Origin of the sequence: Williamwhitmania taraxaci (assembly GCF_900096565.1) — a bacterium.
GTDB lineage: Bacteria > Bacteroidota > Bacteroidia > Bacteroidales > Williamwhitmaniaceae > Williamwhitmania > Williamwhitmania taraxaci.
In genome coordinates, this window is the sequence record NZ_FMYP01000001.1 from 87757 (window position 1) to 145427 (window position 57671).

Below are 57671 nucleotides of genomic sequence, written 5' to 3' on the forward strand. Positions count from 1 at the left end.
ACCCGATCCATCGGAAGGAATTTCCTTAAGGTTGTATCGAGTAGGATCAGAGGCATTAACACCTGCGGATAAGTAGTTCGATTGCTGTTCGGATTTAAAGTTGTAAAGGTTTTGAATATCGAGGTAGCAGTTTAAACTCCATTTTTTAAAGAAGTAACTTTTATCAATTCGCACATCGAGCTGATGAAAGGCTTTATACCGCAGTGTATTAAACTTGCCATAGTTTAAGTAAGGGCGGTTTTGAGTGTCCCAAACATCAACAAGTGCCGATCGTTCCAAATCGTAAGGGGTGTAGGGTGCACCTCCAAGGTAGCGCCACCTCACGCCAACTTCCCATCCCTTCCGGAACTCACGAGTAGCGGTTAGGGTTATTAAGTTTCTATTGTCCCAAGCGGTTGGGTTGTATCCTCCGGTGCTCTCAAGGTTTTTATCGGTTTTGTGTACCTCGCTCCACACTAGCGTATAGGCGATGATTGCATTTATTCCCATAAGATTCTTGGTGCGGTAGAGAAGTTCCAATCCATAGGAACGCCCCTTGCCAATAGATCGAAGCGCTTCATCGCCGAAGGTTCCGAAATCGGCTCCCTTGCTCGATATGGCTACCGAATCGGAGAGTGAAAATGGATAGTTGGAGTAGGTTTTATAGAAGGCTTCTGCCGTAATCTTACTTGCATCATTTGGATTGTATTCCACTCCGGCTACTAGGTGGTTGGATGCAATGTATTTCAACCCGTTGGCTTTGTTTACCAGGGTTCCATTTTGATCGGCAAAGCCTAAGGATGTGTTCGATGGCTGCATGTAGTAGCGTCCGGTATTGAAGTTGAGCACCCAATTATCTGTTAGTGAATAAGAAGCCGAAAAACGAGGTGATATTTGGCGCAATAGGTTATTCATCTCGGTCGAATAGCTGTTGGCGTCGGACCTTAGTCCCAACGAGAGGGAAAGTTTATCGTCCCATACGCTCTTCGTTACCTGCCCAAATAGGCCCCATTTTAAGTAGGTCAATGTTCGGTTGTAGTCATCAACTCCTGATCCATTTCCCGATGCTATGAGGCGATAGGTTTGGTTCGAGTAGTCCACATACTCGCCCAGTGCACCTGCATTTATCTTTATGCCCGACAGGGTTTGCCTATCGTATTCGTATCGGAGTTTATTTTCCGCCTCAGTGGAGCTGTAATCTAGAATTTTATAGGAATTATTGTCGTTGTTATTGTATTTGTAGGCCGTATTGTTTAGGAAACTCCTACTCACCACCCATGTATCGGTTCCATTGGCGCGGTAGTGTTTATACACGACACCCACGGTATAGTTCCACTGCTCGTTTATAGGCAGCGTCTTTAGTAAAAATTGCTGATCTTCGGTTGGGTTCTTTATCCCTGTATTGAGTTTGAATTGATCTAGAGCACCTAACCCAAGAAAAACAATTTCGTTTTTTGAATCGATTCGGGTTTTTACCTTAAACTGTAAGTCGTTGTAGGTGGGGAGAAAGGGTAGTCCAATAATGTTGAACAGGAACTGTAAGTAGCTACGTCGCGCCGATACAATAAAGGTGGTTCGCTCTGAAATAGGGCCATCGAGGGTAATTCCCAGATCGGATGCACCCAATATACCCTTAACCTTTAATCGGTCGCGGTTGCCATCCACCAATCTAAAGTCGAGAATGGAGCTGAGTGCATTCCCCTTGTTGGCAGGGAAAGCCCCTGAGTAGAAGTTTACTTCACGCACAAAGTCAACATTGATGATTCCAACCGGACCACCCGATGATCCTTGGGTGGAGAAGTGGTTGATGGTGGGGATTTCCACGCCATCGAGGTAGAATCGGTTCTCGTTGGGTCCGCCACCGCGCACAATCACATCGTTGCGGAAAGATGCGGAGGATGATACTCCAGGAAACGACTGAATAACCTTCGATATATCGCGATTGGCTCCGGGTGCTTTTTCAATTTCGGAGATGCCTATCCTTTGTAATGAAACTGGACTTTCCTCACTTTTTCTGAATGCAGAACCTCTCACCGTCACCTCTTGAATAGCAATAGAGGTTTCTTCCATACCAATGTCGAGGTTAGTAGTTGCAGCATTGGTAACCCTCAACTCTGGCGAAACATAGGGTTTGAATCCTATCGACGAGGCCGATACCTCTGCAAAGCCGGGTTGCAGGCCAGTGAAGATAAATTCGCCTTCGAAATCGGAAACCGTACCAATATTTGTACCCCAAATAACTATATTAACAAATGGAATAGGTTCATTATTCTTGAGGTTGTATACTCGACCTTTTATAATTCCACTATTCTGACCTAAGGCTGTGATAGTGCTCAGTGCAACAAGTAATAGCAGTAATATCTTTCTCATCGAAATGGCTTTTGTTTTAATTTCTGTTTTTAAAATATTTGCAATTCATTAATAAGAAACTTGATGATTAATGCGCTGCACTTAATTCAAATGGAAAGTGACAATTTTCTGAAGTAATACTTCCAGCATTTTTTTACTGTCTAGATCAATAAACGCTTTTTAAAAACGTTTGTTCATTGTTTGTGAGTTTAATTGTAAACAGAGTATCGCGGTTTATCTTTATCAGTCAGGATCAGATGAAAAAGTAATTGTTTCTATACCATTGGAGTTTGAATTGTCACTTTTTCCCTATTTTTGAAAGAAAAAATGAGCATCGCAGAAGTTACTGGTTTTGTGGCCGCCACCCTCACTACCTTATCGTTTTATCCTCAGGCCTATAAGATTATTAAAACGCGGGATACCGAAAGCATATCGCTGGTAATGTATTCCATAATCAACGTGGGGCTTATTCTCTGGTTTGCCTATGGATTAATGGTAGGCGATAAACCGATAATTTTTGCCAATGCATTCACGCTGATTGCCTCGCTTACCATCCTTTTCTTGAAGATCAAGAAAAAAAAGTAAAGATAACTCTTTAACCCGAGATTGCTCGGAATAAACTGTTCTGTAAGAATTTGAGTTACTGATTAAGCATTATGTCGTGGCAAAACAAAGGTAAAGGTGCTTCCTTCTCCTAGTTTTGATTCCACTTTAATAGCACCACCCATTAGCTCTATTAGATTTTGGGTGATAGAGAGCCCCAGCCCTGTGCCACGGGTGACACGTTCGCCGGAGTCGAAATCATATGTCCGAAATCGCTCGAAGATTGTGATAAGCCTTTCCGGTGGAATTCCAACTCCGCTATCTTTGCAGAAGAAGGTAATTGAAGCATCCTCTGCTTTTACTGGATAAATCCCAAATTCAACAGATCCCTTCGCTGTAAATTTGCGAGCATTGCTAATCAGGTTGGTAAATATCTGTTTTAAACGAGCAGGATCAACCTGCATCGTCACCTTTGCAGAGCAATCCATGCGAAGCATAACATCCGAGAACTCTTCTCTTTTAAATATTTCCCGTTCAATGGCATGTATTTCCGTCAGTAGCTTGTTTATATCTGTTTCTTGGTAAATTATCTTCAGTTGGCCCGACTCAATCTTCGAAATGTCAATGATATCATTGATAAGGTTAAGAAGTGTGTTTCCCGAGTTACGAATGAAGTTTATGTATTTTTCTTTCTTCTGCTCCGATAATCCTTGCTTCTGGAGGAGCGAGGAAAAGCCAACAATGGCATTCATTGGTGTGCGGATTTCATGCGACATGTTGGCCAAGAATGCGGATTTCAACCGATCCGATTCTTCTGCCTTTTGTTTCGCGTACAGCAATTCTTGTTCATACTGCTTTTGCTTTGTGCTGTCATAAAGGGTAACCATTAGTTGATCGTCGAGTACCCGACTAGTTCTGAATGTAAAGAGCTTGGTTGTGCCATCTTTGCAAACCACAGGCACATCAACTACCGTTTTTCCATCGAGCGGATCGGTCTCAATAAATATTTTCCATTTTTTAAGTAGGTGGGTGCGTAATTCCGGGTCGGGATATGCCAATGAAAACCAATGGTTATTGGTTGGTATATCCTCAACTGTGTAGCCAACTTGATTTACCCACGCTTCGTTAACAAACTGAATGCCATCGTCGTTTTGAATAATAGTTGGGTTTGGGTAAAGTGAAACTAACCGTTTAAAGTTATCCTCCATTGCCCTGCGGCTGAGTTCGATCCCCCCAATATGTCTAGCTAGTAGATTAAAGTCATAGAAATCGAAATCCCATTTTTTGAGATTTACTTTTTCTTCTTTTTGGGAAATGGCTGTGACAAAATCTTGCAAAGATTCGGTATTCTTATTGATTTTCTTCTGAAGGAACTTCGCGAAGACTGATGTAAGAACAAAGCTTATTACTAAAAAGAACCCAAATGAGAATATGGAACTATAGAATGACTTGATCTGTTTCTCTTCTGATATAGCTGCAAGTTGTTCCAGTTCATCGAGATACAGACCTGCCCCTACGATCCATTTCCAATCCATTACCCCCATGATAAACGAAATTTTCTTCATTGGAATAGTATCTACCCCCGGCCGAGGTAGTTTCTTCCATGAATACTCCATAAACCCTCCATTTGAGGAACGAGCCAACTCCCTTTCCTTCTGAAGAACCTTTACTCCATTTGGATCGGTAATGTCAAACATGTTGGGTTTTCCAATTGCCAACTCGCCATTGATTATCAGGGGATCACCACTCCAAGTATTCACAAAGATATATCCCTCTTGGTTGGGTCCAAACCTGTATCGTGCCAACTCACGCAGGATTTCTGTTTTAGTTTCCTTTAGCTGGAGCGTCCAGTCTTGGGCTATGCCAAAGACTATTGGATGGGTTAATGATGGCTTGATTAGGTGAATAATTGTTTCAGTTGGGTTTTCGCTGGTATTTGATCTATGTATAAGCTTGCATTCTCCAGTTTTTTTTAGCAAATCGAGGACTTGGTTAGTGGTAATAAGCTCCCGATAGGGGTTTTTTAAGATACCATTCGAGAGTAGAGGGGAGAGTTTGTCGACTGCAATAGAAAAAACGTGAGTTAAACACCTGCCCTTGTTCGCTATGCATTGATGGTTCGGTTGCGTTAATTCTGAAATGCTTTGGGGTGAATCCAGCCGAGTGGTATAGCTAGGGTTTTTGGAGCCCTCGAGCACAAGCCGTTGGAGTTCAGTCTCAATTTCCTTGAAACTCCTAATCCGCTTAAATTCGATGAGGTTGATGGCTTTGGTTACCTCTTCTTGTATGGTGGCTTTTTGTTGTTTGAGGTAATCGGCTCTTACCTGGATTCCTTCCATGCGAAGTTTCCTATATTCTAATCCTAAATTCAGGAAGAATACAATGGAGAAGGAGATAACAGAAACCATTAGCACATAACGACGAATGGCTGATGCAATTGTTTTAATGGGCTTTTGCTGCATTATGTCGGGTTTATGGAAATGCGAGAGAATACAAAAATAGTTTTGTTTTTAATAAATCACCACTTTTGAAACAATAGTTGATAGAAGTTGTATTTCGGTGTTGTAATCGAGTAGCGTGACTACTAAAGGTTGTTGTTTTGGTGTTAAATGCAGAGTGGGTGCTTTTTGACTTAAAAAAAACGCTCTCCAAATTTGGAGAGCGTTTTTTTGTGGAGCTGCCGGGAGTCGAACCCGGGTCCAAACAAGGAAGCCAGCTGGTTTCTACATGCTTATCTCCTCTTGATTTTCGAAAATGGCGTGGTGAAGAGAGCCCGAGCCATTCCTTATCCTCTTAATCTCGCCGGGGGGTAGAGGCGTATTCCCAGCTATTCCTGAATTTTCGGTGCCTCATTTGTCAAGGGTTACAGGACGGAACCCTTGGCGAGACATCTCGTTCCCTACTACCTTGAGCAAGGAATGAAGCTAATCGCACTAAGTGTGATTAAGCAGCAAGAGCGTAATTGTTTTCGCCGTATGAAAGTGTGCGCATTGATATTTACGAGCAAAAAACGCAACGCTCGGCATGCTTCCAACCCGTTTCTGCTTGCTGTCAAAACCAAGTCAACCCCGTGTTGTAAGTTCTGCAAAGATACAACATCCAAACGATTATTGTTATCTCCATGCAAAATGATTTTTCGAGGTCTAGACCTTCTGAGCCTGAGCTACCCGCTGCAGGTCGGCCAGTGCAATGGCAGTAACTGCCTCTAGTATTACCGGCACGCGTAGTGCTATGCAGGCATCGTGGCGGCCTTCAATCGTTAAATCTTCAACTTTTCCGCTAATACTATTCAACGTTTGCTGACTTTTACCGATGCTGGAGGTTGGTTTTACGGCAACCCTAAACACCAAGTTGTTTCCGTTGGTAATACCTCCGTTAATACCTCCGGCATTGTTGGTGGCTGTCTTTCCTTCTGGGTTAATAATGGCATCGTTGTGTTCGCTTCCATTCATTTTTGCTGCGGCAAAACCACTTCCAAACTCAATACCCTTAATGGCAGGAATAGCAAATACCAGGTGGCTGATTATGGATTCCACGCTATCGAAAAATGGTTCGCCCCAGCCAACGGGAAGTTTGGAGGCGCTGCACTCTACAATACCACCAATGGAATCCTTGGTGGCAAGGGCTTTTTCAATGGCTTCGTCGATGTTGGTGCTACCTCCTGCTTGAGTCAAGTATGCATTTATCTCCACAGGGGCTATCATCTTTTTGGCTACTACGCCGGCAGCAACAAGGGCAAGGGTAAGTCTACCCGAGAAATGGCCGCCACCGCGGAAGTCCTGAAATCCGTGGTATTTTGCGTTCGACACAAAATCGGCATGGCCGGGGCGTGGCGATGCCTGAAGGTTGGCGTAATCGGCGGAGCGGGTATTGCTATTTCGAAAGAGAACGGTAATGGGGGCTCCAGTAGTATATCCGTTGAAAGTGCCGGAAATAATATCGGGTAAATCCTCCTCGTTGCGTGGAGTCGTTCCTTTGGCTCCGCTTTTACGTCGCGAAAGATCGGGTGTGAAATCTGGTTCCTGTAATGCAATGCCAGGAGGGCATCCATCGATGGTAATGCCAATCGATTTTCCGTGTGATTCTCCAAATATGCTGATGCGAAAAAGTCTTCCGAAATTATTCATATAGAGATTAATGGTTTAAAGTTAAAGGTTAAAAGATGACCATCCCTGATTAGTGTTGACCGATTTATACTAACAATTAACTTAACGTTGCTATCGGACAGGCAACAGCGAATAGAGCATCTTCCTACTTAATTTTTATTCTCAAATCTTCAAATTGGTAATTTACAAATTGTATTTAGGTCGTCGAAAAACGCTGGATATGATTTGGCAACGCATTCGGCCCCTTCGATGAAAACTGTGCCATTGGCTGTTAGTCCTGAAATAGCAGTTGCCATAGCAATGCGATGGTCGTTGTGCGAATCGATGGTTGCTGCGCTTATGGGGCCTCCGGTTACAAGCATGGTATCGCCATCTACTTCGATGTTAATTCCCATTTTCTTGTATTCCGCTTGTAGGGCTAAACTTCGGTTACTCTCCTTATGTTCCAGGCGGCCCACCCCTCTGATGGATGATACACCACCACATGCTGCAGCTAGGGTCACGAGCGGGGGAAACAGGTCAGGGCAATCGGTGGCGTCGAACGAGAAGGACGACAGCGGTGCATGGCAAACCTCAATTGCGTTACTCTTCTCATTTACAATGGCTCCTGCCTGCATGATTGCCTGCATGATTGCTTTGTCGGCTTGGCGGGACGAAGTGGTTATGTTTTCGACTCTGATTCTTCCTGCAATTGCACCGGCAACCAGCAGGAATGCTGCGCCACTCCAGTCGCCTTCCACGTTAAAGTTCGTCGGTTGATATTTCTGGTTGGCCTTAATGAAGAACTCTTCGTAATTGTAGTTGTCGGCGGAGACGCCAAAGGCTTTCATTACCTCAAGCGTAAGGTCTATGTATGGTTTGCTTTGAAGGTTCTTAACCTGAAGCGTTACATCTTCTTTTGCACGAGGGGCAGCCATCAAAAGCCCCGTTAATATTTGCGATCCTAACGAACCGTCGAGCGCTGCTTTGCCTCCGTGCAATGGTCCCTTTACCACGATGGGAATTAATCCATGTGTGGTTTTGCAATATGCGCCCAGCTGCTGTAGTGGCGATTCCATTGTAGCCATGGGGCGTATAGTGAGCGAACCTTCTCCCATTAGCGAAATTTCTTCCGAGAACGAAGCGGCAATGGGGGTGAACATTCGAATGCTTAACCCCGATTCGCCACAGTGCAGGTGGTTGTTTGTAATTCCACTAGTTCCTATTATTTCCAAACTATTGGGCAATACAGTAACTGTGGCACCCAGCGCTCGAGCAATCGATATTGCCGCTACGCAATCGTTGCTGTTGCCGGGATTGGTGATTATACTTTTGCCATGCGAAAGTAGCGCTGCGGCAATAGCGCGCTGAACCATACTCTTGGAGGCGGGTGCAGTTATGGTTCCCTTAATTGCCGAAGGCCTTACTTCTTTCTTCATCGAGTATATCTACTAATTCCATTTCGGTTTTGTCGTCTATAGGTATTACCAATTCGGATTTTTGAGAGGTAATAATGGATTTATTCTCCAACTCGACACAGTGCAGAAGGTCGGGATTGGCTGGTTTTGCGTTTAACAGCGCTTGTTCCATTGTTTCGATGTTCGGCCAATCTCCAAAAAAATGAAAGTAGGCCAGTTCGGCCTGTCTCAGAAGCCAGCGCTCCCCAGGAATTATCTTACATCCCTGCTCTGTGGCTTGGGCTGCAATTGACGATGTTCTATAGTTGGCATCGAGTACTGCAAGGTTGCTAGGAAGTGTTATTCCGAGCAGTGGGTTTGCATCGGGAAGAATGGTGGATACCAACACATCCGTAGTTTTCAGCAGCATTGCCAACTGCTCCATTGGCGCAAAATTACAGCCTAACTTCTTTGCCGCCTTTTCTGCTTTTAGAAGTGTTCGGTTTACTATGGTTACTGAAGCTCCCTCTTTTGCCAGTCCATAGGCCGCAGCCTTACCTGCTCCTCCGGCTCCAAGCACTATCGCAGATTTCCCTTTTATCTTAACGCCTGAGTCTTCAATGGCTTTTGTCACCCCATAGTAATCGGTATTATAGCCTATGGTTTTTCCGTCCTTAAAAACAATGGTGTTTATGCTCCCAATAGTCATCACTTCATTACTCACGCTGTTGAGACACATGAGTACAGCCTCCTTAAAGGGTGTGGTTATGTTGGCGCCAGCAATTCCAAAGTTGCGTATAGCATCAACTACTTCATGTCCCGATTCAACCCGAAACCGTGTGTAAAAGGCATCAATGTTGGATTTTGAAAATAGGGTGTTGAATATTTGTGGGCTCTTGCTGTGTAATACCGGTTTACCGAAAACGGCTAAAAGTTGCATTTTATTCTCCATGATTAATTAGTTGTATGGCTCGTTGCATTTCGGAGAAGGTAAATTGGCCGGGGGCAGTTTTTCCTGCTGTTCCAGCCGCAAAAGTGAAGGGGGCACCAAGAAAAGGTGCGGCAATGCGGGTAATGCTACCATGTGGCCCCATCCCAATTACGAGTATGTTTTTATATCGTTCATAGAGTGAGAGAAGACGTGCACAAGCGGCAGCCGAATCGGCAAGGCAAGCCAACTTCACAAGGTCGGCGCCCTCTTTTTGCATAACTTCCACAAGTGATAGAAGTTCATCGGTTGTGGGTGTTTTTTCGAAATTGTGGGTGCTAATAATAACTTTCTTTCCCAACTTCGATGCGAACATGATCATCTCTTTTTTCCAATCGGTAGGTGCTTCAAGTTCTATGTCGATCCATGTTGCTCCATGTTTCAAGGCTAGCTTAAGCTGTCGGGTTCTTTCTATTTCCGTAACGCGCCCTGGTCGGTAGGTTGCTATTAGGTTTGGGTGTGCTTCAAACACCTCCATAATTTCGTTGTCGGAAAGATTTAGAAGATCTAACCGAATTTCAGCCATTGAAACGTGGTTCAACTCTTCCAGTATTTGGCTTGCCGTTTGACCCGAGATGCTCACACAAATCATATCTCAAAAGATTAGTTATGTCTATTCGAGGATGGACCTCTTGAGTTCTTCTATCGAAATTGCTTCAACAGTAACATTTCCGATACCTTCCATGAGAACAAAATGCATTTTTGTGCCCTCTTTTTTCTTGTCGTGCAGCAAAGCCTCCATGGCTGCTTCACGCGAAACGTCCGATGAGGTAGGGAGACCGAGGAGGTGGAGCAGTGCAATTATTCTATCACGTTCTGTTGAGGAAAGCAATCCACGCTTCTCCGACAGCCACGCAGTGAATGCAATACCAATGCTAACCGCTTCGCCATGCGGTATGCCTGTGATTTTCTCAATGGCATGTCCCCACGTATGTCCCAGGTTCAACTTTCTACGTTCGCCTTTTTCTTTTTCGTCACGATTAACAATGCCTGCTTTTGTTTCAACTGAATGCTCAACGAGTAAGTCGATTACTTCTTTTTCAAGCGATAATGCTCGGCTATAATTTTGTTCTAGAAATTCAAACATTTTCCTATCCGAAATAAGCGTGTGCTTAACCACCTCGGCAAGGCCACAACGCAGTTCGGTAATAGGAAGCGTGACAAGCAGGGCTGTATCGCAGATTACAAACTCAGGTTGGTTGAATGTTCCAATTACATTTTTATAGTTGTCCAGATCGAGACCGTTTTTTCCTCCTATGCTGGCATCTACCTGAGATAAAAGCGTGGAAGAAACAAAGCCAAATCTTACACCACGCATGTAGGTGGAGGCGATAAAACCGGCCATATCGCACACCACTCCGCCACCAATTCCCACTATAAAGGAACTGCGATCGGCCCCATTATCCAGAAGCCACTGGTATATGGCCTCCGCGTTGGATAAATTTTTTTGGGCTTCTCCAGGTTTTAATACAAAAACGGGAAATTTAGGAAAGTGGCTCTGGTATAGTTGCTCAACATTGGAATCGGTTACAATAAATACGTTCTCAACTGGAGTGTAATTGAGAAGTTTTAATAGACTCTCCCCTATAAAAATAGATGAGTTTGACTTTTCTCCTTTTACCTCAATTGTTTTCATGGCAGTGCGCATTGGTATTCGAGTATAAAGTTAGGTCATAATTTAATACTTACGGTTGATTACTCCGAATAATATTTGATTGAAGCAACACCGACTCCTCGTGGATAGCATTAAAAAGACCTTCGGCAAAAGTGGGACGCAAGCCACGACTTTCGGCCTTAGTCTTAACATTCACTAAAACATCTTGCCAGCGTTTTGGTTGAATTACATTCAACTTCTCTTCCTCTTTGAGATGAGCAATTTTCTCTACCGTTCGCATTCTTCGGGCAACCATTCCCAATAGCTGTTCGTCGATTTCGTCAATCTCGGTACGTAGGTCGTTGAGATTATGGTTGTAAGGCTCATCGGAGTCTGTACCAACTAACGATTGAATCATCTCGGAAAAATTGGCTGGGGTTAGCTGCTGGCGGGCATCGCTCCATGCATTATCTGGGTTGATATGGGTCTCTACCATCAACCCATGCATGCGCAGGTCGTAAGCGCGCTGGGCAATCTCGGGCACCAACTCGCGCTTACCAGCAATATGGCTGGGATCACAAATTATGGGAAGATCCGGAAATTGACGCATCATGGACAGTGGGATGTGCCAGCAAGGTTGGTTTCGAAGGTCGGTTTTCTCCCAACTGAAAAAGCCACGATGAATGGCTCCTAACTTCCGAAGACCAACAGCATGTAGCCTTTCAATAGCCCCAATCCAAAGATCGAGGTCCGGGCTCAGCGGGTTTTTTACAAGAACTGGAATGTCGGCGCCTTGGAGTGCATCGGCAATCTCTTGAATGGCAAATGGATTGGAGGTAGTGCGGGCCCCAATCCATAATAAATCGACACCATACTTTATTGCCTCAAAAACATGTTTTGCTGAGCCAACCTCTGTGGCAACAGACATTCCGGTTTCCCGCTTCACTCGCTGTAGCCATTCAAGGCCAACGCTGCCTACGCCTTCAAATGTGTTTGGCTGGGTTCGCGGTTTCCAAATACCTGCACGAAATATCTGCACAACTCCTGTATTCTTGAGCTGATGAGCCGTTTGCATTACCTGTTCTTCTGTTTCAGCACTGCACGGTCCTGCTATAATTAGAGGTGTGCTGCAGTCTTTAATCCATTTTTCGGGAGGAATAATTCCTTGAAATTTCTTATTTTCCATCATTTTCTAATTTTTAATATTTCGTTGTTCAAATATTGATCGAACCTGGTTTGCCTTTAAAATTAGGCCACTAAGGGCGGGTTCGTCTTCAGATTCGATATAGTGAGCAATCTGGATTAGGCTGCTGTTGATCTGTTCAATCAATTCAAGAATATTCTCTTTGTTCTGGAAAAGGATTGGGACCCACATTGCCGCACTGCTGCCCGAGAGCCTAGTGGTAGAATCGAATCCGCTTCCGGCATGAATTACTTGCTCGCTATTTTGACTCAATGCGGCTGCCAGCCCGAAAGCTACTACCTGGGGCAGATGCGATACTTGCGCCATCAACTTATCATGTTCCACTGATGTAAGGTATTGCGGGATCAGGTTTAGAACATTAAAAAGTTGGAGCGCCGACTTTAATGCCAAATCACTTGAAAGATGCTGCTCACAAACGAAGATGGTTTTGCCGTAAAGTAGCTCCTTGGAAGCAGACTGCGAGCCACTCTTTTCCGCTCCGGCCATTGGATGTGCCGCCACATATTGCGTTCTTTTGGGATGGCTCGAAAGTGCTGTGCATAGATTTTGCTTTGTGGAGCAGAGATCCAATACGGTGGTTTTTTCTCCTGCCATTTCCAAAACGGAAGATATAATTGAGGATGCATTGTTGGTAGGCGTGGCGACAATAATCGTAGTGGCTAAGGCTACGGCCGTTTCAATATCCTCACATGTGTGGATAAATCCATGGTGAAAAGCCTGTTCTAAAGCAATCTTGGACGAATCAACGCCGATTATATTAAAGTGTCGATTTAGTCCATGGGCAAATGAGCAACCCATCAATCCGGTGCCTATAATGGCGATTGTCTCTTTTTTCATGGCTATCTGTGAATGTCAAATGTTTCAATCCGTTGCAGTGCAATTTGAAGGGTGGCTTTGTCGGCGCAGAGCGAAATGCGGATGTAGCGTTCTCCATTACTGCCAAAAACAGTCCCCGGGGTTATGAAAACCCTCGTTTGCTTCAACACCTCATCGCAGAACGACTCCACATCGTAAACCCAATTGGGAATTCTAGCCCAAAGGAATATTCCTCCTTGACACTTAGGCGATGGTGTGCAATTGAGGGCAAGGGCGATTTTTGTTGCAATCACGTTCCTGACAGCATACTCCTTGTTGAGTGATGTATACCATTCGCTGCCAACCGCTAGTGCTGCGGTGGCTGCTTGCTGTACCGCTAAGGGCATCCCTGAATCCATATTACTTTTGAACCGGAGAACGGCGTTAATAATATCGGACCGTCCAGCCAGTATTCCTACACGCCAACCTGCCATGTTGTGCGATTTGCTCAGGGAGTTGAGTTCAACTGCTACTTCTTTGGCCCCTTCCACTCCTAGAATGCTTAGGGGATTGTCGTTCATTATAAATGAGTAAGGATTGTCGTGACAGATTAAAATATGATGTTTTTTAGCAAATTGCACCAACTTTTCGAAAAGAGGCAAGTTTCCCTTTGCTCCGCTTGGCATGTGCGGGTAGTTGACCCACATAAGTTTTACCTTGCTTAGATCCATCAATTCAAGTTCATCAAAATCTGGCTCAAAGTCGTTGCTCTCTGTAAGGTTATAATCGACGGGAATACCACCGGCCAATTGGGTTGCAATACTATAAGTGGGATAGCCCGGATTTGGCACAAGTACCCTATCGCTGGGATTGAGTAAGGCCATGCTTAGATGCATAATTCCCTCTTTCGAACCAGACAGTGGTAGTATCTCATTGTCTGCATTTAGTTCCACACCTAAATGCAAATTGTACCAGTTGGAAAAAGCAATTCGCAGTGATTGAATCCCTCTGTATCCTTGGTAGCCATGGCTATTATTTTGGGCGTTAACTTCAGAAAGACGCATTTGCATTTGTGCAGGTGGGGGCATATCGGGGTTACCAATTCCAAGGTTTATCACCTCAATGCCTTGCCGCATAAGTTGCTCTATTTCTTGTAACTTGCGGGAGAAGTAGTATTCTTTAACCTCTCCTAAGCGCTGCGAAAGACTAATTTCCATTAGATTTTGTATTTATTATTGTTGTTTGTTGTTGATGTATCTCTTTCTGACTTTCTGTTTTTGAAGAAATTTCCGTCATTTGGCCAAAGCCATTGGATGGTAGTGCACCTTTAAAAGATTTCGAATACATTACTGTTTGGGTTTCATAATTGACGTTTATGTTGAAAAAAAAAAGAGGCCCCAGTGTGGAGCCTCTATATTCTATTGCATGCAATACAGTATCAGCCCCTCTGGTATCCCAAGAAGTAATAGTAATAGAAGAAAAACTGGCTGCCCGAAATCAATCCGGTTTGTGCTGTTTGCTGAAACTGTATTTGTGCTGTCATGGGTTTAAAATAAAAAAGCCCCGATCTCTCGGGGCTTGTGCTATTTGGTTTTAATAACTTCGTTGTTGTTATACTATACCACTGCCAAACCCCTCCTCTTGCTAAAGAAGTAGTAATAATAGTTGGCGTAAAATGAATTGTGGTTAAGCATTTTCTTTTCTCTTTTTATCAATGCAATGATAGGCATAATTTTAATACACAATACATACAGCATAAATAATTGTCCTCTGCAAGTATTTATGCGTTTTTTAGTCCGGCAATAGCCTCTTCCGGATTACTTGCTTTAAATACCGCATTGCCTGCCACTAAAGCATTAGCGCCTGCAGCATATAACCTTGCCGCGTTTGTGAGGTCAACGCCGCCATCTACCTGAATTATCAGATTTTGGTTCTTTTTTTCAGCCATTTCGCGAAGCCTAGAAATTTTAGAATAGCTGTTCTCTATGAATTTTTGACCTCCAAAGCCAGGGTTTACCGACATAATCAAAACCATATCGGCCTCGGCAACAATATCTTCTAAAAGAGATACCGCAGTATGCGGATTAAGTGAAATACCTGCCTTCATTCCGAGCAGCTTAATGCGCTGAAGGGTTCGGTGCAGGTGAGTGCATGCCTCAATATGAACGGTAAGAATATCGGCTCCGGCCTCCTTAAACCGTTCTAAATATCGGTCGGGATCCACAATCATAAGATGAACATCCAGCGGCTTTTGCGCCATTCTTTTTACCTGTTCAATAATTGGGAAGCCAAACGACATATTGGGCACAAACTGGCCATCCATAATATCGCAGTGAAACCAATCGGCGTTGCTGCGGTTAATCATTTCTATGTCTCGGTTTAGGTTTCCGAAATCGGCCGATAGGAGCGAAGGGGCAATTATCCTTTCCATTGTATTACTTTTTTGCAAAGCTAGCAGAAAAAGAGAAATCCCCCAAGTGGAGGATTTCTTATTCTTTATCCAAGGTATGTTTTCAATATTTTACTTCGGGTGACATGCTTAAGCCGCTTAATAGCTTTCTCCTTAATTTGGCGAACACGCTCGCGAGTGAGGTCCAATTCCAGTGCAATCTCTTCCAAGTTATGTGCAGGCGTTCCGCTTAAACCATAATAGAGTCGTAGTATTGTCGACTCTCTTTCGGTAAGAGTTGAAAGGGCGCGCTCAATTTCTTTGCGCAGGGAATCATTAAGTAGTCCTTTGTCCGGGCTAGGAGTATCGGTATTGAGTAACACGTCATACATGCTGCCCTCATCATCGTAGGTAATCGGAGCGTCCATTGAAATGTGCCTGGATGAACTTTTCATTGCCTCTTTCACATCTTCAGGAGCAATTTCGAGTACGTCGGCTAGCTCTTCAATGGTTGGTTCGCGCTCGTAAAGTTGCTCTAGTTCAGCAAAGGCCTTGTTGATTTTGTTTATGCTTCCAATCTTGTTCAGGGGAAGCCTGACAATTCTGGCTTGTTCGGCCAATGCCTGTAGGATCGATTGGCGTATCCACCATACGGCATAAGAGATGAATTTAAAACCACGAGTTTCGTCAAAACGTTGTGCTGCCTTTATAAGGCCTAGGTTTCCTTCGTTAATAAGGTCGGGCAAACTTAAACCTTGATTTTGGTACTGTTTGGAAACTGAAACTACAAAGCGGAGATTTGCCTTGATGAGTCGATTTAGCGCAATGGCATCACCTTGCTTTATGCGCCTTGCTAGGTTTACTTCCTCCTCAGTTGTGAGTAAATCAACCTTGCCTATCTCATGCAGGTATTTGTCCAGCGAGGGAGTTTCTCTGTTAGTAACTTGCTTAATAATTTTAAGCTGTCTCATGAAGTGCAGGTTCGGGGTTGGGTCAAAAATAGGTTTCTTGAAGCTTTGAAAGTAGTAAAAGATTATGAAAAACAAAGAATAGTTTATTTTTCGATGTTATTCAGCAATTATTTTTAAAAAAATGTGCACACATATGTATCAGCTGAAATAAAATGTGTAATATTGCGCGTTATTCAAGGTATTGTATTCATTTCTTTGAGGCAACCCCCTCACTTACAATCCCACATAAAGATTACTCCTTTTATTTTTCAATTGTTTACATCTCATTATTAGTATTTACCAATCTCCATCAAACTTATGTATGATATTCTGGAGCTGAATAAGAAGCTTCTTCCCGAATTGCGGGAAATTGCCAAGACATTGAATATTAAGAGAATAGAGTCCCTTAAAAAGCAAGAACTTATTTACCGTGTGTTAGACGCTCAAGCCGTTCTTGACGTAAATATAAAGGATACAAAAAAGAAGGAAGAACCCGTTCGTAGGTTCGAACCCAACAAAGAAATTCGAAAAGTAGTAGTTAAGAAGGAACTTACTCCTCGGAAAGAAGAGGAAAAAATAGTTCTTAAAACGGAGCCTACTCCAATAGTTGAAGCCCAAAAGGCAGAAGTTGAACCGGAGGCCGCACCCGTAGTTGAAAAGAAAGAAATTAGAAGGGTAGTTTTACCTGCCGATAGAGTTCCCAAGGAAAACCCCAGAAATCTTGATATTAACTCACGCGAGCGTAAACGTTTCAAACGCAAGGACGGTCCTGAAGCAAGGGTTTGGGGCGAAAACAGACCAAGGGTTGAGGATACTAGCGCGATCGATCTCAACGCTGATATTATAGAAGAATCTGAGGTTGTGGAATTGGACGAGGCTCCAGTAGCTCTACCAACCTCTGCAACCGATATTGAGCAGGAAAATCAAGTGCCCGCAGCACCGGCACAACGCAGCCTGCAAGAACCTAGAAATCTCCAACCAAACGTAGTAAGAAAGCAGATCCCAGAAAAGAAGTTCGAACGCTTCGATTTTGATGGAATAATCAATGCAACAGGCGTTTTGGAGATAATGCCCGATGGATACGGTTTTTTGCGTTCTTCCGATTACAACTACCTTAGCTCACCCGACGACGTTTATGTTTCTCAATCCCAGATCAAACTCTTTGGGCTAAAAACAGGTGATACCGTTACCGGTAGCATACGTCCTCCACGCGAAGGTGAAAAATATTTCCCTTTAATTAAGGTTATCGAAATTAACGGACGCGATCCGGAATATATCCGCGACAGGGTTCCTTTTGATTACCTAACGCCCTTATTTCCAAACGAGAAGTTTGATATTACCGGAAAGGGCAATAAAGATTTATCGGCACGTATCGTCGACCTATTTGCTCCAATTGGAAAAGGACAGCGCGGCTTGATCGTTGCACAGCCAAAGACCGGTAAAACGATGTTGCTGAAAGCTATTGCCAATGCAATTGCCGAAAACCATCCTGAGGTTTACATGATTGTGCTGCTCATAGACGAACGCCCCGAAGAAGTTACCGATATGGCCCGCAGCGTTAAGGCTGAGGTTATCGCCTCTACTTTCGATGAGCCTGCCGACCGTCATGTTCGTGTGGCCAATATTGTGCTTGAAAAGGCAAAACGTTTGGTTGAGTGTGGTCACGATGTGGTTATCCTACTCGATTCTATTACCCGTTTAGCTCGTGCCTATAATACGGTTCAGCCTGCATCGGGTAAGGTTCTTTCGGGAGGTGTTGATGCTAATGCACTACAGAAACCAAAGCGTTTCTTTGGTGCTGCGCGAAATATCGAGAATGGTGGTTCTCTTACCATTTTGGCTACTGCTCTTACCGAAACCGGATCGAAGATGGACGAGGTTATTTTCGAAGAATTCAAGGGCACAGGCAACATGGAACTTCAACTCGATCGTAAGCTCTCCAACAAGCGAGTTTACCCCGCGGTTGATATTACTGCATCTAGCACACGTCGCGATGACCTTCTCACCGATAAGGATGTGCTCCGTAGGATTTGGATACTCCGCAACTATCTTACCGATATGAACTCGGTTGAGGCCATGGAGTTCTTGCGCGACAGGTTGGTTAAAACCCAATCGAATGATGAGTTCCTTATCTCCATGAACAGTGATTAATCTCTATCTTTCTTAATAGAAAAAATTAATGCGGCTCTGTGCCGCATTAATTTTTAGTGTTAGTCTCTACTTATACCAAAGCGCAATCGATAGCAATGGGGGATACTGTTTTTCCTTTATTTGAAATGGGAATGAATAAGGTCTTGAATTGAAGAAGTTGCTCAAAAACATATGGTGAATTTTTCAATTTGTGCTAACTTTGAGTGTTTTTTTTGATGGCACGATTTCTACTTAATAAACAACTATATCACAATGGCAAAAAGCAAGAAGTTTATTACCTGCGACGGTAATTATGCTGCGGCCCACATCGCTTACATGTTTAGCGAAGTTGCGGCAATTTATCCGATCACCCCATCTTCAACTATGGCTGAACATGTTGACGAGTGGGCAGCTTTTGGTAGGAAAAATATCTTCGGACAACCGGTTAGAGTTATAGAAATGCAAAGTGAAGCAGGTGCCGCTGGGGCTCTTCACGGATCTCTTCAATCGGGAGCTCTTACCACCACCTTTACTGCTTCACAGGGACTTCTCCTGATGATTCCTAACATGTATAAGATCGCCGGCGAACTGCTTCCTGGTGTATTCCATGTTACTGCCCGTAGCCTTGCTGCTCAGGCACTCTCCATTTTTGGTGATCATAGCGACGTAATGTCCACCCGTCAAACTGGCTTTGCAATGCTCGCTACCAGCAGTGTTCAAGAGGTTATGGATTTGGCTGCAGTAGCTCACCTTGCTTCTATTAAGAGCCGTATTCCTTTTATGCACTTCTTCGATGGTTTTAGGACTTCACACGAAATCCAAAAGATCGAAGCTCTCGACATGGAAGAACTTGCAGGTCTACTCGATCAAAAGGCACTTCAGGCATTCCGCGACGGTGCGCTTAATCCAGAGCATCCCGTAACTCGTGGTACTGCTCAGAATCCTGATATCTACTTCCAGTCACGCGAGGCTGCTAACTCATTCTATGATGCAATCCCCGAATTGGTTGAGGATTACATGAAGCAGTTAAGCAAAATTACAGGTCGTGAGTACAACCTCTTCGATTACTATGGCGATCCAAATGCTGAGCACGTAGTTGTCGCTATGGGTTCTGTTTGTGACACCTTGAAGGAAGTTGTTGATTATCTAAATAAAAAGGGCCAGAAGGTTGGTGTTGTTAATGTTCACCTATACCGTCCATTCTCGGCTAAGCACTTCTTTAAAGCATTCCCTAAATCGGCTAAGGTTATCACGGTGCTTGATCGCACTAAGGAACCTGGTGCCAATGGCGATCCTCTATACCTTGACGTCCGTGATTTGTTCTACGGAAAAGATAAGGCTCCAGTAATTGTTGGTGGCCGCTACGGATTAAGCTCAAAGGATACCACCCCTGCTCAGATGGTTGCTGTTTTTGAAAACATGAAAATGGCTGAACCAAAGAATCAGTTTACCGTTGGTATCACAGACGATGTAACCTTTAGGTCAATCCCTGTTGGTGCTGAGATCAACCTTGGTTCAAAGGGAACTTTCCAAGCTAAGTTTTACGGATTGGGTTCCGATGGAACGGTTGGTGCTAACAAGAATTCCATTAAGATTATTGGTGACAACACCGACAAGTATGCACAAGCTTACTTTGCATACGACTCCAAAAAATCGGGTGGCATTACAGTGTCTCACCTTCGTTTTGGCGATGAGCCTATTCGTTCACCCTACTTGGTAAATACGCCTGACTTTGTCGCCTGCCACGTTCCTGCTTACCTTAATAAGTACAACATGCTTAAGGGTATTCGCAAGGGAGGTACTTTCCTTCTTAACAGCACTTGGAGTGTTGAGGAAACCAAAGCCAAACTACCCAATAGCGTTAAGAAACAACTTGCAGAGCAAGAGGTTAACTTCTATATCATCAATGCAACCGCCATTGCCGAAGAACTAGGACTTGGCACGCGCACCAACACCATTATGCAGAGTGCATTCTTTACGATTGCCGAAGTAATTCCTGCCGATGCAGCAATTAAGAGCATGAAGAAAGCTATTGACAAAGACTTTGGTCGTAAGGGCGAAGAAGTTGTTAAAATGAACTATGCTGCTGTCGATCGTGGTGCTGCTGTTACTAAGGTTGCAGTTCCTGCGGAATGGGCTAAACTCGGTGCTGATGTTCATACGGCTCGCTTAAATGCTCCTGCATTTATTAGCGAAATGGCCGATCCTATTAATAACCTTAAGGGCGATGATCTTCCTGTAAGCGCATTTACCGGACGTGAAGATGGTACATTCCCATCGGGAACAACGGCTTACGAAAAGCGCGGTATTGCCGTTACTGTTCCTGAGTGGATTGGCGAAAACTGTATTCAGTGTAACCAGTGCTCTTATGTATGCCCCCACGCTGTAATTCGTCCATTCGTTCTTACCGAGGATGAAGTGAAGAATGCACCTGCAGGGACTAAGGTGGTTAAGGGTAATGGAGGTATTAAGGATTATTCCTTTAGAATGCAAATTAGCCCATTGGATTGTACCGGTTGCGGCAACTGCGTTGATGTTTGTCCTGCACCAAAGAAGGCTCTGGAAATGAGACCGCTTGAAAGTCAGTTGGTAGAGGATGCCCGTTGGGATTACATGCACAGCAAGGTTGGCTACAAGGATACCATTCTGGATAAAAGCAAAAGCGTTAAGAATAGCCAATTTGCTCAACCTTTATTTGAGTTTTCAGGTGCTTGCGCAGGTTGTGGTGAAACACCATACATTAAGGCTATTACACAACTCTTTGGTGATCGAATGATGGTTGCCAATGCAACTGGATGCTCCTCTATTTACGGTGGTTCAGCGCCAGCTACTCCATATTGCGCGAACAAAGATGGTAAGGGTGTTGCTTGGGCAAACTCACTCTTTGAAGACAATGCTGAGTATGGTTTAGGAATGGTTACCGGTGTTGAAAACCAACGCACCCGTCTGGCCTCAATTATGACCGAGGCTATGAACGGTGGAATGAGCGCTGAAACAAAGGCCGCAATGCAAGAGTGGATCGCATCTAAGGCCAATGCAGAGAAATCAAAGATTGCTTCTGCTGCACTTATTGCGCTTCTCGAAAGAGAAAAGGATGCCGTTGCAAAGCAAATTCTTGACCTTAAGCAATACCTGATAAAGAAATCGCAATGGGTATTCGGTGGTGATGGTTGGGCATACGATATTGGATATGGTGGACTCGATCACGTGCTTGCATCAGGTGAGGATATCAACGTGCTCGTTATGGATACTGAAGTTTACTCTAATACCGGTGGTCAATCTTCCAAAGCAACTCCAGTAGGGGCAGTGGCTAAGTTTGCTGCATCCGGAAAGAGGGTTCGCAAGAAGGATCTTGGTATGATGGCCATGTCTTATGGTTATGTATATGTTGCTCAAGTGGCAATGGGTGCAAACCAAAATCAGTATTTCCAAGCAATCAAGGATGCTGAGGCATATCCTGGACCATCGCTCATTATTGCCTATGCTCCATGTATCAACCACGGTTTACGTGCTGGTATGGGTGCAACGCAACGTGAGGCTAAGAACGCTGTAGAATGTGGATACTGGCATCTATATCGCTTCAACCCTATGTTGGAAAACGAAGGAAAGAACCCATTCACCCTTGACAGCAAGGAGCCTGATTGGACCAAATTCCAAGCCTTCCTTCAAGGTGAAGTTCGCTATACCTCGCTCATGAAGTCATTCCCAGCCGAGGCTTCGGAACTCTTCAAAATAGCACAGGAAAACGCACTTTGGCGTTATAACGGATACAATCGTTTGGCAAAGCAAGATTTTACAAAGTAATCTTGTCATATTTTATTAAAATGCGGGGCTATACCCCGCATTTTTTGTTTTATTTGATTAATTTGGATCCAAAATATATCATCGTGAGGCTTAAATCGGTAGCCATACTTCTTAGTATCGTCATTTTTCCGCTCATCGGCGTCGGGCAATCGCCTCCCTACATTAACTATAAGGGTGGCGATCAAATACCATCTTCGGAAACTTACCATGTAATCCAAGATACCAAGGGCTACATTTGGGTTGCTACCGCTTGCGGAGTTAGCCGGTTCGATGGGTATGAGTTCACCACATTTACCTTAAAGGATGGCCTGCCTGATAATGTAATCCATGAAATATACGAGGATTATAAAGGACGGATTTGGTTTGTATCGTATTCGGGGCAACTCTCCTACTTTTTTGAAGGGAAGATATACCCGTATAAGTATAATTATTTGATGACGGGTATTTTTGCTGGGGGAAAAGGGGCGGTAAAATGCTCTTTTAGGGTATCGCACGAAGATCACATATTAATAAGTGTTAATAGAAAAGGAATATTTGAAATTTATCCAGACGGGAAACTCGTTAAGCATTATTCAGAGATAGGTGCTGGGCTTATTTTTAAATTTCAGAATGATAATACATTCCCCCTTCTCGCATGGGATATTTCTACTAAAGTTAATCCGACTACTACAATTTTAGCAGATTCGAGTATTACTCTTCCCATAAAAGATTTTGTCAAGATTAATCCCTCCCACTTATTTGCAACCGAAAAAAACGGATTATTCGTAATTTCTTTTGGCGAAACTTATGTAATATGCAAGGGAAAGGAAACGACTTCGTATACAACTACAAAACCAATAATTTGGATTAGCAAGGGAAGCGATGGGCTTATTTGGGTTTCGAGATATAATGAGGGGGTTCGCTGCTATAATGATGTTCACTTAGACAAAGGAGAACTTTATAAACTATTTGATGGGTTATCTATAACTTCTGTATGCAAGGATAAAGAAGGAGGTTATTGGTTCTCGACCTATACACATGGGCTGTTTTACGTCAGTAATTTAAATAGTAAAACATATTTTTGGCATTCTCTTCAATTCGATCATAAAAAGATAATGGCAATTGAGACCTTTCCAAAGGGTTTGTTTGTCGGATTCGACAATGGCGATATTTCTATAGTTAATTCCAATGATACAATAGAATCCCTCTCTCTTCCCCGTATCAAAAAGATGGATTTATATGTGAATTACATTCATTATAATCAGTACTCAAAGGATGTTCTATTGCTCTCCAATATTTTCGTCTACAATATTGGAAATGGGCAAATACAACAGTTTATTAATGAATTCACTAGAAAGGGATCAGATAAGGGTATTTCACCTAGATATGCTATTACTTATAACACCAAGACTTGGATTGGAACAAGACTTGGACTGCTCATATTTGACGGACAGAGAGTCATTTATGATTCATTTAAGGCTGGCGATTTTAAATCCACCGTGAACGCATTGGCGCTTGCCAAGAACGGCACTTTGTGGCTGGGATGTTCTGATGGCTTATGGAAATTTAAGAATGGCAAGTTTGAATGGATGGGAGAGGTTATGCCCTTTTTTCGAAACAGGATTAGCCGTGTAGCCATAAATCCAATAGATAGTTCTGTTTGGGTAGGAACAAGGGGAGGTGGAATTGGGGTATTTAATGGTTCCACACTCTCATTTATCAGCACCGACGATGGGCTCCCTTCAGATATTATCACCTCTATAGCCATGGGGGTCGACCGCGTTTGGGTGGGCTCAAGTTCGGGTGTGGCTCAGGTTTCCATAGTGCCCGATATTTCTGGAAAGTATATAGTATCCGGTTTCGATAAGTCCATAGGGATCGTTTCAAACGAGATTCTCGATCTTCTCCCCACGGATTCAACCCTCATTATTGGGACTCGCGACGGAGTGCTCTCTTACCGATTGGAGGATATCCGAAACCAAGTAAAACCGAAAGTGCTAATTACTAAACTATCCGTAAATGGTCGTGATACCTCAGTTTTAAATAACCTGAACTTAGACTATTTTCAGAATAATATCTCTATTTCGTTTGCTGGGTTCACCTATAAAACCTTACGAAATACGCTTTTTCGTTACCGATTGCACGAATCAGATTCGATTTACTCCTATACTCGAATCCCATCGGTTATTCTGCCTGCTCTTTCACCAGGGAAATACTCCTTTGAGGTATGGGCGCAAAATGCCTATGGTCAATGGAGTGTTAGTCCCGCCAAGTTTCATTTTTCTATACTCTCTCCATTTTGGAGAATGCCTTGGTTTGTTTTTCTGATTTCGGTTGCCGGATTTCTTGTGTTTTCCTTTGTCTTTGCTTTTCGGCTTCGGGTGATAAAGCAACATAATATTTTGTCGAGAAGGTTGGATGGATGGAAGCAGCAAGCCCTGCTTCAGCAGATGAATCCGCATTTTATTTTCAATACGCTGAATTCGATACAACTATTTATTCTTCAAAACGACACTCGTTCTAGTCAGCGCTACCTTACAAAATTCGCCAAACTCATGCGGCTCACGCTCGAGAATTCCCAATCCTTCAGCGTATCCTTTACAAACGAACTTGAGGCCTTGAGGCTATATCTCGATCTAGAGGCTCTTCGCGCCGATAAGCAGTTTGAATTTGAGATTGTGGTTGATGGGAGTCTACCACTGGAGGCAAATATCCCCAGTTTAATTGTTCAACCCTTTGTTGAAAATGCTATTTGGCACGGGGTAATGCCTAAGGGTAAGGGCGGTAGAATAATCGTTACCTTTAAGTTTAGAGAGAATAAGGTTCTCTGTACCATTGAGGATAATGGTATTGGCCGGGTGGCTGCATCAAAATATACTTCGGCCAAAGCGCACAAATCGCGGGGATCGGAAATCACTACGCAGCGGTTGCAGCTTCTCAAGTCGATGTATGGGCAGCAGCTCGGTATTGTTTACATCGACCTGAAGGATAGCTTGGATCAACCCGCTGGCACTCGGGTAGAATTAGTAATTCCAATTCTTCCTGCCAAAAACATCCTTGATTAAATTTGTTACCTTTGCCCCAACCAAAATGCTAAGGATGCTTAATGCCGTTATCGTTGACGATGAAGTTGCTGCCATAAAATCAATCGAACTTATTGCAACTAAATATTGCCCTGAGGTTCGTATTTTAGGCAATGCGCAATCGGCTGCTGACGGCGTTAGCCTTATCCTCCGAACTAATCCCGACTTAGTATTTCTCGATATCGAGATGCCGTTGGGGTCTGGTTTCGATTTGCTGGAGGCAATTCCCGATCGAACTTTTGAGGTGATATTTACTACTGCTTATAACCACTATGCCGTAAAGGCTTTTAAGTATAGTGCAGTGGATTATCTCCTGAAGCCAATCTCTATTGATGAGTTTATCGAAGGGGTTGATAAGGTATCGAAGATTAAAAGTAACACGATAGACACAAGAACCAAGTATTTATCGCTCTTTGAGAACCTAAACAGTATCTTGCCCAACAAATTGATCATAACCCATGCGACGGGTTTTCATCATGTCGATTTAGATAAGATTCTATATTTTGTAAAGGAGGAGAATACCACAATTGTGCATGAGTTGAATGGGGGAAATACAATATCCGTTAGACCTTTGAAAGAGTATGAAGATATTTTATTCGACCGCAACTTTTTCAAACTAACTCCAACAATCTTGATAAACTTAATACACGTTGCTCATGTAAATAAATCGACAAGGAGTGTAACCTTTACTGGGGGAACTTCAATACCGGTTACCTCAGAAAAACTTCAGCAGTTAGTTGCTTCTGTTGATCGATTGTGGAACGTAAAATAAGGATGGTTTGGCACGAATAATTGGCATCGATTACGGACGAAAAAGGGTAGGGGTAGCAGTTACCGATCCTTTGCAAATTGTAGCTCAGGGTTTAACAACCGTGCACGCTTCCGAAATTATTAATTTTCTGAAGGAGTATTTTGCAAAAGAGACTGTAGAACGGGTAGTCGTGGGTTACCCAAGGCAGATGAATAACAATCCAAGTGAGTCGGCTCGATTTGTGGAGGAATTTTTGAATAGAATGAAAAAAGTGTTTCCAACGATGCCAGTTTCGCTTGTAGATGAAAGGTTTACTTCAAAAATTGCAATGAAATCGATGATCGATGGAGGTGTAAAAAAGAAGGACCGGATGAACAAAGAAATGGTTGACATGGTTAGTGCTTCAATAATTTTGCAGAGTTATATGGAAAGTTTGAGTTCCGGAAAATATTTTTAAAACAATGATATTACCAGTTTATGTAGTTGGATCGCCTGTTCTAAGGAAGGTTGCAGAGGACATTGATGCTGCCTATCCTGAATTGCAGGGATTGATATCCAACATGTTCGATACAATGTCTTTTTCCGATGGAGTGGGGCTTGCTGCCCCCCAAATTGGCAAATCAATTCGCCTATTCGTTATTGATGCATCACCTATGGCCGAGGATTATCCCGATTTGGTGGGTTTTAAACGGGTGTTTATAAATGCCCATATTACAGAGCGATTTGGCGATCCTTGGTATTTTAATGAGGGCTGTTTGAGCATTCCGAACCTAAGGGAAAACGTTTTGCGGGAGGAATCTATCCGAATAGAATATGTCGATGAAAATTTTCAGCCACATGCGGAAGTCTTTAACGGAATAGCTGCACGGGTTATTCAGCACGAATACGATCATTTAGAAGGTGTTTTATTCATAGACAAGTTGGCTCAAATACGCAAGCGTATGGTTCAAGGTAAGGTTACTGCTATAACCAAAGGGCGGTTTAGTGCTTCCTATAAAACTAAGATTGGATAGTTGACTTGATCTTTTTTATTTTGTAAATTTGGGTGGAATTCTATTTCCACCTTTTTTTATGCTGCATCAACTCTTCGATAGGCTGAGGCAATTTCCTTGGCTTCGGTTCACGATACCACTTCTGTTGGGTATCGTGCTCGAAGGTATTGTTCCATCTCAACAGCATTATCTGCTGCCTGGTATTGCCCTGGTATTTCTATTTCTTGCTGCATTTCTGCATCCTTGGCAAGGGTATTCCAATAGATGGATTGTAGGGGTGGCCATCAACCTATTTCTGTGTGCCGGCGGCTACTGGCTTGCTGTGGAAGCGAGGGAAGAACCGCCTTACCCCGATAATTATTCCGGTTTTTTTATTTTGAAAATCCGGGAGATGCCGGAGGAAAAGGAACGCAGTTTTCGGCTGAAAGCCTACCTGGTGAGTGAACTTAGAAACGATTCACTTTACTTTGTTGGGCAAGAGATACTGCTATACATTAAAAAGGAAAGTCGAGCAGCAAACCTAAAGCCGGGCGATGAAATGTTGGCAAATGTGCGCTTGCAAAAGCCTGCTAATGCGCTAAATCCCGGAGATTTTGATTATCGCAACTACTTAGCGGTTCATGGAACTTACTATACTGCATTTCTAAACCTTTCCCAAGCGAAACTGTTGCCCAAGAGCGGTGAGTTTAGCCCAACTATCTTTTTAAGAAACCTGCGTGGACACCTTATCCAAAAACTTCCTGATTATGGGATTACGGGTAACAACTTGGCCATATTTTCGGCACTCACCCTTGGCTATACTGGGTATCTCGATACCGAAACGCGCAACGACTTTGTGGCATCTGGGGCTATGCATGTACTCTCTGTATCGGGATTGCATGTGGCAATTGTCTTTCTTTTATTTTCTTACATGCTTGGGTTTACAAGTCGAAGTATACGATATGTCAGGTCAAGGGCTATTATCGTAATAATATTACTTTGGATTTATGCTTGTTTAACCGGGTTACCTCCGAGTGTTCTTCGCTCAACCATAATGTTCTGCATTGTGATTGGTGCGAGGGTTTTTAAAAAACGCTCAAACATATACAACTCTGTGGCCATCTCGGCTTTTTTACTCATGTTATTTGATCCACTCGTAATTTACGACATTGGTTTTCAGCTATCCTACATGGCATTGCTCTCTATTGTTTATTTTCAGCCCATACTGTTGGGCCTGTTTCATTTTAAAATTCGGATAATTCAAAAGGCATGGGAGTTAACTGCTGTTTCCTTTGCTGCACAAATTGCTACTACACCCATCTCTATTGCCGTATTTGGACAATTCCCTATCTATTTTTGGGTATCAAATATCTTTGTGATATTCCTTTCAACTATTCTACTATATGTTGCTGCCCCCTTTGGATTGCTTGCATATTTTGTCCCTTTTGTCGGGAAGTTGGTTGGTCAAGGACTGTCTTATTTGCTCGACGGACTAAGGTACATCACCAATTTTGTGGAACAACTACCGGGATCGGTAGTTACGGGGTTGCATTTAAACGCAATCCAGGCTATGTTGCTCGTTTTTGCAGTTATAATGGTTGGATTTTATCGGGAATCACGACAAAAGTTGTGCATCGCCCTTGTTCTTGCTTCCATTGGAGTAGTTATTTTGATCGATTCAATGAGCATTATAAATCATAAGCAGCAGCAGGTGGTTGCTATTCTTTCCGTCCGCAATGGGAAAGCCATAGCCTTTATTCAGGGACAAACAGCTACGGTTTTGTGGAGTGGAAAAGTGATGGATAGTGTGTCTATTGGCAATGCGCTGCGTGCTCCAATGAAATACTATAGAATAAAAAAGATTAACCTTCTTCCGCTCGAAAATTTAAATGATACAATTGGGTTTCCATTGTCTGCTTCAAGTATTGCTGGCGAAAGTATTCTCATTATTTCGTATGGAGGGAAACTGGTTGCTATCCAGAAGAACAAGCCAAACTTTTACCTCAAAAAACTTCCTTTGAATGATCGGCTGGAGGTTGATGTCCTTTACTCCGATAATTATTACCTAGGTAAAATTGCCATGAATGTGATTCTTCCAAAGACGTTGGTTTTAGGTAAATTGCCATCACAACAATCGCTAGCCAATGCACCGCCAGCCGAGTTGTGGCCACTTCCGTCAAATGGTGCTTACTTGCTGTCCATCAAACATTAAAAAAAGCGGGAATTATATTTTAATATTGACTGGTTGTATTACATTTGACCCTCCATTATCTTTTCTATTTCTATGAGAATAATTGTTGCCGGTGCTGGCGAAGTAGGTGTGCATCTTGCAAAGATGTTAAGCAACGAATACCACGATATCGTCGTAATTGACTCGGAAGAGGAGTTGCTGCGATCATTGGACAGCGCCGCCGACGTTACAACTGTAAATGGATCGGCTACAAATATCAGTGCGTTGAATGAGGCGGGAATCAAAAAGGCGGACCTGTTCATTGCCGTTACCCATTTTGAGGAGACAAACATTATTGCTGCCATCTTAGGCAAGCGGTTAGGGGCCAAGAAGGTAATTGCTCGTATCGACAACTACGAGTATCTAGAACCCAACAACAAGGAGATTTTTCTTAACTTAGGTATCGATTATCTTTTTTATCCAGAAAAGATTGCCGCTCGGGAGATCATCGGGCTCCTTGGCCAAACTAGCTCTACCGAATATGTTGATTTTAGCAATGGAAAACTTTCGCTCATTGTTTTTAAACTTGAAGAGAACGCTCCGGTAATTGATAAAACCTTACTTCAGGCAACGCGCGAAAACGGGAAACTCGAATACCGTGCCGTAGCAATAAGTAGGGAAGGGGAGACCATTATTCCTCGGGGTAGCGATCAGTTTAAAGCCGGTGATATGGTTTATGTAATATCCAACCAAGCCGGTATTAAGGATATGCAAACCTATTCGGGTAAAACCAATATCGATGTTCATAACCTTATGATTTTGGGGGGAAGTCGGATAGGGAAGCGTGTTGCAATGGAGCTTGAGAAGGAGGCTAATGTGAAACTTATTGAGTTTGACAAGGAGAAAAGTATTCAACTTGCCCAGGTGCTCCAAAATACACTCGTTATCCATGGGGATGGACGAAATACCGATCTATTGTTAGAAGAGGGACTTCGCAATATGGATGCTTTTGTGGCGGTTACAGGAAATTCGGAGACCAATATTCTTTCGTGTATGCTTGCTAAGCGCATGGGGGTTAAGAAAACTATTGCCGAAATTGAAAACCTCGACTACATCAAACTTGCTGAGAGTGTTGGTGTCGATACCGTTATCAACAAGAAACTTATAACTGCTAGTCGAATCTTTAGATTTACTATGAGCACCGATGTTCAGGCAATTAAATGTCTTACTGGTTGCGAGGCAGAGGTGATCGAATTTATTGTGAAGCCAGGTTCTCCGATTACAAAGGGACCAATCAAGCACATTAACTTCCCCAAAGATGCGATTATTGGCGGTGTGGTTAGGGGTGATATGGCTCTTATTGCTAAGGGTGTAACCGAAATTAAAGCTTACGATAGGGTTGTCGTTTTTGCTCTGCCATCTGCTATCAATCGAATAGGGAAGTATTTCAACTAAGTAATACCTCGATTTAAGGGAGCGTGAATCTGTAAATTAGTATTCATTCTTCTTTTCAATTCCTTTACGTATCAGCCATCTGGCGTTTTCTTATTCTTCCAGATATCTGATAACGATTACTTACTGTCAGTTTTTCTGGATTATTACGTTCCATTGATCTCATCTTTAAATAGGTCTAAATAACAATTGTGCAAATATCTAGTATTCAGATAGACTTGCATTGCAAAAAGCGATAGATTTACATATCTATTTGATTTCCTTTGTTGAATCTTTGTGCAAACATAACTTATCTGACTATGAAAAAGCCCTCTTTAATTTATCTACTTCTTTTGCCTTTTGGCTTTTTTATGGCTGCTGGTTTTTTTATGGTTGGATGCAGGCACGATGCAGACCTTAGCGATTTACCTCCAGTTTGTTTCGATTCGGAGGTGCTGCCCATCTTCCAATCCTCTTGTGCCTACTCTGGTTGTCATAGCTCTTCTTCGGCAGCTTCAGGTGTAGTCTTGGATAGCTATGCCGAGATCATAAAGCACATTAGTAAAGGAAATTCAAGAAACTCCTCCGCTTACAAAGCCATACTTTCGAGTTGGGAACCGATGCCTCCCGATAGGCCATTGCCCAAGGAGTTACGCACAATAATTAGGGTTTGGATTGAGCAAGGAGCTATGGAAACTTTATGCGACACGGTGGGGCAGGGCAAACCTCCTGTATATTTAGCCTGTTTTAAGAGAGATGTGCTACCCGTTATGGTTTCGAGTTGCGCCATGAGTGGCTGCCACGATGCCTCCACCGCAGCCGAAGGGGTTCGCCTATACAGCTATCAAACTGTAATGCAATCGGGTGTTAGTGCTTTTCAGCCCAGCAATAGCAAATTGTATAGGGTAATATCTAAGGCTCCCGGCGATGGAGATATTATGCCTCCATTCCCAAATTCGAAGTTGCCTCAGGCGGTAATTGACAGCATCTCTCGGTGGATTCTGCTCGGTGCAAAGGATGAGAGCTGTGCTACTCCCTGTGATACACTGAGCACCATAAACTATACAACGCATTTGGTTCCCACTCTTCAATCCAGCTGTGTTGGTTGCCATTCCGGTGGAAGTCCTTCTGCTGGCATACTGTTGACTAACTACACGGAGGTTGTGGCCTCCGCAAATTCCGGTAAATTGATTCCTTCGGTAAATAGAACAGGTACATTTCCCATGCCTCCTTCCGTTTCCTTAACCAAATGTCAGATTCGACAGTTTGAAATATGGAACCTTAATGGGAAACCCCAAAACTAAATCATCATGAAGATAAATAGCCTACTTCTTGTTCTTATTTCTGTTGTCTTTTGCTCGTGCTACAATGATAACATGGAGGAACTTTATCCTGAACTATCCAGTGGTTGCGATACTACAAATGTGACTTATTCCCTTACGGTAGCTCCCATTCTCAACAACTATTGCTTAAATTGTCACAGCACCAGTGCGGCAAATGGTTCGGGTGGCGGAATTAAGTTGGGTAGCTTTACCGATGTAGTTACTTATGAAGCCAACGGGAAACTTCTGGGTTCCATCAAGCATTTGGGCGGTTACTCTCCAATGCCTAAGGGCGGTGGGACACTTTCCGATTGTAAAATTCGACAACTCGATAAATGGATCGAAAAGGGTGCCAAAAATGATTAGCCTCATTATGAGTGGCGTCAATTATTGCAAGGTTTTTTGCTAATAGAACTTTAAATTGTCCAAGATGATACGCACTATACTACTTGCTCTTTTTTCCTTCATTGTGCTGCCAACTATGGCACAGGATTTAGAGGATTTGCTCGATAAGGAGGTAGGGCCACAAACCGATTATACCTCAGCCACCTTTAAAACTACTCGAGTTGTCAACTTCCATTCCGTAGAGCAAATGAAAGCTGGCCAGCTGGATTTTCGTATTAACCACCGCTTTGGAAAGGTGAATTCAGGATCCTATGAGTTTTGGGGCTTGGATCAAAGTACCATTAAGTTATCCCTCGAAATGGGTGTTACCGATTGGCTTATGCTTGGGATGGGTCGAAGTTCTTACCAGAAAACCTACGATGGGTTTTACAAGGTTCGGCTGTTCCGTCAGAGTTCAGGTGCTCGAAATTTCCCTGTATCCATCAACTATTTCTCGAGCATTCACTATAATTCGCTTAAGTGGGATAACCCAAACCAAACGAATTACCTCTCTTCTCGGTTTGCCTACACCCACGAGTTGATGATTGCTCGGAAGATGAATGAGCGAATTAGCCTCCAATTGGCCCCGATGGTGATGCATCGAAACTTGGTACCCACTGCGGTTGAACCCAACAACCTTTGGGCAACATCAATTGGCGGTAGAGTGAAGTTGACAAACCGCTTCGCCTTGAATGTGGAGTATTGTTACGTTTTGCGACCTTTAACACAGCGCACGGATATTACCTACACTAATCCGCTTTCTTTTGGAGTGGATATAGAAACCGGAGGTCACGTGTTCCAACTCTTTGTCTCTAATTCCATTGGTAATTCCGAAAATCATTTAATTGGTGAAACTACGGGAAAATGGAGCAAGGGAGATATTCACTTTGGATTTAACATTTCTAGGGTATTCTCTGTTTATCGTAATAAATAAAACTTAGCGCTATGAAGTACTTCATTGTTTCCCTGCTAATGCTAACCAGCTTTTCTGTGGTTGGACAGAGTAAGTATATTACGAAGAATGGCTATATCGATTTCTTCTCGAAATCGTCTATGGAGGATATTTCTGCTAAAAACGAGCAGGTAAGTAGTATTTTAGATACCGAAAACGGAAAGGTTGTTATCGCAGTACTCATGAAGTCCTTCCGATTTGAGAAGGCTCTAATGGAGGAGCATTTCAATGAAAACTATGTAGAAAGCGGCAAATTTCCTAAAGCATCGTTCTCTGGTAGCATTGTTGATTACCATGCAGATGCTTTTAAGGAGGGGGTGGCCACCAAGGTTAAGATATCTGGTGATCTAACTATTCATGGTGTTACAAAACCAATCCTTGCTGAGGCAACGATAATTAAGACCAAAGAGGGAATTAATGCCGAATCTCAGTTTGTTGTTAAACTGAAAGATTTTGACATTGTTATTCCGGCCCTTGTTAAGGATAAGATTAGTGAAGAGGTTAAGATTTCGGTTAAGTTTAACTATTTACCCTTAAAGAAATAGTCATGCGAAATAGGTGGAAGATAATACTCAGCCTGGTTCTGGTTACAGCCGTTACGGTTTCTTTATACTCCTACTATCTTTATAATAAGCCGCATGATGATATGGCTCAACAAGCTGCGGAATTCAACCTTACGGCACAGACGCTTATCGATGCTTTTGCTACCGACGAAGTAGGATCAACCGCTAAGTTTAGTAATAAGATAGTTGAGGTCACCGGTGTGGTTGCTGCCAAATCGCAGGGTTCCGGTGGTAGCGTTTTAATATCCTTAGGGGATGTAATGAGTGGCGTTAGCTGTGCAGTGGATAGTGCCGATGTTGCTCCGTATAAGGAAATTCTTGATAAAATGGCAGAGGGTGATTCTGTGACTTTCCGTGGACGTTGCGATGGAATGCTTACAGACGTGCAACTATCGCGATGTGTGCCTATTAGTAAATAAGTTCGCCTAATCCCTGTCGGATTATTTCGATCTCATCGCCACTGCAGTCTACAATGGTGGATGGTTCGTTTCCTCCATACCCGCCATCAATTACGCAATCGACCACTGACGTAAATCTTTCGTGAATGAGTTCTGGATCGGTTGTATACTCTAATACTTCGTCCAAATCTTTGATCGAAGTATTCACTAATGGAAATCCAAGTGCTCTAGTTATTTCTACTGGGATATCGTTGTTGGGTATTCTCAGTCCAATGGTTTTTCGTTTACCCGAGTAGCTATCGGGTACCTTGCCCGATGCCGGAAGAATAAAGGTGAACGGACCTGGCAGGTTTTTCTTTAGTAGCTTAAATGTCGCATTATTCACACGGGCATAATCGGCGAGGTTGCTTAGGTCAGGACAAATTATGGAGAACCTTACATCCTTGATCTTACTGCCTTTGATTCGTAGAATTCGATCGAGCGCTTTTTTACTACGTATGCTGCACCCTAAGCCATATACCGAGTCGGTGGGGTAGATAATCACACCATCGTTTTGCAGTATTTTTACCACAGCAGCAATTTCCCTCTCGTTGGGGTTTTCGGGGTATATCTTTATCAGCATAGGATGTAAATAAACAAGAGGCAGAGCCATGGCTCTGCCTCTTGTATTGGTATTATCCGTTTACCTTGTTGTAATCTTCGAGGAATGTCTTGAGCCCGCTATCGGTAAGCGGGTGCTTCAACAGGCCGAGAATAGCGCTTAGTGGGCAAGTAGCCACGTCGGCACCGGCTTTAAGGCACTGAATGATGTGCATGGTGTGGCGAACCGAGGCTGCCAGAACTTGTGTGTCGTAACCGTAGAAGCTGTAAACTTCCACTATCTCCTTGATGAGGGCAACGCCGTCGGTGGAAATATCGTCGAGACGGCCAATAAATGGGGACACAAATGTAGCACCGGCCTTAGCAGCAAGTAATGCTTGTCCTAAAGAGAATACCAGTGTGCAGTTGGTGCGAATACCGTTATCGGTAAAATATTTTAGAGCCTTGATACCATCTTTGGTGCAGGGAACCTTAACCACAATCTGAGGATGAAGAGCGGCAAGTTCCTTACCTTCTCTAATCATTCCTGCGAAATCGGTCGCAATTACTTCGGCGCTGATATCGCCACCGGGAACTATGTTGCAAATATCAACGTAGTGTTGCTTAATATTTGCTTCACCTTTAATTCCTTCTTTAGCCATCAACGATGGGTTGGTGGTTACACCATCCAAAACGCCTAGATCCTGTGCTTCCCTAATTTGGTCGAGGTTTGCTGTGTCAATAAAAAACTTCATAACGGTTATGAATTAATGTCTAAAACTAAACCGCAAATTTAGTATAAAAGATGGAACGATGCCTCAAATAGTTGAGCCATGATATAAATTCCGATGTATTTCTGAAAAAAAAAGGTTGAAACTCGGGCTATCGAACTGTGCCTATTGACATTAAGGCTGTATGGGGTGGGGTATTCGAAGGTGGGAGAAGTACAAAAAAAGTGGGTAAGCTACTTATATCGCATCGCTACAACTACTTACCCTTGCTACCTTCCGGTCCTGGGGGAGTTCAGCAGGAGCTGATCGTATAAGACTTACCCGGGCACAAAAGTAACAACAATTAAAGTTTTTCCAAATTTTTCGTGGGAATTTCTAAATAGTTATCTTTGTTATGGACATTTAATAATTTTAGCAATGGAAAATACAGAAACAAAAGGTAGCATCCTTCAGCCAGCAATGACTTACGGTCTGATTCTTAGCCTAGGAATCATCCTCTTTAGTGTTGTTACCTACGCAATGAATAACTTCAACCCGAGTATTCCTGTTCAAGCATTACAGTGGGCTATAATGATTGGTTTGGTTTATTTTGGACAGTATAAATATAGGAATGATAGCAAGGGTGGTTTTTTAACCTATGGACAATCGCTCGGCTTTGGAACGCTAATTGGTTTTTTTGCCTCAATCGTTTATTCGTTGTTCTTCATCGTTATGGTGAAAGTTGTAGACACGGAATATATCCAAAAAATGCTACAGGCAATGGAGCAAGCAATGTATGAGAAGGATTTGCCCGAAGACCAAATCAAGATGATGATGGATATGTATTCTCAAAAGATGACCATCGGTATGTTAATTGTTGGTTCAATTTTTAGTCTAACCTTTATCACTTTTGTTCTCTCCCTAATCACCTCCATTTTTGTAAAGAAGAGTGAGACCCCTTTTGGGAAAGACGAATTTAACGGTTAGTTATAACCAATGGATATATCAATTGTAATACCCCTTTTAAACGAGGAAGAGTCGCTGCCTGAACTACACGCCTGGATTCAGCGTGTAATGCACGCCAATAGCTACAGTTACGAGGTAATCTTCATCGACGATGGTAGTAAGGATCGCTCGTGGAAGGTTATTGAGCAGCTATCCACTACCGACTCCAATGTTCGAGGAATAAAATTCCGGAGAAACTATGGAAAGAGCCCCGCTCTTTTTGTAGGGTTCGAAGCTGCATCAGGCGATGTGGTTATAACCATGGATGCCGATCTGCAGGATAGCCCGGACGAAATTCCTGAATTGTTCCGCATGGTTAAGGACGAGGGATACGATCTTGTTTCGGGATGGAAGAAGAAGCGCTACGATCCGATCCTTTCAAAAAATTTACCGAGCAAACTTTTCAACGCAACGGCGCGCAAGGTATCTAAGATAAAACTTCACGACTTTAATTGCGGCCTTAAGGCTTACCGAAATGAGGTCGTTAAATCGATAGAGGTGTATGGCGAAATGCATCGCTATATTCCCATTATTGCAAAACAGGCAGGTTACACCAAAATCGGAGAAAAGCCTGTTCAGCATCAGGAGCGTAAGTATGGTACCACGAAGTTTGGCATGGAACGGTTTGTTAATGGCTTCCTCGACCTACTCACCATCACCTTTATGAGTAAATTTGGGAAGCGGCCAATGCACCTTTTTGGGACCTTGGGTAGCCTCATGTTTCTGTTTGGGGGCGGCATTACCATTTGGCTCATCATTGAGAAGTTTGTTGCAATTGCACAGCACCTAAAAGTTCGTGAGGTGTCTGCGCAACCACTCTTCTACATTGCGTTAGTGATGACCATTGTTGGTGTTCAGCTCTTCTTGGCAGGTTTCTTGGGCGAACTTATTTCGCGCAGTAGCACTGAACGGAACAACTACCTTATCGATAAGAAAATATAGCAGTAGCTCCATTATTTATAAGGAAACCCCGCCAATTCAGCGGGGTTTCCTTTTACCGAGTAGCGATTATTCTACTCGTTAACTTTTCGAAACTCTTTACCAGATTCGCCCAAGAGAACCGGGCCTTTTCAATTTCTGCCATCGACGACATGGTCTCAAATCTATTGTTTGTATAGAAGTCGTTTATGGCGTCGGCAATTTCGCTAGGATTTGGTTCCACCACATAGCCTACTTTTCCATGAGGAATTATTTCGCCCAAGCCCCCCACGTTGGTTACTAACATTGGTTTGTTAAAATAGTATCCTACCTGTGTTACACCACTTTGTGTGGCACTCTTGTAGGGTTGTACAATCAAATCGGCCGCACCAAAGTAAATGGGAATTTCCGAGTCGGGGATAAATTCGGTTCGTAGAACTATACGGTTCTCCAATCCAGCTTCCTTTATCAGGGCGTAGTAGTACTCCGACTCACAGTAAAATTCGCCGGCTACTATTAGTTTTACGGATGGATCTTTCAATGCGGGTAAAGCCATCGCTTTAAGGAGAAGGTCGAGCCCTTTGTAATCTCTTATGAAACCAAAAAAGAGCATATACTTCGAGTTCGCGTCTAGCTTCAATTTTCTGATGGCCTCCTCGCGGGGTACAATGGCACCGTAATTGTCGAAAAGGGGGTGGGGGCAAAACTCCACGGGTTTTTCCTTGTCGAAGCTATTAAGATCTGCTTCAACGGCACGCGACATCACCACGAATCCATCTACACTTCCAACGAAGTATTTGGCAAGCATCGTATCTCCAAGTCGCTTTTCGTGCGGGATAATATTATCTATAAGGGCTAGAATCTTGGTTTTCTTATTGCTTCGAGCAATTCGAGAGATGGTTCCCATGGAAGGAGCCATAAATGGGAGCCAAAACCGGAGAATGATCAAATCGGGTTGTTCGCGCTTTAGTCTCAACCCCAGTTTAATCCAACTGAAGGGGTTAATAGAGCTAAAGGTCCTGTAAATATCGATGTTTAGCGGCGCTGGTCGGTCCGAGAATTGCGACTTTCCAGGAAAAAGCAGTTCGGGGTATTGTGTTGTAAAGGTATGCATTACCACATCGTAACCTTGCAGCTGAAATTCAGTGGCTAAGCGTTCGTTATAGTTTGCAAGACCACCTCGAAAAGGGTGTGCAGGTCCAATTATTACCAACTTTTGGTTCATCGCTTATGTTATGAAATGCTATTTAGTTTTATGCTGAAGCTGTAGTCGTTCAAAAACAATTTTGTCGATTGGAAAAGTAAACACGTCTGCCGAGAGATCTTTAATATTCACCCACCTAAATGATTGCTTGCCATCGGTTCCCAACTCAAAATCGAATGGAACTGTTGACGCAGTAAACTCTTTTTCGTTCTTCAAATTTGCGGTGTAATATATGCTCAGCAACTGCGCATTGTCGAAGAATTGTGCTTGTTGAAAGAAGTCTGTCGTATAAAAATGCTCAACGTTTACGATTTCCATCCCCATCTCTTCCATAATCTCTCTTCGAAGGCATTCTATTGGTCCTTCACCAAACTCTAAACCACCTCCTGGAAACTTTGTCATTGGCATTCCGAGTTGATACTCATCAGTAATAAGCACCTCTTCGGCAGAGTTGAACATTACCCCATAAACTCTAACCACCATGCGAGAGATTTTCATTTTACAGGTATTCTTGCTGTTTTGGTATGTAAATATTCTGTAATTGCCTCCTCTTGAAGTGGCGAAAACCAAGGCATATCGTATTTTGAGAACCAAGTCAACTGGCGCTTGGCGTATCGGCGCGAATTGCGCTTTATAAGTTCGACGGCCTCATCCTGTGTTATTTTTCCATCGAAATGGTCGAAAAGTTCTTTATAGCCTACGGTGTTCAGTGCGTTGTTATGGCGCTGAGGGTATAGCGCCTTAGCCTCTTCGATTAATCCCTCATTTACCATCAGGTCTACACGCTGGTTGATGCGGCTGTATAGGATTTCTCTTTCCATCGTTAAGCCAACCAAAACGCTTTCGAATGATCGTTCGTTGCTAAAGTTATTCCGTAACTTGCTGTACGGTATTCCTGCCGTGATGCATACCTCAAGTGCTCGTAGGATTCGCTTGGGGTTTTTGAGGTCAACCTGGCCGTAGAAATCAGGATCAAGTTCCTTAAGCAGCGCCGAAAGGCTTTCAATTCCTTCAGCCTGAAGTTTATCCATTAGGCTTTGGCGTACTTCTTCGCTGGGAACGGGAATGTTATCGATACCTTTTAAAACGGCATCAATGTAAAGCCCAGCACCACCAACCATAAGCACTATGGGGTGAACTTCGAAAAGTTCGTTCAGCAGATTTACTACCTCGAGTTCGAACATTCCGGCGGTGAATCTTTCGTGGATAGACTTGTTTTGAACGAAATAGTGTTGCACGCTAAGAAGTTGCTCCTCTGATGGAACCGCTGTACCAATTCGCATTTCTCGGTATACTTGGCGCGAATCAGCTGAAATGATGGGGCATCCTAACTTTTGGGCGAGCGCAATGCTGAGGTCGGTTTTTCCAACCGCCGTAGGCCCAACTAGAATAATGAGAATCCCCTTTTTTTGCACTGCTATGCTATCTTTTCTTATTCTACTACAGTATCATCTTCGTAGCTGTTGATGCCCTCAAAATCGGACATTGCATCGCCAAAGATATTCGAACTGCTTCCGCCATCAACCTTGATTTGAACGGGTGGTTCCCCTTTCTCTAAAATGCAAGCAGGGAAATTTTTGGTTTCTGTTTCCTTGAATTTGCCTACGAGTTCGATAAATAGTGCCCGGTCGTTGAACATGTCGAACAGGTAAAGGATGCGCTGCTTTGGATCGGTTACAAATTCATCAATGGTGGCAACGTCCATAGGGGCGAGGGAAAGGTTATCTTCGTCCAGATCGAAAAGAGTAAGCTCTTTTACCATAATCCAACTTTGGTCGGTAATTTGAAAGCTGGCAATCTGGGCATTATCGTATTCAAGGTTTTTTTGAATTGCGAGATGGAAATCATAAAAGGTTTGAACCCCTTTAATTTCGAACTCTCTAACAAAACCCTCGACTTCGTTTGAGATGATCCGGAAACGGTATACCATTTTGTTATGTGTTATATGGTTTCTAAAAATTTCATAGTGTCGACACCGTCGGCAAAATCCCATAATTCGGGTTGCTGCGTCTGTCCAAAATTCACCCTTATAGGAACTTGCTCTATGTTACTTACTACGCATTGCAGCTGCTCAATGTTAAGGTTTAAAAACTGAATTATTTGTTCCAGTTCTTCATACTCTTCATAAAATAGCGTTGCAATGGGCGAGACAAAGGATGTGTCGCGCCTAAATAACATAAAACCGGTATCTAAGTGTGGCGCCAAGTCAATAAGCCAGAGTGCCCTATTGTAGCTGTAGTTGTTGGCATATTTACTGTGGTTTATAATGCCATTCCACGGCTCAATTGCCTCGAAAAGAGTTGCTAAATTATACCCTTTTGGCACAAATATCTTAGCTACATTGCGGCAGCCCAATCCAAAGTATTGGTAAATATCGTTGCCCAAAAGCGCAAGTTCTTCTTTCGATTCGTTGCCATTTAGAAGTGCTACCCCATTCCTGTTTTTTCGAATGATATGCGGATATTTGGCAAAATAATACTCAAAGTAGCGGGAAGAGTTATTACTGCCAGTGGCGATGATCGCATCGAATTGGGTGAGCCGGTCTTCGGCTATGGTAACCATTCCTTTTAGGCTGGGCTCCAGCTGTTCAAGGATATTTATAATCAAGGAGGTTAGGTCGGCATCTCGGCCCGAGAGTTTAATGAGCGCTCGATGACCACTAAATAGGCAACATAGGATATCGTGAAGACCAACAAAGGGAATGTTGCCTGCCGAAATTATTCCAATTGTCTTTGTATTATGGTCGCCTTGGTTTTTATGGTATCGAGAGGTAAATTCCTCAATCTTTTCGGGCGTAAGTGCAACTCCCCAAGCACTGTAACATTTCAGAACATTTCCCCTTGTAAACCAAGGGTTTTTGAAAAAGCTATCTTCAGCGGCTTGAACCAATAGCTGTGCATTTTCCGAAATTGAATCGGAAGGAGAGGCAGCTTGGCTAAATGCAAGGCCTAAGTTAACAATGGCTTGGGAAATTTTGTTTTTCATTTTATACTACAAGCCGCAAATTTAGTAATTTTTATATCCCTTTGTTACCCGTTGTGGATGCTTTCACCATAATGTTACGAAGATGAAGTTTTTTTGGATGAGTGATTCATTTTTTGAATTACCTCCACTGCTGTATCTCGGGGAAACGTATGACTAATTCATTCATTATGGGCGTTTTTTATTTTTGATTTAACTTTGTAGTTAGAGAAAATTACATTTAAAACAGCAGTAATGGTTAAGCTTATATTAGGCTTGGTAGTCTATAGATTTTTGAAGGTGTGTAGTATTTGATTTGTTTGTTGTATTTTCGTAAAAAAGTGAAGACATGAAGATAGGTGCCCTACTGAAAGAGAATTTCAGAATTTCCATACAATCCATTAGGACGAATTTACTGCGAACAAGCCTGACAACGCTAATCATTGCCTTTGGTATTATGTCGTTGGTAGGTATTTTAACAGCCATTGAATCTATCAAGAACTCAATAACCAGTGAGTTTAGCAGTATGGGGGCAAATACCTTTTCCATCCAAAATAGGGATAATTTGTCGGAGGGAGGACGCCGAGGGCGAGCAAAGAATTTCACCAATATTACCTACCGGAGTGCGCAAGATTTTAAGGAACGGTATACATTTCCTTCCACGGTATCAATTTCGGTATATGCTTCTGGGGCTTCTACCATTAAGTGTGGTTCGAAAAAAACTAACCCCAACATAAGCGTGATGGGGGTCGATGAGAATTATCTCATCTCGTATGCAAAGGAGTTGGATCTTGGTCGGAATTTTACCGAACAGGAGGCGGAAGGCGGGCGGTATTTGGCTATTATAGGCAAGGAGGTCGCCAATAAATTATTCGAAAATCATGAGGATCCAATTGGGAAATCTATTGTAGTTGGTTCGGGACGTTACAAGGTAGCTGGGGTTCTTAAAAGTAAGGGAACCGGATTTGGTGGCGGCGATGATCGAACAGTTTACCTTACAGTAAATAATGTTCGAAGCAACTTTAGTGCCCCTTGGCAAAGTTTTACCATTAACGTTAAACCTAGTTCAATTACAGTACTCGATGTGGCTTCCTCCGAAGCCGAAGGCGTTTTTCGCCAAGTGCGCGGGCTATCGGCTGCTGATAAGACTGATTTTACAATAGAAAAGAGCGATAGCCTAGCAAACATGCTTATTGAGAATATATCCTTTGTGACTATTGCGGCCATTCTTATTGGTATTATTACCCTGCTCGGTGCTGCCATTGGATTGATGAATATCATGTTGGTTTCGGTCTCGGAGCGTACTCGCGAAATTGGCGTTCGTAAAGCCATTGGTGCTCGATCGAAAACTATAAAGCAACAATTCTTATTTGAAACAATCTTTATTGGGCAAATGGGAGGTGTGCTTGGAATTATTCTTGGGGTAATTGTCGGCAATGTTATGTCATTAATAACCGATAGCCCATTTGTTATTCCTTGGGCCTGGATGATGGTTGGCGTTATTGTTTGCTTTGGTGTGGGTATTATTTCTGGTTATTTTCCAGCTGTTAAGGCTTCGCGGCTCGATCCAATTGAGGCTTTACGTTACGAATAATTCGCCGATATGGACTATCACTTCGGTGCCAATAGTTGCTATCATTTAAAGTATTTGGCTAGGTTAGTCTGGACTGCAAAACAATATCCTATAAATCAGGTCGCACCTTACTACTAGGAATTATAGTAATCATAAGAACCTTGTTCATTCATTTATGGTCCTTCAATAGTTAAGAAAAGATTAAATACAAAAGAGGCTGTCTGTAAAGGGACAGCCTCTTTTGTTTTATCTTAGTCTATGGTTCGATTCATTGAATTATCAACTTTACGGTATGCCTTGTTCCTTCTATTACCAGGTGGGCAAGGTATATTCCAGGGTTGAGCATTGAAACATCGACTCTTTCCCCATTGGCTATATTCCTCTTAATTACCTGCATCCCGGAAATATTGGTAATGGTTATGTTACCGGTTGATTCATTTTTCCACTCAACCGTAATTTCAGTAGTTGCCGGAATAGGGTAGATATTAATGCTTGAAATCTCATTTTTATCAATACCATTCCGAATGATGATTGCGGTTAACGTGATGTCTTGGTCAATAATTTCGAAGCTACCTTGGTAGGCGTTAAATCCATCAATCGAAACCGTGTAGTTGTAGTTTCCAGTATATAAGGTTGCAACTATTTTTCCTTCGGCATCAGTGCTGTAGTTTGTTGTATTGATGGTTACTGTTGCGTTGGTAACTGCTCTACTGCCAGATTCCTTCACCAAGATGGTTATATTGTGCTGTAACGGGGATAAATAGATAATAATGGGTGATGCGGAAGAGAGTAGTATATCTTCATCAGGTTTTGCTATGTATCCGGCTGCACTTGCCGATACGGAATAGGTTCCTGTCGCGCTTATTAAATGTGCAAATCCATCTGTTGCACTTACAAAAACCGATGGTCCTACGCTAACTATTCCTCCCTTAATCGGTTGACCATTTAATTCGTTCTCTATCTTAATCTTAATATGGTGAAGAGGTGTCAGTTCGGTAATTAATACATTACCTATCCCCGTGGTTGCAATAGTGCCTTGTTTATTAATAAATCCAGAGGATGTAATGCTCCAATCAGCGGAAGTTGCAGCTCCTAGATAGGCAATTGCTACTCCTAAGCTATTTGTTTTGAAAACGGTTCCATTTACAATTACGCTGGCCGGATAAATAGGTGAGTTTGTCTCACTATTCTTAACTGTAATGGATAATGTTCGTTTTAATTCCATTACAAAAGATTGGCTTGTAACCGGTCCACTTACTACAACTACATCTGTAGCAGTTGAATAACCTTCCTTTTCTAGCTTAAATTCAAATGTGCCATAAGGTAGGGAAAGCACTGTAACTCCCAATGAATTTGTGTGGTACATTAGTTTGCCCACAGTAAGAGTAGCGTCAGCAATTGGGTTCACTCCATCAGTAATTGTAAGCGATACTGCTGAAATACTGCCGGGTAACAAACATCCTATATCAGCTTTCCAACCTGCTGTTGCAACATATTCATCTGCAAATAGCTGAAATGTTAGCGCTCCCGATGCGTTGCTTGCAACTAAGTTTTGTAGCTTAGTTGGAACCGTTTGGCTATTAAATGCACCAATTAATGTTGAGTGAGTGTTTGCACCATCCCAAACGTAGAGCGAATCGTATCCCAATTCTAATATAAGTTGAGTAAAGTTGGCAGTAACCATAGCGCCTGGTTTTGCAGGAAAAATGGTATATGTTTCTCTTGTATTGCTTGTATAGTCGTTGGCGGGACCTCCGCTGTCGAAGAATTTACCATTACAGGTTATACTTGAGCCTTCTTTCATCAATAGGCTATCTGGCAATGCTGAGGTAGTAAATGAATTTACAGGGCAACCACCGCTCTCGCCTGCCTGGTTTTTTGATGATACTGTCCAGTAGAATGTTGTGTTGGGCTGCAAAGGAACACCTAATGTTGTTTTATCTGTTTTTGCAAATAGAGGTGGTGTTGCTTCGATTCCATAGAATACAGTGTATTCGTCGGCATTCTTTCCTATCCACGAAAGTTCTGGAATACGTTGGTTTTCAGCACCATTTACAGGTGAAACCACCGTTGGGCATGCGGGTGCTGATGCGGGTGTAATACATAGAATATCTGCATCCCAGCCTTTTCCTGAAGACGAATATCCACTAGTAAATTTCAGGGTTAGGTATGAACTACTTGAAACTACTTCAAATGCGCTTTTACTGCCCGTGTAATTACCAACAATAGGAGATTTTTCGTTTGGCCCATCGTATATAATTAGGTTGTCGTTGGAGTCCGTCTCAAAGATGTTGAACTTTATTTTCACCCTCAGTGATGAGTCTGCTGCTGAAAGCTTTAGGGTGTAATCTTCGCCACTCTTGTAGTTGTCGTTAGGGCCACCAGTATCGAATAGCTTTTTGCTACACGCTACCACGGTTCCGTTTTGCATTAAAATGTAGTTTGATGCGCCTAGTGAAAATGCTGACGAATCTACTGTTTGAATGCCGTTTGAACAAGCCGCTGAGGCCTTTATATATAACTTTTGACCATTAACGGCTGTTACTGGGGACGAATATTGAACTGCTATTATTTTGGACTCGCCCGGATTTATTGTCTCTAGATTTATTGTTGTTGCCAGTATCTCAAGCAAGCTTGTGTTGGTTGAACCTAGCGTTAATGCTGGTGTTAATGCCGATGCGTGACCTTGGTTGCTTATGGTCACGTTTAAGGTTCCAATCTCTCCTGGTTCAATATTTCCGTTGTTGTTTCCGAACTCATCATCAACAGCTATGTCGGTAATCTTAATTACAGGTTTTTTAACAATCATAGTGTATGTTACCGTGTTGCTATAGCTATCAGCACCCGCAGTACCTGTAATTATCGCGGTGAATTTAATCGTGCTCAAATCTGGTAACTCGTTATTTACACGTATCTTAAATCCACTATTTATGGCAATAGGGTCAGCGCCAATGGCCGTAATAGTTTCAGTTGAATCAATAAGTGTAATTCGGCTGTCGTTTGTTCTAAGCTTAACGCCAACATTTGTTACCTGCATTGGGTTTGTCGATAAGTTCTTGAGCACCATGTTTAGGCTTTCTTCCGCTTTGGTTAGAAGAGCGCCAACTGGCGATAATGAAGATACAATTAAGAAGGGTTTGTCCGCAACAATTACAGGAATAGTGTCTACATATGTTTTTAGATTGAACCCTGTAATCGTTAGTATCGCAGGATTCTGTGGTGATATAGAAGAAAATCCTAGCGAAGCAACACCGTTATTGACTTTGCTCGAAGCCAGAATGATTCCATCTTGCCACAGTGTGGCTATTGCACCATTTGCTGAGCAGCTAACATCAAAGGTGCTTTGAACTACAACTACTACACCTTCATGCGATATGGCTGGTGCCGAAGGGCGTTTTGTTCTTACCATTAGGCTTGGGTCGCCAAATGTTGTCCAAAATTGTGTCATTTCGTATCCCACGGAGCCGTAGCTATCGTTCATTCCCATACATGCGTTGGCAACAATTCCTCCAAATGTTCTTCGTATGTTGTTTTGGTTGCTTTCAATAAGTATGTCTATCATATTGTCTTGCCCAGCCATTGGAGGGTTCCAATCTTGGTTGATGGTTGATGCCACAATATTTACTGTTCCAGTAGGCCCAGCTGCATTTGATGCTCTAGTGAATGCTTCTGCAAAGCATGTTTTACCAACAAAATTTCCATTTACGCATGCAACATCAAAAATAAATGGCCATTTATTATTGTTTGACAATGCGCTAGCTTCCGTATTACCAAAATTCGTAGTAACCCAATAGGTGTCGGCACCATGTCCTACATAGTTAATCAATCCAACGCCATTGTTTATTTGCTGTGTAACTGTTGTGCTCGAAGCACCTGGGTCATATACTTGTGAAACAGCCGTGTAGCCGTATGTAATCAGCTTGGCACGGATATTCTCCATGTGAACCTTGTCTGATTCTCCCTTGTCACCTATACTGCCACCTCCTTCAGCAGAGGCAATCCCCATTGCATTTTCAATCCAAGTGGCGCTTTCGTCAAGATTTTTCTCATAAGCAATAGTTCTGTTCACCATTGTTGTTACATGGGCAACCGTTTCGGCCGAAAATCGACCTACCATTACTTCAGGGTAAGAATCGTCACCTTCAAGAAATCCATAGTAAGTGTCGGAATCCCCATTTCCAGACGAAGTAGTTTGAGGTATTGATTTTGCAGGAATTTGTGCTGCATCGCCTACAAGCAATAGAAATGTTAATCCGTTTGTATGATAGTAGTTCGAAACGTAGGTCTTAAGTGCATCGGCTGATGTTGCTACTTGGCTGTAGTCCACCATCACCGTTTTTATGCCGCGTTGATTCTTCCAGTCCACAAAGGGTTGCATGGCGTTCATAAATGCTGGATGGCATACGATTAACATCGTTCCCTCATCCACCAGAGGAGTGTAGCGAAGGGCTTGAGTGCTATAGTTTATAAATTGCGATTTATATACTTCACTAAACCCCTCATCACGAGTTGGCGATTTGGCTTGGGATTTTGTAACACCTGATTTAGTGTAGGTCACCTCAACGGTGATGGACGTGTATATTCGAAGCGTTTTTTTAATAGGGTTATATTGAAGCGGGAATAGGTTAACGGAAACACCTTCGTACTGGCGTAGGATATAGGGTTTTCCTAATTCAGTAATCACCTTGGGATAAAACTCGTCCTTCTGGTAGGTTGGTCCATAAGTAAATGGAACTGTTGCTGGATCAATATCTCTGCTTATATTTCCTTTTGATGGCGCAATACTAATGTTTTCGATATCCCGAAAATTCGAGGACACAACTCTTACACTGGCTGTGCAGCCGTTTGGAATTATTACCGAACGCGTTATTTTTGGTAATATTGGCGTACCTTTTTCCAGCGTATTTACCGCACCATCAATAAAGAAAATGGATGCTTCGCCTCGAGGTGTGGTTACCATTACCTGATTCGAATTAGGAACATCAATGGTAATAATGGTGCTCGTTTCAGAACTCTTTTGCAACGACACTTTTGTGCGAGTAGGTTGAGCGCTTGTAGAAAGGAACACCGCGATACCTACTGTGGCGATGGCAATGGTTCTTATCAAGGTTGTTGGGTTTGCGTTCATAACTCTCTGTTTTTGCTTGCGATTTTATGGCTTGCAATATCATAAAAAAATAAAACTCTTTACTCTCTGTATAGAAAAACTTTGCGGTTGCTTCTTTCTATTATTGGCTACAACTTGCATCGAATTAGTTTTTCTAACAACAGAAGTAGTGCATATGTTCTTTTTAGCTTGGCTTATTCGTTGCTCATTTTTACGTAGGTTGGCATTAAGAGTTCGAAACTGCTGGAGATAAACAAGAAAAGGGAGCTTTTTACGGCTCCCTTTTGAACATTAAAAAACTCCCGATTTCGGGAGTCTTTTATGATACTATCTGAATAGTTTTACTGCCAAGTCAACAACGCGGCAGGAGTAACCCCACTCGTTATCGTACCAAGACAATACCTTAACCATTTTTCCATTCACCATGGTGCTTAGTGCATCAAAGATGGAACTATGTGTATTGTGAATAATGTCAACAGAAACAATTGGATCTTCGGTATATTCCAAGATACCCTTCATTGGACCATCAGCCGCTTTTTTCATTGCTGCGTTAACTTCCTCAATAGTAACTTCTCTCTTGAGGTTTACCACGAAGTCAACAAGCGAGCCAGTTGGGGTGGGAACGCGAACAGCTAAACCATCGAGCTTACCCTTAAGTGCAGGAATAACCTTTCCTACAGCCTTAGCAGCACCAGTGGTAGTGGGGATTTGCGAAACTGCTGCGCTACGAGCTCTCCTAAGGTCGCTATGAGGAGCGTCAAGAACCATTTGGTCGTTGGTATAGGAGTGAACGGTAGTCATGAAGCCATTTTCGATTCCGAAAGCATCGTTAAGTACCTTTGCGATAGGAGCAAGGCAGTTGGTGGTGCAAGAGGCATTCGAAACACAGGTGTCGCTATCCTTCAAGTCGGCATCATTTACGCCAAGAACAATCATATTATCGATGGCATCCTTCGAAGGAACGGTAAGAATTACCTTCTTTGCTCCATTGAGGATGTGATCGCCGTATCCACCTTTTGGGCTTTCGCGTTGGGTGAAAATACCGGTTGATTCAATAACAACATCTGGAGTAACAGCCCAAGGAATGTTTCTAGGGCTTCTTTCGGCATAAACAGGAACTTTTTTGCCGTTTACGATAATACCTTCTTTGTCGAAGGTTACTACGCCATCGAATCTGCCTTGGGTAGAGTCGTATTTAAGGAGGTGAGCTAATGTTTTGGTGTCGGTAAGGTCATTGATACCTACAACTTCGATTTCTGGATTTTCAATGGCTATCTTGTATACGTTACGACCGATTCGGCCGAATCCGTTGATTGCCAGCTTAATTTTTGCCATGTTGATAGTATATTAATTGTGAAACATTCAGAGATTATCTGCTTTTCCCTTTCAATTTACAAAGATACAATAAACCATGAATAGTTGCCAAACAATGGCTATGGTAAATGTCTGTAAATTACGCAATCGTTACCACACTAGTGGTGCCGCTATCTCGACATACTTATTCCACTGCATCTTTTCGTTGTTGCCGTCTTATTGCCTGCAACCTTGGATCGATCACGCGCCCAAAACGATAGCTTATAAATACCGATATAAAGAACTGGTTATTTTCGGTAAGCGCCATTATTGGGATTTTTTTATAAAAACCCTCAATCAACATCCCTCCTTCTATGACGTGGAGAATTTCTTCTTGATGGCTATATTCAAAACTGAGCGCTGCTTTTATATATGCACCAGGAACGGGCTCCACTTCGTTAATCCCCTTAAAGAATGAGGAACGCTGATAGATATCGAAAGCGCTGTGGATATTCTCGGTGAATTTCTGGGTGTGAGTTTCGTACTCGTTTGGGATAGCTGTGGTGGTTAATACCTCATAGTAGCAAGGCTTTAGAATGCCTAATGAGAAACCGGTGCTACCTATTACTCGAATGGCTATGCTACCTACGTCGGCTTTCGAAAACAGCTCTCGCTGAAGTCCGGCACCTAACCGAAGGGTATAGAAGTTATTCTGTTTTCCGAAAACAAAGCTTCGGTTGCTGGGGTAGGCGGGGTTGTTGATTCTCTCTTCTTTGGGATGCTTTACCCACGAGAAATCGGCTTCAAAAATCCGCTTGTTTAAGTAGTTTTGCCGTTTTGCAAACCGGTATCCAAAACCGAAACCGTTGGAATTTAGCATGATTCCGCCAGTCATCTCGTTCCGGTAGAATATTTTGGAACTGGAAGTGTCTACTTGACCCTGCGCATAAGTTTGGCCTACTTCTACTGTAACCGAAGCAAGGAGAACAAAGAGGATTCTAATAGCTATTCTTTTCAAGCAATGAAAGTTTTATTGCTCTGTAAAGGTATTAGAATTTGACCTTAACGGATGCTTTTGGATTGGAAAAAACTTTTGATGCCTATTCGAAAAAAAAGGAAGGCTAGACCTTCCTTATGAGTTTACAGTTCGTTCTGCTTTTACTTTAGCGTAAGCAGGACAGGGTTTCGATGATTTACAACTGCTTAATGAACCTATAAATGCAACCAAGGCAAGAAGGATTAAGGTCTTTTTCATTTCTGTAATATTAGGTTACTGTTTGCTAAAGTAAATAATTTATTTCGTATTACACAGAATTATTATGCGGGTTTCTGCGTATTAGTGAGATTTGTCTGCTTAGCATATACAGGACAAGGTATATTGTTACTGCAGGAGGTCAGAAGGATTTCAATGAATAGGATTGAAATGAAAATGCATATCTGGAATGTTCGCTTCATAATCAGTTGATATTAAAAGATTTAAACTGAATTTGTCTTTAATGCAATAGCGTTGTGATCCTATTTCAATACTTACACTTACGTTGACTGATATCTCTTTCGAGATGGTTCTTTAAAAAAAACGGGATTGTTTTCGCTGTAAAAATACCACATTTCTTTTAGTTGTTTATATCCCAACAGAAGATTTAATCTCTCGTTTTGTGCTTTTCATCAATGATATCACACGCTTTCAATTTAATATGTAAAACCCTATTCGTTAAGTAGTTGATATAATTTCACGAATGATGAAAATGTTTGGCTTGAAAAAAAGGCCCTGCGTTTGCAGGGCCTTTTTAAATCATTTTGGTCGAATATTACTTCTTCACCATGCGAAGGGTAGTAGTAGTGCCATCTTCGAACTTAACATTTACGAGGTAAATGCCTGAACGTAGATCAGAGGTTGGAACCGAGATTTCAGACTCGCTGTAAGCTCTTTCCATAACCTTTTGGCCAAGCATATTCGAAACGGTTACGTTGCGAACCACCTTACCAGCATTGATGGTGAAATCGTTGCTGAATGGATTAGGGAATGCTCTGGTAGCAATAACTTCGTTATTAGCGATACCAGTAACAAGGACTACATCGGCAGCGCTTCGTGGGTATAATTCGAAAATATTACTTGAATTATACCAAGCCATAACACCTGTGATGTCGTATTTGCTGCTAATTGCTAACTCTAATGTGGCGAAGAGAGATTTGTGAATAGTTAAATCACCAGATCCGTCGTTAACCACAAATACACCAGCTGACCCACTAGCACAATTTGCATTTTTAACCTTTACAAGAACGCTTTCATAGGCTTCGCCGCTCGCTGCTGCTGTGGTGATTTCTGCTGCAGCAGGAAGTGGGTTATTAGAGTTGTCTATTGTCACAACTGAAGTGGCCTCGAATTCTGTTAATTTGTTATATTCTACAAGTTTACCGGTTACAGTTACCTTGTCGCCTAATGCAACAGCTGGAGTCATTACATAAACTAAAACACCATTCCATTCACCAGCACCATCCTGAATGTAGAATGAAGATTGTGCTCCTGAAGTTGTATTTAACTTAATTGCTGTTACAATACCTGAAGTAGTAACGGTTTGGTCTTTATACTGAGAATCGCCCGAAGCATTCACTGTGTATTGAATGTCGTGGATTGTTAGCATGCCGGCTCCAGTGGTAAATGAACGTTTAATTGGGGTGGACATTAGTATGGTTCCTGCGTTGTCTTCGGTTACAAAATACACATCGTAGGTAGTGCTAGCCTCCAAACCGGTAATGGTTGAATTGAAATCGGTAGCCGCAGTTGTAATATCCATCATTGTTCCTGTTGCTTTGATATCAGCGCTAACAGGGGCAGCAACTCCAGAGGCTAGCTTGAGGAAGTAAACCTTTGCTGCGCTCTTTAAATTTACCACAACATCGAATTGGTTCTTACCAATGTTTGTTGATTTTGGATAGGTGGCGGTGAATTCAGGGGCAGTGAAGGTAACGGTAACTATCCAAGGCATAATAGTAATGCCATCTTCCGCAGTAACAGTGTAAGTAACTGGGGAGGTGAAGTTTTGAACACCTGTAGGACTTGCACTTGCACCTAACGAAAGGGTGATGATTGGTTCAATAGCGGTAATAGCGGTACCATAAGGTAGCACTACGCTTACTGTATGGGCTGTAGCATCAATGGTTCCAGCAATACCGGCAAGATTAAACAAGGTAATGTTTGTTGCAGTGCTTAATGTGGCTGCCGTAGTAAAAGTGATGCTCTGAGAAGTAGTGTCATTTCCTGCAGCATCCTGCACAGGGGCAACGGCCAAGTAGTAAAGCTGTCCTGGTGTAAGGCTTGCGCTAGGGGTGATGGTAATAACCTTGCTGGCAGCGCCAATAGTAGCGGTGAAAGGAACAGCAGTTCCTGCTGCACTGGTTTCAGTAAAAGTAATAAGCGAGGTTAGATCAGCATCAGTTACAAGGGAACCATCAGATGTGTTATGAATAGCCTCATCAAAGGTGATGGTAGGTACTATAGCGCTAGAAACTCCGGTTGCGGCAGCAGTAGGATTAAAGGTAGCTACTGGGGCAGTTGCATCAACTCCCACTGGGGTAACATCTGCAAAGGTTGTTCCAACGCGAATCTCATCAATCTCTGCTTTTGGAGTAGTACTCGAATTTCTTAACATAATTGATGTAAAAGCAGTAAATGATGCCGTTCCAGAATTATTGAAAACAGAACCTGCAGGTTCTGAACCGCCCAAAGTAGTTGGGTTAACCCATAAGGTTGCAGTTGTAGGGGTTGTGCTTCTATCGAATTTAACTACAACAAGATAGGACGTTCCGTAAGTTAAATCTGTCGCATAATCAGTATAGGTAGTAGTACCTGTCGATATGTTTTGTATGCAAAATCTGAAATTCGCGCCAGTATTTGTTGATCTAATACCAAGGCGACCGCCTAAAGATGTCACAGAAGTACCAGACGTAGCACCAAAGGCCATAAAGTAGTCACCCGTAGTATTAATTTGTGAATTATCAACTATATTAACTATCGCTGAGAAATACATTGCATTTGCAGATGACGTAGTAAAGCCTGCATTAATATCTCTTGAAGTTGCATTTGCATTGCTAAATAAAAGAACCTTATTTCCAACAGAAGCGGCTAATCCACTATAGGATAAACTGCCATCTTGAATGTCGACTGTGGTTGTTTGTCCGGCTGTTACGCTATGGGTAGTCCATCCATTGGAAGTAGTTCCTGCGGCACCATTACCTCCAACGTAAGCAGGGGTGGCGTAGTTAAAGGTTTCTGTGAAAATTGCTTGCCCCATACCACTAATCACCGTAGTGACTAGCATAAGTGAGGTGAGTGTGGTTGTGAGTAAAGTTTTTAGCTTCATAATTTAAGGTTGTTAGGTGAATATAAGTTGTTTGGTGTTCATTTTTAGGTTCTTACCCCCGTTATTTTTGGGTGGAAAGGGAAAACAAGTTACGCCAAGTTGGGTGAATTCCCAATAAAATATGGAAAATTAGTGTTAAATTAGTGTAACTATTTCGGTGTGCGTTAACGGTGAGCGTGTTATAAAGGTGATGTTTTCATCGATCTAGCATCTTCGCGGCCTATCTTTTTACCATACGCAACTTGGTGCTGGTTCCATTATCAAGATTAACGGTTACTATATATACTCCCATTGGAACATCTAACATATAAATAGGTTTCTCCAATTGATTGACTGTCTGGTCTAATACCTTTTGGCCAAGCAAATTCGAGATAGAGACGTTGTTTATAATCCTTCCTGCGGTAATTGTAAAGGTGCTACTGAATGGGTTGGGGTAGGCGCTTACCAAAACACTTTCGTTGGACTTTATACCTGTTATGAGTGCAATAGTATAAGTCTTTTTTGTTGTTCCATCTTGAGCCGTTACCACAACTGTATATCCGGTATTCAGGTCGGTTGCAATTGCTGCCCTTGCATTGTTGTATACTTCAAAGGTGGCATTTAGGGCAGGCGTTAAGTTGCTCCTGAATGCATCTATGGTTGTGTTTTCGGGTACGTTGGTAATAGTTCCCGCCGTTCCATTAACTGTGTATATTTTAGATGATATGGTTGCATCGCTACTTACTTGTTTTGTTGTGAATTGCCACCTTATATCGCTTGCTATGCCTTCAAAATTTACACCATTTAGGTTCGAAAACGCTCCTTGATCTACCTTTATATAGTAGGAGTAATTTATTTCGAGGGCCGTAGTAAGAATGACTTCGGCTACTGTCCCCTTTATAGTGGTATTGGCTACATTAACTGCGGCTATTTCTTGATCGTTTACGGCCTTGTATATTCTTATAAAGCCGCTCTTCGTTTGAATGCCCGTGTTAAATGTGATGCTTAAAGCAGTATTCGTGGCCACGCCAACTTCTTTGTTTGTTGGTGTTAGGGAAGTAATTGCTGGTCCGGGTTCAACAGTTGAAACCGAAACAGTAATTGTCCATGGCTGCTTGGTTACTCCATCTTCGGCAGTTACGTTGTAGGTAGCCGGAGTAGAAAAGTTCTGTGCAGTTGCACTATTTGGCGAAATTGTTGCCCCATCGGAAACTCCAATTGTTGGCACCAGTGCGGTAACTGAAGTTCCGTAGGCCACTTCAATGTTTACGGTATGGTTTGTTGGATTTATGGTTGCCGGACTGGTCTGTTGAGGAATAGAAAAGCTGGTAATGTCTGTTTCGGTGTTCAGCACATCAATATCTGTCGTGCCATTTACTATAATATCGTCATTGGGCCCTTCAGGCCCCCATGATCCTAACCCAGTTGTTCCTTCCGCATTATATCCGTATAGTCTTATGATGACTGGTTGGTTTTGTGAAGGCAGATTTAGTGTGAAGATGGAACTTAGGGTAGAGGTAACATCGGCAATGACAACCTCGGTGCAGGCGTTGGTGGCATAGTTGTCGAGGTTAGTGCGAATCACAAAGGTTTTTGGGCCTGTTGCGGAACGTTGGTGTTGTAACACAACTTCACTGATGGTAAACTTTTTTCGGGCTGCTGGGGTGATTGTAAATTCAACGTAGTCGGTAAGATCAATGGTCGAAGTTGCAGCCCATCCGGTAGAGTTGAAACGATCAGCATTGTTCCCGGCCGTTATGCCAGAGCCTCTTGTAATGGTGGACGGAGTCAGTTTTGCATCGTTGTAGTTCGAAGCAACCGACAGTTCGCTACCTGTTTTACCTGCAAAATCGAAAGTCACAATCTGTGCTATTGCGTTGCTGCTAAGAAGCACACCAAACAGTAGTAAAAGTTGCGCGTTGAGTAAAAGTTTCCGCATAGTTGGGCCTAATATCGTTGTAATGACTAAAGTTTGGTAATGTGGTGGCAAGGTAACTACAATATACCGACAGGGGGTGTCGTGCCATTAAGAATTTCGGTGACAATTTCGGTGCTTGGGTAATGTTGCTTTTCGATTTTAAAACCGAGCAGTAAACCCGAAGTGTATCTTCGCCTCCTTAAATTTGGGCGTAGCTCCGTTGGTGCTTCCAAGGGCGTAGGCCAGCCGGAAAAGTCCATTCCCCATCTCCAGTTGTGTTCCAACGCCAATGCCAGTGGGCGAAAAGGTTTGAAATCCTCCAATGTAGTTTCGCTCGAGATACCCTTTATCCACAAAAAGGAATGCAAACGACTCGCTTTCGAAGTAAAAACGGGCTTCGGCAGTGCCTACGTGGTAGGACGATATCCAAAAGAATTCTTCGTTGAATCCGCGTAATGAGCCGTAGCCGCCCACCTGGAGAAGTTCGTTGTAGAAAAGTTGATTATACCCATTTCCACCAAAAGCACCGATTGCCGCCCCCGTGTATCCAGCATATAAGCCAAACGGGCCGACTAAACTCCGGTAAAGACTGGCGTGAAAGTTTAATCCAAAAGCGGTTGACTTGCGGGATAGGACAGTTTGGTTCTCGGTGGGGTAGTCGGCGCTGCGGCTACCCACGCTTACCTTGGTGGCCATCTTCATCTCAGCAATGGGAAAAAGGGTGCCTTTTGTTTTTTCAAAGTTGTAGCCGAGTCCGTAAAGGGTTGCGTTGCTTGTGCCATATCCGGGTAGGGTTATTCGCCCATTGGTGGCAACTTTTCGGATATTGACGAAGGCTTGTATTGTGTGGCCCCCGGGTATGCTCCAGTTGAGTGCTAGCGTTGGATTGACCACCAGTAGCGTAGTGTCGCGGCGATAAATGGCTATACCCGCAGAACTTCCTAAACCGCCAATTCCAAGCCAAGGAAAGGTTACTGAGGCGTCGAATTTTTGCTCATTCGCCTCCAACTTTCGCCAGTGAAGTTCGATTTTCTCACTAAGGTTAAGCGTATTGATTAGCTTTAGGTCGGCATCGCCTTTAAATGTCATGCCGCCATTCTCTTTGCCTGCTAGGCCAATGAGTGCGCTTACCTGGTTGGCTTTTCGCTGACGGAGATAAATGTAGATGCGTGCTTTTCTTGGAATAAATTCAGGCTCGGCAGGGCGTTGCTCGGCGAGATATCCCAATCTGGTAATGGTGGAACTCACTTGTTTCACCAATCGTTCGCGGTATACTTCATCTTTTTTAATACCCAGAAGATAGTTGAGGTATGAGCGGTTCGCCCTAAACTGTCCCTTTATGATTAGGGTGTCGAAGACTACGAAAGTGCCGGGAATCAGGCGGAGCAGTCCTGTTATTTTATTGCCGTCGACGGCTACCGAATCGAGCGTAAAGGTTGCAAATGGGTATCCTTGGTTTTCGGTGCTATTGAGTAGCGCATCAGTGGCGGAGGTTAGGGATAGCAAACCAACGTTGTGTACCTTTATATAAAAGGGAAGATTTTGGAGCACTTTGGAAGGAGCTACAATTTTAAACTTAGCAGTTTTGAAACGGGTTCCTTTATGAAGGGAAAACTTTGCTTGTGTGGAATCTATGGTCGCAGAGTCGATCCCTGCTTCGGCATAACCTTTTGCCCATAGGCTAATTACTACCCGTTGGATTGTTTGAGCAATGGCAAGAGAATCGAAGGATGGAAGGATTATATTTTTGTAAATCTCGTTGGTCTCAGCATTTATGATGCGAATGGGGTATCCGCTTTGAGCGTTGAGGTTATTGGTGCCAATGAGCAGTCCGAGTAAAATAGATAAAAAG

The 57671-nt window shown here is 42.9% G+C and carries 43 protein-coding genes and 2 other RNA genes (2 of these 45 only partly in view); 17 read left to right on the forward strand and 28 right to left on the reverse strand.

Annotation, left to right across the window (positions count from 1 at the left end):
• Nucleotides 1-2349 carry the 5' portion of a TonB-dependent receptor gene (locus BLS65_RS00310; RefSeq protein WP_092434020.1) on the reverse strand. The gene continues 39 nt to the left of window position 1, outside the view, so the window shows 2349 of its 2388 coding nt (coding positions 1-2349); its start codon is at nucleotides 2347-2349; the stop codon falls past the left edge of the window.
• Between the two features lie 306 nt (nucleotides 2350-2655).
• Between BLS65_RS00310 and BLS65_RS00315 the strand changes: the two genes are divergently transcribed.
• A complete protein-coding gene (locus tag BLS65_RS00315; RefSeq protein ID WP_092434022.1) occupies nucleotides 2656-2913 on the forward strand; it encodes a SemiSWEET transporter in 258 nt (85 codons plus the stop codon).
• Between the two features lie 62 nt (nucleotides 2914-2975).
• Here the strand turns inward: BLS65_RS00315 and BLS65_RS00320 are convergent, their stop codons facing one another.
• From BLS65_RS00320 to BLS65_RS00375, 12 genes are all read right to left on the reverse strand, one after another.
• Nucleotides 2976-5333 carry an ATP-binding protein gene (locus BLS65_RS00320; protein ID WP_092434026.1) on the reverse strand — a complete coding sequence of 786 codons (2358 nt, stop codon included), beginning with the start codon at nucleotides 5331-5333 and terminating at the stop codon, nucleotides 2976-2978.
• Between the two features lie 207 nt (nucleotides 5334-5540).
• Nucleotides 5541-5941, reverse strand: a transfer-messenger RNA (tmRNA) gene (ssrA, locus tag BLS65_RS00325).
• A gap of 73 nt (nucleotides 5942-6014) precedes the next feature.
• Nucleotides 6015-6998 (reverse strand): chorismate synthase, encoded by a 984-nt coding sequence (locus BLS65_RS00330; protein ID WP_092434027.1) that lies wholly within the window; start codon nucleotides 6996-6998, stop codon nucleotides 6015-6017.
• A 149-nt stretch (nucleotides 6999-7147) separates the two neighbouring features.
• Nucleotides 7148-8395: a 3-phosphoshikimate 1-carboxyvinyltransferase gene (aroA, locus tag BLS65_RS00335; protein ID WP_092434030.1), complete on the reverse strand. Its 1248-nt coding sequence runs from the start codon at nucleotides 8393-8395 to the stop codon at nucleotides 7148-7150.
• Nucleotides 8364-9305 (reverse strand): shikimate dehydrogenase family protein, encoded by a 942-nt coding sequence (locus BLS65_RS00340; RefSeq protein WP_092434033.1) that lies wholly within the window; start codon nucleotides 9303-9305, stop codon nucleotides 8364-8366. Before BLS65_RS00340 ends, aroA begins: the two co-directional genes overlap by 32 nt.
• On the reverse strand, nucleotides 9295-9933 hold the full coding sequence (locus BLS65_RS00345; RefSeq protein WP_092434034.1) for a type I 3-dehydroquinate dehydratase: 639 nt from the start codon (nucleotides 9931-9933) through the stop codon (nucleotides 9295-9297). Before BLS65_RS00345 ends, BLS65_RS00340 begins: the two co-directional genes overlap by 11 nt.
• Before the next feature lie 21 nt (nucleotides 9934-9954).
• Nucleotides 9955-10977, reverse strand: coding sequence for a 3-dehydroquinate synthase (aroB, locus tag BLS65_RS00350; RefSeq protein ID WP_092434229.1), 1023 nt, complete (start codon nucleotides 10975-10977; stop codon nucleotides 9955-9957).
• Between the two features lie 49 nt (nucleotides 10978-11026).
• Nucleotides 11027-12121: a chorismate mutase gene (locus BLS65_RS00355; RefSeq protein WP_092434232.1), complete on the reverse strand. Its 1095-nt coding sequence runs from the start codon at nucleotides 12119-12121 to the stop codon at nucleotides 11027-11029.
• Nucleotides 12122-12127: 6 nt separating this feature from the next.
• A complete protein-coding gene (locus BLS65_RS00360) occupies nucleotides 12128-12976 on the reverse strand; it encodes a prephenate dehydrogenase (RefSeq protein WP_092434037.1) in 849 nt (282 codons plus the stop codon).
• A 2-nt stretch (nucleotides 12977-12978) separates the two neighbouring features.
• Entirely contained in the window at nucleotides 12979-14151 is a 1173-nt protein-coding gene (locus BLS65_RS00365) for a pyridoxal phosphate-dependent aminotransferase (protein ID WP_092434040.1), read from the reverse strand.
• A gap of 563 nt (nucleotides 14152-14714) precedes the next feature.
• Nucleotides 14715-15365: a ribulose-phosphate 3-epimerase gene (rpe, locus tag BLS65_RS00370; RefSeq protein ID WP_092434041.1), complete on the reverse strand. Its 651-nt coding sequence runs from the start codon at nucleotides 15363-15365 to the stop codon at nucleotides 14715-14717.
• A 65-nt stretch (nucleotides 15366-15430) separates the two neighbouring features.
• Nucleotides 15431-16294 (reverse strand): sigma-70 family RNA polymerase sigma factor, encoded by an 864-nt coding sequence (locus BLS65_RS00375; protein ID WP_092434235.1) that lies wholly within the window; start codon nucleotides 16292-16294, stop codon nucleotides 15431-15433.
• 297 nt (nucleotides 16295-16591) lie between these two features.
• Between BLS65_RS00375 and rho the strand changes: the two genes are divergently transcribed.
• From rho to BLS65_RS00440, 13 genes are all read left to right on the forward strand, one after another.
• Nucleotides 16592-18424 carry a transcription termination factor Rho gene (gene rho, locus BLS65_RS00380; protein ID WP_092434042.1) on the forward strand — a complete coding sequence of 611 codons (1833 nt, stop codon included), beginning with the start codon at nucleotides 16592-16594 and terminating at the stop codon, nucleotides 18422-18424.
• 252 nt (nucleotides 18425-18676) lie between these two features.
• Complete coding sequence (nifJ, locus tag BLS65_RS00385; RefSeq protein ID WP_092434044.1) at nucleotides 18677-22207, forward strand: pyruvate:ferredoxin (flavodoxin) oxidoreductase; 3531 nt, start codon at nucleotides 18677-18679, stop codon at nucleotides 22205-22207.
• An 83-nt stretch (nucleotides 22208-22290) separates the two neighbouring features.
• Nucleotides 22291-25251 (forward strand): sensor histidine kinase, encoded by a 2961-nt coding sequence (locus BLS65_RS00390; RefSeq protein WP_170829945.1) that lies wholly within the window; start codon nucleotides 22291-22293, stop codon nucleotides 25249-25251.
• Nucleotides 25252-25285: 34 nt separating this feature from the next.
• Complete coding sequence (locus BLS65_RS00395; protein WP_170829946.1) at nucleotides 25286-26041, forward strand: LytR/AlgR family response regulator transcription factor; 756 nt, start codon at nucleotides 25286-25288, stop codon at nucleotides 26039-26041.
• Nucleotides 26042-26048: 7 nt separating this feature from the next.
• Nucleotides 26049-26477, forward strand: a complete 429-nt coding sequence (gene ruvX / locus BLS65_RS00400; RefSeq protein WP_092434052.1) for a Holliday junction resolvase RuvX — start codon at nucleotides 26049-26051, stop codon at nucleotides 26475-26477.
• A gap of 4 nt (nucleotides 26478-26481) precedes the next feature.
• The gene (gene def / locus BLS65_RS00405) at nucleotides 26482-27033 is read left to right on the forward strand and encodes a peptide deformylase (RefSeq protein ID WP_092434055.1); all 552 of its coding nucleotides are present in this window, start codon (nucleotides 26482-26484) and stop codon (nucleotides 27031-27033) included.
• Nucleotides 27034-27091: 58 nt separating this feature from the next.
• Nucleotides 27092-29203, forward strand: a complete 2112-nt coding sequence (locus BLS65_RS00410; protein ID WP_092434058.1) for a ComEC/Rec2 family competence protein — start codon at nucleotides 27092-27094, stop codon at nucleotides 29201-29203.
• Nucleotides 29204-29275: 72 nt separating this feature from the next.
• The gene (gene trkA / locus BLS65_RS00415; RefSeq protein ID WP_092434061.1) at nucleotides 29276-30616 is read left to right on the forward strand and encodes a Trk system potassium transporter TrkA; all 1341 of its coding nucleotides are present in this window, start codon (nucleotides 29276-29278) and stop codon (nucleotides 30614-30616) included.
• A 296-nt stretch (nucleotides 30617-30912) separates the two neighbouring features.
• Nucleotides 30913-31896: a c-type cytochrome domain-containing protein gene (locus tag BLS65_RS00420; RefSeq protein ID WP_092434064.1), complete on the forward strand. Its 984-nt coding sequence runs from the start codon at nucleotides 30913-30915 to the stop codon at nucleotides 31894-31896.
• 6 nt (nucleotides 31897-31902) lie between these two features.
• Nucleotides 31903-32280, forward strand: coding sequence for a c-type cytochrome (locus tag BLS65_RS00425; protein WP_125869713.1), 378 nt, complete (start codon nucleotides 31903-31905; stop codon nucleotides 32278-32280).
• 64 nt (nucleotides 32281-32344) lie between these two features.
• On the forward strand, nucleotides 32345-33232 hold the full coding sequence (locus BLS65_RS00430) for a DUF5777 family beta-barrel protein (RefSeq protein ID WP_092434071.1): 888 nt from the start codon (nucleotides 32345-32347) through the stop codon (nucleotides 33230-33232).
• A gap of 11 nt (nucleotides 33233-33243) precedes the next feature.
• On the forward strand, nucleotides 33244-33795 hold the full coding sequence (locus BLS65_RS00435; RefSeq protein WP_092434074.1) for a YceI family protein: 552 nt from the start codon (nucleotides 33244-33246) through the stop codon (nucleotides 33793-33795).
• Nucleotides 33796-33797: 2 nt separating this feature from the next.
• Nucleotides 33798-34232, forward strand: a complete 435-nt coding sequence (locus BLS65_RS00440) for an OB-fold protein (protein ID WP_092434076.1) — start codon at nucleotides 33798-33800, stop codon at nucleotides 34230-34232.
• On the opposite strand, the gene BLS65_RS00445 is transcribed toward BLS65_RS00440, so the two are convergent.
• The 3 genes from BLS65_RS00445 to ffs all read right to left on the reverse strand — a co-directional run bounded on the left by BLS65_RS00445 (nucleotide 34222) and on the right by ffs (nucleotide 35844).
• Entirely contained in the window at nucleotides 34222-34833 is a 612-nt protein-coding gene (locus BLS65_RS00445; RefSeq protein WP_092434079.1) for an L-threonylcarbamoyladenylate synthase, read from the reverse strand. The genes BLS65_RS00440 and BLS65_RS00445 overlap by 11 nt on opposite strands.
• Nucleotides 34834-34885: 52 nt before the next feature.
• The gene (fsa, locus tag BLS65_RS00450) at nucleotides 34886-35545 is read right to left on the reverse strand and encodes a fructose-6-phosphate aldolase (RefSeq protein WP_092434081.1); all 660 of its coding nucleotides are present in this window, start codon (nucleotides 35543-35545) and stop codon (nucleotides 34886-34888) included.
• A gap of 205 nt (nucleotides 35546-35750) precedes the next feature.
• Nucleotides 35751-35844: signal recognition particle sRNA small type (gene ffs, locus BLS65_RS00455), an RNA gene on the reverse strand.
• 94 nt (nucleotides 35845-35938) lie between these two features.
• Here ffs and BLS65_RS00460 point away from each other — a divergent pair.
• Nucleotides 35939-36487, forward strand: a complete 549-nt coding sequence (locus BLS65_RS00460) for a DUF4199 domain-containing protein (protein ID WP_092434084.1) — start codon at nucleotides 35939-35941, stop codon at nucleotides 36485-36487.
• Between the two features lie 9 nt (nucleotides 36488-36496).
• Nucleotides 36497-37447 (forward strand): glycosyltransferase family 2 protein, encoded by a 951-nt coding sequence (locus BLS65_RS00465; RefSeq protein WP_092434086.1) that lies wholly within the window; start codon nucleotides 36497-36499, stop codon nucleotides 37445-37447.
• Nucleotides 37448-37499: 52 nt separating this feature from the next.
• Here BLS65_RS00465 and BLS65_RS00470 read toward each other — a convergent pair whose 3' ends face one another.
• The 5 genes from BLS65_RS00470 to BLS65_RS00490 are packed head-to-tail and all read right to left on the reverse strand — an operon-like array spanning nucleotide 37500 to nucleotide 41612.
• On the reverse strand, nucleotides 37500-38648 hold the full coding sequence (locus BLS65_RS00470; protein ID WP_092434089.1) for a glycosyltransferase: 1149 nt from the start codon (nucleotides 38646-38648) through the stop codon (nucleotides 37500-37502).
• 18 nt (nucleotides 38649-38666) lie between these two features.
• Nucleotides 38667-39125 carry an NUDIX hydrolase gene (locus BLS65_RS00475; RefSeq protein WP_092434092.1) on the reverse strand — a complete coding sequence of 153 codons (459 nt, stop codon included), beginning with the start codon at nucleotides 39123-39125 and terminating at the stop codon, nucleotides 38667-38669.
• Nucleotides 39122-40042, reverse strand: coding sequence for a tRNA (adenosine(37)-N6)-dimethylallyltransferase MiaA (miaA, locus tag BLS65_RS00480; RefSeq protein WP_092434094.1), 921 nt, complete (start codon nucleotides 40040-40042; stop codon nucleotides 39122-39124). Before miaA ends, BLS65_RS00475 begins: the two co-directional genes overlap by 4 nt.
• Before the next feature lie 17 nt (nucleotides 40043-40059).
• Nucleotides 40060-40557 (reverse strand): IS1096 element passenger TnpR family protein, encoded by a 498-nt coding sequence (locus BLS65_RS00485; RefSeq protein WP_170829947.1) that lies wholly within the window; start codon nucleotides 40555-40557, stop codon nucleotides 40060-40062.
• 11 nt (nucleotides 40558-40568) lie between these two features.
• Complete coding sequence (locus tag BLS65_RS00490; RefSeq protein ID WP_212590466.1) at nucleotides 40569-41612, reverse strand: hypothetical protein; 1044 nt, start codon at nucleotides 41610-41612, stop codon at nucleotides 40569-40571.
• 325 nt (nucleotides 41613-41937) lie between these two features.
• Between BLS65_RS00490 and BLS65_RS00495 the strand changes: the two genes are divergently transcribed.
• On the forward strand, nucleotides 41938-43182 hold the full coding sequence (locus BLS65_RS00495; protein ID WP_092434101.1) for an ABC transporter permease: 1245 nt from the start codon (nucleotides 41938-41940) through the stop codon (nucleotides 43180-43182).
• A gap of 247 nt (nucleotides 43183-43429) precedes the next feature.
• Here BLS65_RS00495 and BLS65_RS00500 read toward each other — a convergent pair whose 3' ends face one another.
• The 7 genes from BLS65_RS00500 to BLS65_RS00525 all read right to left on the reverse strand — a co-directional run.
• Nucleotides 43430-48289: a C25 family cysteine peptidase gene (locus tag BLS65_RS00500; protein WP_092434104.1), complete on the reverse strand. Its 4860-nt coding sequence runs from the start codon at nucleotides 48287-48289 to the stop codon at nucleotides 43430-43432.
• Nucleotides 48290-48595: 306 nt separating this feature from the next.
• A complete protein-coding gene (gene gap / locus BLS65_RS00505; RefSeq protein WP_212590467.1) occupies nucleotides 48596-49603 on the reverse strand; it encodes a type I glyceraldehyde-3-phosphate dehydrogenase in 1008 nt (335 codons plus the stop codon).
• A 163-nt stretch (nucleotides 49604-49766) separates the two neighbouring features.
• The gene (locus BLS65_RS00510; RefSeq protein WP_092434107.1) at nucleotides 49767-50579 is read right to left on the reverse strand and encodes a hypothetical protein; all 813 of its coding nucleotides are present in this window, start codon (nucleotides 50577-50579) and stop codon (nucleotides 49767-49769) included.
• Nucleotides 50580-50693: 114 nt separating this feature from the next.
• Nucleotides 50694-50816 carry a hypothetical protein gene (locus BLS65_RS18875; RefSeq protein WP_262507973.1) on the reverse strand — a complete coding sequence of 41 codons (123 nt, stop codon included), beginning with the start codon at nucleotides 50814-50816 and terminating at the stop codon, nucleotides 50694-50696.
• Between the two features lie 553 nt (nucleotides 50817-51369).
• Entirely contained in the window at nucleotides 51370-53922 is a 2553-nt protein-coding gene (locus BLS65_RS00515; protein WP_092434111.1) for a T9SS type A sorting domain-containing protein, read from the reverse strand.
• A 220-nt stretch (nucleotides 53923-54142) separates the two neighbouring features.
• On the reverse strand, nucleotides 54143-55840 hold the full coding sequence (locus BLS65_RS00520) for a DUF5018 domain-containing protein (RefSeq protein ID WP_092434113.1): 1698 nt from the start codon (nucleotides 55838-55840) through the stop codon (nucleotides 54143-54145).
• 138 nt (nucleotides 55841-55978) lie between these two features.
• Nucleotides 55979-57671, reverse strand: the 3' portion of a protein-coding gene (locus tag BLS65_RS00525; protein ID WP_092434115.1) for a BamA/TamA family outer membrane protein. It continues 80 nt past the right edge of the window; 1693 of the gene's 1773 nt are visible here — the last part of the coding sequence; its start codon lies off the right edge, out of view — the gene reads right to left on this strand; the stop codon is at nucleotides 55979-55981.

What these genes read in the sequence shown, in the direction of transcription:
- BLS65_RS00315 (WP_092434022.1), top strand. Translation starts at nt 2,656, where the DNA reads ATGAGCATCGCAGAAGTTACTGGTTTTGTGGCCGCCACCCTCACTACC.
- BLS65_RS00320 (WP_092434026.1), bottom strand. Translation starts at nt 5,333, where the DNA reads ATGCAGCAAAAGCCCATTAAAACAATTGCATCAGCCATTCGTCGTTAT.
- BLS65_RS00330 (WP_092434027.1), bottom strand. Translation starts at nt 6,998, where the DNA reads ATGAATAATTTCGGAAGACTTTTTCGCATCAGCATATTTGGAGAATCA.
- aroA (WP_092434030.1), bottom strand. Translation starts at nt 8,395, where the DNA reads ATGAAGAAAGAAGTAAGGCCTTCGGCAATTAAGGGAACCATAACTGCA.
- BLS65_RS00340 (WP_092434033.1), bottom strand. Translation starts at nt 9,305, where the DNA reads ATGGAGAATAAAATGCAACTTTTAGCCGTTTTCGGTAAACCGGTATTA.
- BLS65_RS00345 (WP_092434034.1), bottom strand. Translation starts at nt 9,933, where the DNA reads ATGATTTGTGTGAGCATCTCGGGTCAAACGGCAAGCCAAATACTGGAA.
- aroB (WP_092434229.1), bottom strand. Translation starts at nt 10,977, where the DNA reads ATGAAAACAATTGAGGTAAAAGGAGAAAAGTCAAACTCATCTATTTTT.
- BLS65_RS00355 (WP_092434232.1), bottom strand. Translation starts at nt 12,121, where the DNA reads ATGGAAAATAAGAAATTTCAAGGAATTATTCCTCCCGAAAAATGGATT.
- BLS65_RS00360 (WP_092434037.1), bottom strand. Translation starts at nt 12,976, where the DNA reads ATGAAAAAAGAGACAATCGCCATTATAGGCACCGGATTGATGGGTTGC.
- BLS65_RS00365 (WP_092434040.1), bottom strand. Translation starts at nt 14,151, where the DNA reads ATGGAAATTAGTCTTTCGCAGCGCTTAGGAGAGGTTAAAGAATACTAC.
- rpe (WP_092434041.1), bottom strand. Translation starts at nt 15,365, where the DNA reads ATGGAAAGGATAATTGCCCCTTCGCTCCTATCGGCCGATTTCGGAAAC.
- BLS65_RS00375 (WP_092434235.1), bottom strand. Translation starts at nt 16,294, where the DNA reads ATGAGACAGCTTAAAATTATTAAGCAAGTTACTAACAGAGAAACTCCC.
- rho (WP_092434042.1), top strand. Translation starts at nt 16,592, where the DNA reads ATGTATGATATTCTGGAGCTGAATAAGAAGCTTCTTCCCGAATTGCGG.
- nifJ (WP_092434044.1), top strand. Translation starts at nt 18,677, where the DNA reads ATGGCAAAAAGCAAGAAGTTTATTACCTGCGACGGTAATTATGCTGCG.
- BLS65_RS00395 (WP_170829946.1), top strand. Translation starts at nt 25,286, where the DNA reads ATGCTTAATGCCGTTATCGTTGACGATGAAGTTGCTGCCATAAAATCA.
- def (WP_092434055.1), top strand. Translation starts at nt 26,482, where the DNA reads ATGATATTACCAGTTTATGTAGTTGGATCGCCTGTTCTAAGGAAGGTT.
- BLS65_RS00410 (WP_092434058.1), top strand. Translation starts at nt 27,092, where the DNA reads ATGCTGCATCAACTCTTCGATAGGCTGAGGCAATTTCCTTGGCTTCGG.
- trkA (WP_092434061.1), top strand. Translation starts at nt 29,276, where the DNA reads ATGAGAATAATTGTTGCCGGTGCTGGCGAAGTAGGTGTGCATCTTGCA.
- BLS65_RS00420 (WP_092434064.1), top strand. Translation starts at nt 30,913, where the DNA reads ATGAAAAAGCCCTCTTTAATTTATCTACTTCTTTTGCCTTTTGGCTTT.
- BLS65_RS00425 (WP_125869713.1), top strand. Translation starts at nt 31,903, where the DNA reads ATGAAGATAAATAGCCTACTTCTTGTTCTTATTTCTGTTGTCTTTTGC.
- BLS65_RS00430 (WP_092434071.1), top strand. Translation starts at nt 32,345, where the DNA reads ATGATACGCACTATACTACTTGCTCTTTTTTCCTTCATTGTGCTGCCA.
- BLS65_RS00435 (WP_092434074.1), top strand. Translation starts at nt 33,244, where the DNA reads ATGAAGTACTTCATTGTTTCCCTGCTAATGCTAACCAGCTTTTCTGTG.
- BLS65_RS00440 (WP_092434076.1), top strand. Translation starts at nt 33,798, where the DNA reads ATGCGAAATAGGTGGAAGATAATACTCAGCCTGGTTCTGGTTACAGCC.
- BLS65_RS00445 (WP_092434079.1), bottom strand. Translation starts at nt 34,833, where the DNA reads ATGCTGATAAAGATATACCCCGAAAACCCCAACGAGAGGGAAATTGCT.
- fsa (WP_092434081.1), bottom strand. Translation starts at nt 35,545, where the DNA reads ATGAAGTTTTTTATTGACACAGCAAACCTCGACCAAATTAGGGAAGCA.
- BLS65_RS00460 (WP_092434084.1), top strand. Translation starts at nt 35,939, where the DNA reads ATGGAAAATACAGAAACAAAAGGTAGCATCCTTCAGCCAGCAATGACT.
- BLS65_RS00465 (WP_092434086.1), top strand. Translation starts at nt 36,497, where the DNA reads ATGGATATATCAATTGTAATACCCCTTTTAAACGAGGAAGAGTCGCTG.
- BLS65_RS00470 (WP_092434089.1), bottom strand. Translation starts at nt 38,648, where the DNA reads ATGAACCAAAAGTTGGTAATAATTGGACCTGCACACCCTTTTCGAGGT.
- BLS65_RS00475 (WP_092434092.1), bottom strand. Translation starts at nt 39,125, where the DNA reads ATGAAAATCTCTCGCATGGTGGTTAGAGTTTATGGGGTAATGTTCAAC.
- BLS65_RS00485 (WP_170829947.1), bottom strand. Translation starts at nt 40,557, where the DNA reads ATGGTATACCGTTTCCGGATCATCTCAAACGAAGTCGAGGGTTTTGTT.
- BLS65_RS00490 (WP_212590466.1), bottom strand. Translation starts at nt 41,612, where the DNA reads ATGAAAAACAAAATTTCCCAAGCCATTGTTAACTTAGGCCTTGCATTT.
- BLS65_RS00495 (WP_092434101.1), top strand. Translation starts at nt 41,938, where the DNA reads ATGAAGATAGGTGCCCTACTGAAAGAGAATTTCAGAATTTCCATACAA.
- BLS65_RS00500 (WP_092434104.1), bottom strand. Translation starts at nt 48,289, where the DNA reads ATGAACGCAAACCCAACAACCTTGATAAGAACCATTGCCATCGCCACA.
- gap (WP_212590467.1), bottom strand. Translation starts at nt 49,603, where the DNA reads ATGGCAAAAATTAAGCTGGCAATCAACGGATTCGGCCGAATCGGTCGT.
- BLS65_RS18875 (WP_262507973.1), bottom strand. Translation starts at nt 50,816, where the DNA reads ATGAAAAAGACCTTAATCCTTCTTGCCTTGGTTGCATTTATAGGTTCA.
- BLS65_RS00515 (WP_092434111.1), bottom strand. Translation starts at nt 53,922, where the DNA reads ATGAAGCTAAAAACTTTACTCACAACCACACTCACCTCACTTATGCTA.
- BLS65_RS00520 (WP_092434113.1), bottom strand. Translation starts at nt 55,840, where the DNA reads ATGCGGAAACTTTTACTCAACGCGCAACTTTTACTACTGTTTGGTGTG.